The sequence below is a fragment of the Micromonospora maris AB-18-032 genome, assembly GCF_000204155.1.
In the GTDB taxonomy this organism is placed as follows: domain Bacteria; phylum Actinomycetota; class Actinomycetes; order Mycobacteriales; family Micromonosporaceae; genus Micromonospora; species Micromonospora gifhornensis.
The window spans coordinates 1,145,176-1,202,451 of record NC_015434.1 but is presented as its reverse complement, the minus strand read 5'-3'; the positions used below and the strand labels follow the sequence as shown (position 1 = coordinate 1,202,451).

The window sequence follows — 57,276 nt, the reverse complement described above, 5'->3', positions numbered from 1 at the left end:
GGCTACGGGTACACGCCACCCGGGGGTTCCTTCTGCTGGCCCGGCGCAACGGCGTGCCTCCGTACGACGGCTGGCCCCTGCTGCTGACCAGTACGGCCGGCTTCACACCGGCTGGCCATGAGCTGGTCGCTCTCTGGCAGACCACGCTCACCGATCCCACGACCGCCCACCGGGCCTGGTTGGAGCTGCGCACCTGGCTCCGGTTGGCCGACGACGATCCGGACCTCGCCGGGCGGGTCCAGGATCTCGTCTGCCGAATCCTGGTCGGCCCCGTCGCCGTTCGGGGCCGCTTCTACCTGCACAGCTGGCGTTCGCAGTCATCCACCGCTGGCCGGCTCCTCGGCATGCCGTGGGGCGTGCCGACCGAGACTACTCGTCAACAAGGAGAGGCAGTATGAGCAGCACGACCCTGCACAGCAGCCCACCGCGCCGCAGCCTCTGGCGACGCCTGGTCGACTGGTGGCGCGGCGAGGAGCAGCCGTTTCCGGCACCCCCGCCCGCGCCCATGGAGGAAGTGATCTACCAACCCGCCGGCGACGGTGCCGTCATCACCGCGCTCTGCGCCGGAGATGTGTTCGAGTTCCAGGTACACACCGATCTGGTGTGGGCCAGCCGCGAGATGTCGTACGCAACCCTGACCGAACAGGCTCGCGAGTTCGGCAGCAGTGCCCGCGACACCGTCCGAGAGCGGATCTGGGCGGTGGCGCGGACCTTCTCCCCGTACCACTGCGCCGAAGCGGAGAAGGCCATCCAGAAGGAGTTGGACGGCGACTGGTGCTACTCGGGCCCGAACGGCAAGGTGCGGTGCCGGGCCAAGGTCCGGGTACTGCCCGACCCGAGGGTACGGGAGCACCTTCTGCCGTACGCCCTCCAGCAGTTGGACGTGGAGGCCCGCGCCACGTTGGGCCTGCTCCAGGCAGCCCGGTTCGAGATGCTGACCGAACGCTGGCGTGACCTGCTGCACGACCTGGGTCACGACGCCAAGGTCGGGTACGCCGCCCAGCTCACCGACGCAGACTTCGCCGCTGTCGTCGGTCGGTACGCCAACCACCACCGCGCTTCGGTGCTCGAACTCGCCGACGTACTGCGTCAGGCCGGCAAGGACCACGAGAGAGTCGGCATGTACGAGTTCGCCAACGCGTACGACAAGGCTGTGCAGGCGTTCTGCAAGCAGATGGGCCTCGACGATCGCAGCTGGCCGGTGGTCGACGGTGACCCGCTGCCAAAGGCCACGTCATGAGGGCCGCCCGCATCATGTTGGTGCTCGCCGTCGTCGCAGCGCTCGGCGTCACCGCCGCCTGCTCCGAGCCGGAGTTGGACTGCTCGCGGCCGACCGACCGCCCGGTCGGCGGAGTGCGGAATGTGGCTGTGCTGCTGGATGTCACCGGCTCGACTCGATCGACGGGAGTGGCACCCGACTACGTCGCAGCGGTGGAGAGCTTGCTGAAGGATGCCGTCGACGACGGCGAAGTGGTGTCGGTCGGAACGTTCGACGGCTCGGCCTCCACTGTGGAATGGACGGTGGACAGCTTCCCCACCGCCACCACTGCCAATCAACCCAGTAATCAGCGAAAGCAGCAGGCGACAGCTACCGCCTGCCTGTCCCGCTTCGTCCGCCAGGCAGCCACCGCCCCCGCCAGAACGAGCGGCACCGACCTGCTTGGTGCCCTCGGCGTGGCAGCCGCCCACACCGCCACCGGCGGGCAGGCACGCCGGACGGTGGTGCTCGCCACCGATGGCCTGAGCACCACCGGCTGCGCCGACCTGAGCCGCACGCCAGCCGGCAGAATGACGTTCATCGACACTGCGGCCACCGAGTGTCCACAGCGCCGGGACTGGCCCGCAGCACTGGCCAACACCCACCTGACGATGATCGGCGTGGGTCGCCCCGCCAACGGGCAGCCCATCCTCGAAACCGGCCACCTGGCATGGCTACGTCAGTACTGGGAGCGGCTCTGCCTGGTGGCGGGGGCGGCGTCCTGCAACATCTCCACCGCTCCGGTCCCCACCCGCAGCGCCGGCAGCGCCGCCCCAGCCGGTGCCGAAGCCCCGGACGACCCGGTCGTACACTTCAAGCCCGGCGCAGGGCCGCCCGCCGAGCCCGTACAGACGGTCACCTTCAACATCCCGTCCGCCGCGCTCTTCGCGACCGACTCCGACGAGATCGGACCAGCAGGACGTAACCGCCTGGCCGAGATCGCCGAGGAGAACAAACTGCCCAAGGCAACCCATCTGGAGGTCGTCGGGCACACCGACTCCCGCGACGACGCCGACTACAACCAGGACCTGTCGGAGCGGCGCGCTGCCGCGGTGGGACGCATCCTGCGCGAACTGGGTGTGCCCGTGTCGAAAACCCGAGGGCGCGGTGAAGAGGTTCGGCTGTGCCTCGCGGAGCGCCTGCCCGGGGGCGGTTGGGATGACGCATGCCTGCAACGCAACCGCAGGGTCGAGATCGTGATCTCCAAGCAGAGCGGGTGAGCCATGCACGACGAAACGACGCTGCACGTCAGCGGTTCCAACGGCCGCCGCTATTCACCCGTACCCTGCACGACCCGTCTCGATCTGGGGCCGACCCGCCTCACGGCCGACACCCCGGTAGCCACACCAGAGCCCTACCCTGCCGGCGCACTGTCCCACGGTGAAGCGGCCCGGTTACTGGGTGCCAAGAACGAGGCGGAGGCGGCACTGCGGGCAGCGCATGAGGGGCTGCTGCAGGCGAGTGCCGACCTGATCGGCGCCTGGCACCAAACGCGGGCCGCACTGCACCGTCTGGCGCTGTTCGCAGCCAGCCGGGAACTCTACGAGGCCACTCAGGAGTTGCGCCGCAACGACCACGAACACGCAGACGACCGGCCGGAGGATCGCCGCGAACGGCCGATCTGGCAGCATCCCGGGGTGGTCTGGACGGTGATTCTGATCAGCGCCGTCTACGACACCGTCTTCTTCTCGGACGCGTTACGATCCGCCATCGACGCCCCGGTAGGCGTGCTCAACTTCGAGTACTGGGCCTCCCTGGTGCCCGGAGTCGGCATTGCCGTGGCCCTGATCCTCGCGGGCAGTTGGCTGGCGGTCCCGCTGTTCCGACACCGGGCCTGGGTCGATCGGCGACAGTTGCGCGGGCGGCTCAGCCTGCAGACAGTGCTGCGCCGTCTCGTCGTCTGGCGTGCGGAGGAGGAGCACCGCACGCCAGCGGATCCGCCCTGGCCGGCCTGGGCACTGCCACTGACCTTCGCCGGCCTTGTGGTGGGCGTACTCGGCACCTGGGCGTGGATTCGCGGCGATCAGTCCGAGTTCGGAAAGGGTTGGCCGATGGTCGCCCTGCTCGTGCTGCTCACCATCAGCGCGATCGCCTTCAAAGCCAACGCCTACCACCCGGAAGCTGACCGAGCGGCCCGCATCAAGCGACGGCTGCTGGCCACGTCGCAGCGCGGCGAGACGCTGTCTAGCGAGGCCCGGGACCATTTGGATGCGTACGAGAAGAGTTGGCACAAGCTCAGCCAGACCAAGGAAGATGCTTCCGGAGCCATGCGCCGGCCCATCACCCGCGTCTGGGAGGAAGTCGCCGAGGAACGTGCCCGACACGGGCTGACCGGAATGGTCGCGCCAAGTTTCCAGCATGCAGCCGAGGGCGACGTCGTCGGCGACCAGATATTCGAAGGACTGGCTGGTCCGCCGCTCCGGGACACCGCGCTAAGGCGAGTCGGCGAACTGCTGGACACGCATCATCACGAAACGTTGGCGGACGAACTGGCCGCCCTGGAACGCCAGCTGGAGGCACAGAAAACTGTTTCCTGGCCGCCGATGCGGGCGATAAGCGCAGGCTCCGCTGAGAACAGCGGAGGCGAGCGTATGCATTAGAAGCACCCGCCCTGAGCACAACCGCAGTGCAGATCTTGGTATGAAACTGCCCCAATGGCACTTCACACCAAGATCTGCACTCGGGGTGCCCGTCACGAGTTGCCAAGGTGCCCGGGCGAAGACGATGCTCCAGGCGTCTCGTGTTGGTCACCGGAATGGCCATCGGGACCGGCGTGGCCTCGTTCAGTGTCTCGCCTGCCGCGCATCTCCGCCTCGCGAAGAGCGGCTGGACGCTCCTGGTGCTCCCCGTCAGTCGTCGGAGCTCGGTCGAGGAGTCTGTCGATTGAACCTCAGCCTCAGGTTCACGACCAACAGTTCTTCGATCCTTTGACTTCTCGGTCTCGAGGCAGCGGACCTATCATCGGCCCAACCAGTCAGCGATGTCGTCCGCCGTGGCCGCCAGCCCCTACCGGTCGCGTTCCTCACCGAATTGTGGACAGCACCGATGACTCGCGAATACCGATCAGGTGTTGCCGATTGCCCGTCCCGGGCGGCGAGTCGACCACCACACCCCGATGCTCCCCGGAGCGCAGGTCGGCCAGCACGGCGGTGATCACCCGCTCCGCTTCGACACCCGGCGGCACGTCCCACTCGGCCCGCGTCCTCGCCCACCTTCCGACCGACTCCTGCCCGCACCATAGTCAGCGGCACCGACATGACCGGGTCCACCGGGTGGGGATGCACGCTTGTCGGCGCTCCCGCGATTCCCCTGGTCAGACGTCGCTGACCAGCGCCTGAATAACCGCCGGTGCAGCGGGTAGGCGCGTCGCCGAACCAGGCGGAAGGCGGTGCCGGGATGGCGAAGTTCCTGCTCACGACGAACTACACGGGCGGCGGGCTGGAAGGGCTGACCGCAGACGGCGGGACGGTACGCGTCGAGGTCGTCCGGGCGCTCGTCGAGAACGCGGGTGGCCGCCTGGAGGCCCTGTACTTCTCGTTCGGCCAGTACGACACGTACGTCATCTGCGACCTGCCCGACGAGGTCACCGCCACCGCCGTGGCGATCGCGGTGCGGGCGGGCGGCCTGGTGAACGCGCGCCTCATCCCGCTGCTCACCCCGGAACAGGTCGACGCCGTCGTCAACCTGCCCGTCGCATACCGACAACCCGGACACTGAACCCGCTGCAGATCCTGGTACGCGGCCCTGCGAGGGCGGTCGTACCAGGATCTGCGCGTCAGGTGTGCAGCCCTCTGATCAGGATGGCGACCAGGGGGCGGGGGTCGTATCGGGGGTCGGCGCCGATGCAGAGGTTGCCGATGCCGCGTAGCAGGGCGAACGGCTCGATCGGGGTGATCTGACCGGCGTCGACGGCGGCGTCCAGCAGCAGCGTCACCGCGGGGATCAGGTGCTCCAGGAAGTAGGCGTGCAGGGGCTCGAAGGCGGCCGCGTCGGAGCGCATCGCCTCGGCGAGGCCGTGCTTGGTGATCAGGAAGTCGACGAACAGGTCGACCCAGGCGGCGAGCGCGTCGTGCGGGGTCGGGCCGGTCGCCAGCAGGGTGGGGGCGGCCTCGGCGCAGGCCTGCACCTGGTGCCGGTAGACGGCCACGATCAGATCGGCACGGGCCGGGAAGTGGCGGTAGATCGTACCCACGCCGACACCGGCCCGGGCGGCGATGTCACGGACCGGGGCATTGACCCCGGCGTCGACGAAGGCGGCGGCGGCAGCCTCCAGGAGCGCCTGCTTGTTGCGCTCGGCGTCCGCCCGTTTGCGCGGCGGCGGTGAGTCGGTGTTGCGGGCCGGCACGGTCCTGTGGCCTCCGTCACGATGACCGAGCAAACGGAACATGGTTCCGTATCGTCTAAACGGAACGCCGATCCGCTTGCCTCTCTGCTGAGGAGTAACAGTAATGAGCATCCCCCAGCACCTGCCCAGCCCGGTGGTCTCGGTACGTCCCGTGGTGCTGCCGGCGCCGGCCCGGGGCACCGACCTTCAGGTCCGCATCACCGCCCCGACCACCGGGAGCGGGCTGCCGATCATCGTCTTCGCCCACGGCTTCGGCGCCGACATGGACAGGTACGCACCGCTCGTCGATCACTGGGCGGGCCACGGCTTCGCCGTGATCCAACCCACCCACCTCGACGCGCGGACCCTCGCCATCGGCCCGGACGACCCGCGGTACCCGGAGATCTGGCGCATCCGGGTCACCGACCTCACGCAGGTCATCGACTCGCTGAAAACGATCGAGGCAGCCGTCCCCGGCCTGGACGGACGACTCGATCACCAGCGCATCGCGGTCGCCGGCCACTCCTGGGGCGGCCAGACCGCAAGCATGCTGCTGGGCGCCCGGGTCCTCGACGCCGACGGCCTACCCGGCGAGGACATGACCGACCCACGGGTCACCGTCGGCGTCCTGCTCGCCACCACCGGCACCGGCGGCACCGACCTGTCCCCGTTCGCCGCCGAACACTTCCCCTTCATGAGCCCCGACTTCGCGGGCATGACCACGCCCGCCCTGATCGTCGCCGGCGACCAGGACGACTCACCGCTGTCGGTACGCGGACCGGACTGGTTCACCGACCCGTACCACCTCAGCCCGGCACCGAAGAGCCTGCTCACCGTGGTCGGCGGCGAACACTCGCTGGGTGGCGTCTCCGGCTACGGCGTCACCGAGACCACCGACGAGAGCCCGGAACGGGTCGCCCTGATCCAGCGGGCCACCACGGCGTATCTGCACAGCGCCTTCAACCCGCAGGACCCGGCCTGGTCGACAGTCGATCCCGGCCCGCTGGGCCAGATCGAATCCCGCTGACCCGTCGCCGCGTCGCTGGTGATCTCGGCTGTTCCGCCGATGAGATTCCCCAGCGACGCGGCGACGATCAACCGATGCGACCAGAGCACCCGCAGCACGTACCCGATCGCGCCGGCCCGTCCGGCGTCGAGGGCGGGTGGCAGGTCGTCCGCTGGCGGCGCGCCCTGGCGGTTCCCGCACCGCTGATCGCGATGGTTCTCGGCGCCGCGATGGCCACCCAATGGGAGGTCGGCGGCGGCCGAGCCATCTGGTCCCTACCCGCTCCGGCGCGATGGATGGCCGAGAACCTCCCGTTGTTCGCGGGGTCGGAGCCGGCGTGGATCTGGCGCGGGCCCTTCTTCGTCTCGGTGCTGCTGACGCTGCCGCTCGTCTGGACGGTGACCCGCCACGCCACCGCGGCACCTCGATGCCTCACCAGGTACGGGCTCCTCGCCGCGACCATCGCGATCGGCCTCGAATACAACAGCCCCGGGTACGGGTGGGTGTTCGACCTCGTGGCCCTGTTGACGGCGCTGGTGGGCACCGTCTGGTGCGGAGTGCAGGGGCTGCGTCGCGGTGCCCAGCCACGCCGGGTCGCGTGGGCGCTCGTCGCCGCACTGCCACTGACGCCGCCGGCCGGCTTCCTCACGTTCTGGTACCTGCCGCCCGGCCTCACCATGGGCATCCTGCTCGCCTGGGCGGCTGCCGCCATCGCCGCCGGTCGCAACGAGCGCGACACCCCTAACCATTGATAAACATGCATGTAACTCTCTAGCATTCTCACCATGCGTGCTCGTCGATTCACCCTCGTCGCGGTCCTCGCCGCCACGCTGGGCCTCTCCGGCACGGCCATCGCGTACGCGGCCGACGACCCGGTCATCCTCACCACCCCCGGCGCACCGGTGGTGGTGACCAACGAGCCGCACCTGCTCACCCTGAGCTGGGCACCATCGACCTGGATCGGCGAGCCCGGCGCGACGCCCATCCGGCACGAGGTCCGGGCGTGGCTCGGCCCCAACACCTACCGCAGCCTCGGCACCACCACCGGCACCGAGCTCACGCTCACCGACCTGGCACCCGGCACCGAATACCGACTCACCGTCTGGGCCTCCACCAACGGCGGATACTCCCTCGACTCACCGCAGATCCCGGTGCGCACCGCGTACGGGAAGGCCAGAGTGAGCTACCACAACATGGACTGGTCACCCACCGACAACCAGATCCAGCACGCCCTCCAGATCGTCAACACGGGCACCACCCCGCTGGACCTGACCGAGGTGCGGGTGCGTTACCACGTGACGTTCGAGGGCGGGAACACCTCACTTGTCACCAACTGCGACTGGGCCGCGATCGGCTGCGCCAACGTACAACGCCACGTCCAGTTCTTCCCGCTGCCCCAACCGCCACCGCCGCCGACCCGCACTCCGACCCCGACTCCGACTCCGACTCGGACGGTCCTGCCGCCGCACGGTACGTCGATCCCCGGCTGGATCGAGCTGACCTTCGCCAGCGGGACACTGGCCCCCGGCGCCTCGACCGGCCCCATCCAGCTACGCCACCACCGCCAGAACTGGACGGCCATCGACGAGCGCGACGACCCCAGCTGGCAGCAGAGCACCGGCGGCTGGACCGAGAACAGCCGCATCACCCTCGACGTCAACGGCACCCGCGAATACGGCGACACCAACGCGTAAACCGCTCCGCCCAAGGCGGTACGGCCACACAGTCCGTAGCGCTGATGGTGCCGGGTGCCCGCCGTATATCTTGGTACGAAACCGCCCTTCCGGGGGCGGTTTCGTACCAAGATCCGCGCTTCAGAGGCGTACTTCGGTGACAGCGGAGATGGCGAGAGTCCGCCTTGTTCAGGGGGCGACGCGGACAGGGCTCAGCTCAGGCGTCGCGGTTGGGGATCAGCCGGCTGAAGCGTGGATTTCAGCGGTCAGCACCAGGACGTCTTTCGCATCCTTCAAGTTGCCGCTCACAGCACGCGCGACTCCACGCAGCCGATGCTCCTGATCTCCTTGCGCAACACATAATCCACCCTCGCCCATTGCGCGCTCGAAGCGACATCCGGCTGATATGACCTATGTGGACGGATGTGCAAGGCTAGGGCGTGCAGCGATCCCAAGTCGAGTCAGCGCTGCGGCAGTTGCTTGTGGAGCAGCCAGGCCAGAACAAGCGGCAGTTGCTCGCTGGGCTACAGCGCAGGGGTCTACCCGTATTGACGACAACGGACGTCAACCGGACGTTGTATGCCAGAAGGACGACGTTCGCCCATGACGGCGACACCCCACCGCGCTGGTACCTGAACACCTCATCGGGATACGACGGGGTTGCGACTCTCGCGACGACAGTTCTGCCTCGCTGCTATGACGGCTACCCCCCGCGATCCTGGCAGACCGAGGCGTTGGCCGTTTGGCAAGCCCGAGGGCGACGAGGCGTCGTGGAGGCTGTAACCGGCACCGGCAAGACGGCGGTCGGAGTGCTGGCAGCAGCCGCCGCAGTGGATGTTGGTGAACGCGTGCTGGTGCTGGTGCCCGGGCGTGAGCTGCTCGACCAGTGGTACAGCGTGCTACGACGTGACCTGCCGGGTATCCGGGTCGGCCGGTTCGGGGACGGCCACAAGGACAGCCTCTACAACCACTGGATCGTCGTGGCCGTCGTCAACTCGGCGGCCAAATACCAGATGTTGCCGGCGGGTACCCCGGGCCTGCTTGTCGCCGACGAAGTGCATCGGTACGGCGCACCCACATTCGCTCAAGCCCTCGAGCCGGGCTTTCATGCGCGCCTGGGGCTGACCGCGACCTATGCGCGTGAGGACAGCGGCTTGGCCGAGCGCCTGGAGCCGTACTTCGGCAGTGTGGTGGCGGGTTGCAGCTACGAACGTGGGTTGACCGACGAGATCCTGGCCCCGTTCCGCGTCGGGTTCCTCGGCACAGACTTCACCCCAGACGAACGAGCAAAACACGACGAGTACGACGAACGCGCCACGGCCCTCCGACGCCGGCTGATCCTCGACCACGGCTGCCCGGATGAACCGTTCGGTGAGTTCATGGCCGCCGTGAACCAACTCAGGCAGGGTGGCCACCCAGACGCCCGTGCAAGGGACGACGCCCGCAGCTACCTGAGCGCGTTCAGCAAGCGGCGCCAACTGTTGGCCGATTGCCGCCGCAAGCACGAAGTACTTGCCTCGCTGACGCCGATCTTTGCGCTGGCGGACCGTGGGCTGGTCTTCACCGAGACAACGACCAGTGCCGAGCAGGCGGCCAGCGTGTTGTGCGGAAAAGGCTTGCCAGCGTTGGAGATCACCAGCGAGCTGAAGAGAGATGAGCGCAAGCAGCGCCTGGAAGCCTTCAAGAACGGGCATGTCAAAGTGCTGACCGCTCCACGCATCCTGGACGAGGGAATTGACGTTCCGCAGGCGGACGTGGGTGTGATCGTCGCGGGAAGCCGGAGCAAGCGCCAGATGATCCAGCGCATGGGTCGAATCATCCGCCCGAAGCAGGACAGGCGTGCGGCAACCTTCCTCGTCCTTTACGTCACAGATACCGCAGAGGATCCCGGCAGGGGAGCCCATGAGGACTTCCGTGAGCAACTCATTGAGGTCGCCCAGGATGCGGTCGACTTCGGGCCGCAGGCAACCGCGGCGGACGTGTTTGCCTGGTACTACCAGGGCAGGCAGCAGATCAGCTGATCGAACGTCGACTAGCGCTCACGGCGACCGTACGAACCCGCTGGTCAGGGGCTAAGTCTTCGGGCTGTCTCGGCCGACTGCCAGATCCGCAGCGCGTTCTTGATCCGCCGGTTCTCGGCGCGTACCTCGGCGAGCTGGCGCGACCGCTCCCCCAGCTCGTAGGCGAGCCGGTGCAGCAGGGCGTCGACCTCGTCGACCTGGTAGCCGCGGCGGGCCAGCCGGGTGCGGGGCAGGGCGAGTTCGGTGATCCCGTCCGGGGTCAACGGGCCGCAAAGGGCGTTGCGGCTGCGGTAGACCGTCATCGCCACGGAATCCGTTCCGGCAGATGGATCCGCTCGCCCGGCACTCCGGCAGCGAGCAGCCGCAACCGCGACCCGGCCAGCATCGCCGGCGGTCCGCACACGTACACCTCGTGCTCGGGACACAAATGGTCGAGGGCGACGGTGAGCGCGTCACCCCGCTCCCCCGGCTCGGCCAACTCGTCGTGGGAGAAGGTCGGCACGATCGTCAGCCAGTCGTGGCGCAGCTTGTCGAGGGTGATGGCGTCGTACAACGCCTCGACCGAGCGTGCTCCGACGACCAGGGTCACCCGCCGGCCGTCCGGGTCCGCGGCGACCTGCTCGACCAGGGCCCGCAGCGGTGCCAGCCCGGTGCCGCCGGCCACCAGCAGCAGGTCACGCCCGTCGCCCAGGCTCAGACCGGTATCCGTGGGCGGGCCGAGGTGGAGCAGCTCTCCGGGGCGTACCTCATGGGCCAGGCTGGCGGAGACGACGCCGCCGGGGACCGCGCGGACGTGCAGCTCGACGGTGCCGTCCGGGCGCGGCGCGTTCGCCGGGCAGAGCCAGCGCCACCGGCCGGGCCGGCGCGGCGTGCACACCGGCACCGCCTGGCCGCACACGTACGGCAGCCGCCGCCACGGCCGTACCGTCAGGACGGCGACCCCGTCGCAGGGCCGGTCGTGGCCGATCACCTCGGCCGGCCACCAGGCCGGGCCGTCGCCCACCCGCGCGGCGGCCCGCTCGACCTCCGACCAGGGCACACCGGTCTGTAACGCACCATCGATGACCGCAGCGTGCGCCGGGTGCAGGCCATAGCGACGGTACGCACGGCCGAGCACCGCCAACAGCGCCAACCTGTTCGGACCGTCGACGCTGGTCGTCAGCTGGCGCAACGCGGCGTGCAGCAGCGGGGCCGCCCGCTCCGGCAGCAGACCCGGGAAGCGGTCCTCCACCGCCTCCCAAAAGCTCGCGACACTCAGGTCCCGGCGCGTTCTCAGGACCCCCATGAGGTAGTCGACCGCCCGCCGATGCTGCGCCTCCGACCAGCCCAGGCTCGGAACCTCGGGCTCGTCGCCGGTCCCGCTGGTCAGCGACCGTGCCAGGTGCGCCTTCAGCCGATCCCAGTCCACCCCGATCAGGTACGCGGACAGCTCCGCGTCCGCCGCCACCAGACTCAGCCAACGGCCGACCGCCTCGCGTGCCTCCCCCTCGGTCATCGTGCGTGGTCCTCGGTCTCGCGCTGGTCCTCGGCTTCGCGCTGCTCCCCGTTGAGCTGCTCGGCGGTGAGGCCGGCGGCTTCGAGAGTGGTGTGGCCCCAACGAGCCAGGCGGCACGGGTACGGGACACGTTCGCTGCGGCAGAGCAAGCCCTCCGGCCAAGGCTCGGGTGCGTGAACGCGAACCGCCAGCGCGGCGAGGGCCAGGTCCTCGTCGGTGACCGGGATGAGAACGGGAAAGTCGGCGAGTACGGCGGACATCGGTGGGCGCCTCCGGTGGTGTGCTGCATGGAGCGGCACCGGGGCGGGCGGGGACAGCGAATCCGCGATCGGGGGACGCGGTACGCCGGAGCCAGCACCCGCCCCGGGCCATGCGTCCAATCTCGCTGTGGTTCAGGGGTGCCGGTATGCCGAGGTGATCGTGGCCGGCATGCACGATTCGCATATGGGCGGTGACGCTGGTTAGACGGCGGTGGGCCGGCGGCTCAGCCGATGAGCGTGCCACTGGCGGGCGGCGTCGAGAAGGGGCCCGCGGTGCGAGGCCGGGGCGGTACGTTGCATCCGGTCCCAGAGGCGGACCAGGGCGTCGGTGAAGGCGGTGACCGCCTCGGCATCGGCGTCGGCGAAGGCGGGAATGCGGGCAGCCCAACGCTCGGCAGCGGCCGGGCCGTGGCCGGCGCGGATGAGCCGGACCAGCATGAACGCCGTGTCGATCCAGGCGGCTCCTCGGCAGGGAGCAGACCAGTCGACCAGCCGGAGCCGGTCGCCGAACAGGAAGTTCCGGGGTGTCATGTCGGTGTGCAGCAGGGTGTCGCCGTCGACCAGCTCGGGGTTGACGAGTCCGCGCCAGCGCTCGGTGAACGGCTGCACGTCGACCGGCGGGCAGGGTGTCAGCTCCCGAGCGAGCGCCGCGAGTAGATCCGCGACCGCGTCCAGATCCGGGGAGCCGGGTTCCAGGCTGGGGTACAGGCCGGACGCGTACTCGAAGCCGAGCAGCAGCCACCCGTCCCGCTCGACAGTCCAGCGGAGCCGAGGTGCCGCATCGGGAAGCCACGGATTGATTCGGGCTTCCTTGCGGTAGAGCCAGGCGCCTGGGCCGTCCGCCGGTCCGCCCTTGCAGAAGACGCGCCCGGCGGAGCTGTGAAGGGTTACGGCAAATTCGCAGGTTGCGCCGTCGGGCAGCGACTCGGCGTGGCTGACTTTGCCGGTGTGCCGCTCGACCCCGCGTCGCACCCCGGCGGGCAGATCGTGCCAGTGCTGGCGGCGCGGCATCGGTAGGCCCTCCCGAACGGCGGTCCCAGACAGCGTATGCCTGGAACCGCCGCCGGAGGCGTCAACGGGTCGGACTGTCGTGGCAGCCGGCGTGGCACTGGTTGCACTTCGACTGGCAATCGGCGGCCCCGACCCACAGCTCCTGGTCGACGGCGAGGCCGGCGGCACGGATCGCGGCGACTGCCCGGGAAATCGGCACCCCGAGCGGTTCCGGGGCCGACGGGCCGGTTTCCTCAGCTGGCGGATCGGGCTGGTGGTGAATGAATCGTCCGGCGATGCGTTGGCAGAAGTCGGCGTAGTCGCGGGTGTGCAGGATGAACGTGTGCCAGCCGATGTCCACCAGGTCGCTCGGACCGAGAGGTTCGGTGGTGATGGCGCAGGCGGCGAGGAAGGCCAGCGCCTGGTCCATGATCCTGGCTGGTACGTCGGCGGCCAGCTCAGAATGGTCGCGGGCGATGCGGGCAGTCAGCACGGCGAACAGCTCGTCGGAGACAAGCTCCCGGCCGGTGCCGACCCGGTCGATGGTGAGCATCCTGCTCCTTCCGTCGGTTATTCCTCTGCTGCCAGGCTGCCCAGGGCCGGTCGCGCCGCACATGACGTCATGCGAATCGTCGATATGCGCGGCACGTATACCGCGAGCCCGCAGAACGGTTTGAATGGATAGGCTCGACTGAGCACCATCGACACAGCCACACGCGAATGGCGAGGTTGCCGGTGACACGTGCGAACTGCCCCCGCTGCGGCGGACGCCTGGCCCGCGACAACGACAGCGGACGCTGCGCACCCTGCCAGGCCGCCGAACGCGACCGCCTGAGCATGCCACCGGAGGTCCCGGCGTCGTTCTGGTCGCATCCGCCGATGCGGGCAGCACTGGTCGAGCGGCATCTCGGGCGAGTAATCCGGGCGTACCGGCACCACCCGTACCACGGGCGGGCCGCATTGCCGCAGGCCGTCGTGGCCGGTTGGTTGGGGGTCACGCAGGCGCAACTCAGCCGGATCGAGAACGGCCCTCCGCTGGCTCATCTTGACCGGCTTTCGCACTGGGCAACACTGCTGAAGGTTCCTGCAGAGCACCTGTGGTTCGATCTGGCAGGTGGACGAGGCAGCTCGAAAAGGAAATCAACTCCTCAGCCCATCCCAGCGGTCGAAGGTCCTGATGAGAACCGACGAATGCTGCTGGCCGGCATCGCCGCCGTCGCTGCGGGCGCGGGACTGCTCTGCGGCAGCACCATCTCGCAATCCCGACGAATCGGCACTGCCGATGTCGCGCGCCTGCACGCCATACTGGATCTATATCGCTCCGTCGACTACGAGTGCGGCGGCGGGACGCTGTACCGAGAGGTAGCGCGATTCGCGGAGTCGGTCTACCGGATGCTCGACTGGTCGCATTCGGCCAGCCTGACACCGCAGCTTGTCGCCGCCGTGGCAGCAGCTCGCCAACTGGCCGGGTGGACGGCCCTGGACGCGGGCCGGCACGCGGACGCTCAGCGACACTTCGTCGCCGGTGAACGGGCCGCAGTCGCTGCTAACGATTGGCCTCTGACCGCCATGATTCGGTACTCGCATGCCAAGCAGCTACAACACCTACGGCACAACCGCGATGCCCTGGCCACGCTGCAGCTCGCCCACGGGCAACTCGGATCGCACGCTACCCCAGCGGTCAAAGCCCTGCTGCTCGGCGCGGAAGCGGCCTCGCACGCGGCTCTTGGCGACCACCAAACCGCAGAGCGTTCACTCGGCGAGGCAAGTACCCAGTTCGAGCGGATCGACGCAGAGCGAGAGCCGAGGTGGATGGCGTTCTACGACCGTGGGGAACTGCTGGCCCAGTACGGCCGCGTCTACCGCGACAAGGCCCGACAGGACAAGAAATACGGGTCGGCGGCCGTGCGCTTCGTGACCGACGCGATCGATGCCTTCGGCCCCGGGAACCTACGGAGCAGCGTGCTCAACGAGGTCGGGCTGTGCAGCGCGTTCTTTCTCGCCGATGAACCCGAGCAGGCGCTGAACGTCGGACGCCGGGTCTTCCACCAAGCCCAGAGCGTCAGCTCATCGCGGGTCATCGACCGGGTCGCCAACCTACGCCGCGATCTGGCCCGGCACCGGGAACTTCCAGAAGTTGGCGCGTTCGCCCATGACCTCGCCAGGCTCGGAGCCAGGAGGTGACCGTGGGAGCAGCAGGCCGGTTCACCGAGGCGGCGATGACAGCAGCGATGCGGCAGATCGCCGCCGAACTTGCCGTACCGTCCGACGATGCCCGGCTGCTACAGCTCACCAACAACGCCGTCTTCGCCCTCCCCGAGGCGAAGCTGGTCATCCGGATTGCGCGGACTCATCGACTCCACGACCGAGTAGCGAAGGTGACCAACCTCGCGCGCTGGTTCGCGGCAATCAACGCACCCACGATCCGGCTCGCCCCGGTCGCCCAAGAGCCAATCGCCGTGGGTGGCATCCTCGCCTCCGTGTGGACCTACGTCCCGTCCACACCCCCTGCCCCCACGGCCGACGATCTCGGAGAGGCCCTGCGGGAGTTCCACTCCTTCCCCGCTCCGCCGATCGCCCTCCCAAAATGGGACCCGATCGGCGATGCGCGCCGCCGGCTAGCCGATGCGGAGGGGCTCAGACAAGACGAGCACGACTTTCTCTCCCGATGGTGCGACCGCTTAGAGCCGCAAGTGGCGACTCTGATGCGACAGACGCCCTCTGGTCTCGTTCACGGGGACGCTCACGTTGGCAACCTCCTGAGAGAGCCCTCCGGCCGCGTCGTCATGTGCGACTTTGACGCCACTTGCCTCGGGCCCTGGCCGGTCGACCTCGCGGCTGTCGCTGTTGGCGAAGCCCGCTTCGGGGGGGCCGGCAGCCACGCCAGATTGGCCGCCGCCTACGGCATTGACATCACCAGCAACCCGATCTGGCCTATCCTCCGCGAGGCACGCGAGCTGAAAATGATCGCTGCAGCAACGCCCCTCTTGGCTAGCTCGTCTGCGGTCGCGACGGAGTTTAGACGGCGTATCAGGTCGGTACAGGACAACAATCACGAGGCGCGATGGAAGCCGTTTGCCGACCTCGGGAAGCTTCCCAGTCACCAACTTCCTATTTCGTAGGCTTTCTTTGCGACGGAACCCTGTTCACTTGCTCCTTAAGCTCCACCGCATACCTCTTTGAGAGGTCACTCTTCAACCGGTCCGCCAGGCTCGCCATTGCGGCGCTCCGCCTTGCCTCGTCCATTAGCTCCGCCTTCTGGACATCATCCATCAACTTGTGAAAAGTCGCCTCATCAAGACGGCGTGAAAGATGGATACCAAGCAGGCTGGGAAAGACGTTCGAGAACGTTCTACGGGCCTGGTCGACACTCGGCGCGAAGGTCAGAAAGTTGAGCAAGAAATCTGGCCTCATCATATAGCGGGAGCCACCGTTCAAACGTTCCAAATCATGCGTGTGCCTCAGCATCGCAGTCTCCGTGGTAAGCCACCAGGTCTCGAAACCAAACTCCAGAATGTTCGATGACTCACCGCGAGCTTTTCGCTGCCCATACACGGCGCAGGCGAGAAGGGCATCGTTTTGCGCTAGCCGCAGATCTGACTTCAACCCAACAAGAGAATCGGTGATCTGCTCGACTTGCTCGCTGTCAACCAATGCTTTCAGATCGCCAGTGCTTTGGAACTTCAAATTGAAGGCGTGCAGCAGGTAGTGCTGCAACTGCGCCTCAGCTTCCACCCGGTGCAGCGTGCCATAGTCGCAAAACTGTTCTACGAAATCTCGCCAACTCGCTGGCGGATGCTTCAAAAGAGGATCGAGCCGAGCATACAGGTAGGATCTGACCATAATTTTAGGAACATTTGCGGCAATATCAAGCGTTATCCGATGCTCCACCTGCTGTATATGGTTTCTAAATTCGTAGTCGCTAGCACGAAGATTGCCCAACACCTCTTCAAGGACTGGCTGGGTTAGAATAAGTCTTGTACCCGCCTTGGCAGCAAAGAGGAGAAGGTTCTTCGTTATTTGATCCTTCTCGGGCAGATAACGTTCACTAAGCGCCCTTACCAACAAATCGCTTCCTACGAAGAGATTGAAGTCGGCAGCCATGTCTTGGAAGTATTGAACCAAACGGGGGTCGGTTCTTAGCGTAAACAACAAAGCATATGTTCGTGCCAGCTTGCCAAGATAGGTTCGCTCTTGAGGAGACGAGTCGTAGAATACTCCGCGGATGATGGTTAAGCAGGCGGAGCCAAACTCAATGGAACCGTCGCCTGATATGCCGGCCTCAGCCAGAGCTTGCCGGACCGAATCGACCATAGTTGGATACTCGCCGTGGGATTCCTGCGTCACAAATCGCGAGAACTCCAAGCCCTCGCTCTCGAAGGCAAACTGAAAAGATCTGAGAACCACCTGAGCGATCTTTCGAAGTTTCCCTTCGGGCATCTCCTGGTAACTACGACTTGCTCGATTATACAAGCTGTTAAGAACTTCAAGCTTGAGCGTTTCGTCCTCGACGTTATCCGATGACAAAACCTGTCTTGTTTCGTACGGCAAGCAGAACTTCTTCTCTTTCTTGTACCATTTCACCTGTCGCCCTTGAGAGCGATTCTTGCTGGCAAGCGACTCTAGGCGCCCTTGCACACGGCCCTCGACTAGCGACGCAACTGGCACCTCAGCCAGAATCTTCTGTTCTACTTCCTCGGCGGTCATAAACCTCTCGAGGTCCGGATCCGTACCCTCTAGCGCCCATAGCACCAGGCTGTCGATTACAGAATTCACTAGTGATGGATCGCCACTTCGCCTGTCAAGCTCTTGCCGCAAGAAGACGTAGACCGCCGGCGACTTGACATTCGCCGTAGGGCTAACAATCGTGCTAGAGCCAACGCCTTTCAGGAAATCGGTGAGGTACCGCAGATGCTGATCGAACGCAGCGCGAGTATTCATGTCCGTATTGATTTGGCTCGCGATGTAGGATCCGTCGCGGATCCGGATAGTCACACCAAGGTCTTCACCTAACCGATCCTCCTCCGTGTCGATGTGACGGATCGTGCGGGACGTTATGTAGGATAAGAGCTTCGGCTCACGGCCGAATTCCCGAAGACGCTTGACGGTATGCCGGATTTTGCCCCGGAAGTCCTCCTGAACACTTGCCTGGTAGAAGGTGCCAGGCGATCCGCCTCTCTCGTAGACGGGGTCACCTTCAAAGGCATCTGCTCCTCCGTCCTTGACGCCACCGAGTGGAACGAAACTTGCTCCAGCCAAGCTAGGGTAGAAGTGGTTCACGAACCGCTCGAAGGCAGATCCCTCTACACGGTCAAGCGCAATCTTCACTAGTTCAGTATTAATGGATGCCATCCCCACCCCTAACGCTTTGCATCACTCCTGCAGCGCGCACCTTACCTGGCCGCATCGCCGACTACGAAGCTTGAACTAGTCATCCTTACAGGCGGGCTCGCTCACGGACTTCTCACTGTCAATTGCCCGAAGATACGGTTTTGCCGCGCCATACGCAACGCTTGTCCGCGGATCCCGGACGAGACCGGACGACGTGCTCAAATAGCCCTTCCTGCTCGCGATACGAACTACGAAGATTTGGCAACCCGATGTCTCAAGTCCGACAGAAACTGCTGTCCATCGGGCCGAGAGAGTTGCTGCTTCACGCCGGCTATATTGCCCTGGTGGAGGAGCTGGCACCCGGAATATACGAGCACATCGTCACGCGCGGCCTGGCCGACCGGCTCAAGCGGGTCGAGTCCACTCTGCTTCAGCAGGAGTGTCTCGACCCGGCTGACGCCCCGCATGCTCTCGCCCGCCATATCGCCACCCTGGCACACCGCGCCCTGCACGCTGTCACCGGCGGGGACGGCAAGCTCCACCGTCAGGTGGAGTTAGCCAATCGCATCGCCGAAACGATTGCCGCCCACAGCACGCAGGCTGCCACCATCGATGATCAGGTCACCGACGTGGAGCGCCTCCTGCATGCCGTCGCCGCGCCGCCGATCTCAACAGCCGCGCCTGCCTTTCCGGTGCGCCCGACCACCCCCCTTTCCACCGGCGCGCTGCTGGTCAACGGCCGTCACCAACCCCGCATCGGCCACGAAGTCGCCTACGAGATGGCCTCGGCAGACTCCGTCGACCTGCTCTGCGCGTTCATCAAGTGGCACGGCCTGCGCCTCATCGAGCCCGCCATTCAAGAGCTGACCGCTCGCGGCGGCCGCCTCCGCGTCATCACCACCACCTACATGGGTGCCACCGACCAACGGGCCCTCGACCGGCTCGCCGAGTTGGGCGCCGACATCAAGGTCTCCTACGAGACCAGGACCACCCGCCTGCACGCCAAGGCATGGCTGTTCCGCCGCAACAACGGCATGACCACTGCCTACGTCGGTTCCTCGAACCTGTCGAAGTCCGCGCTGGTCGATGGCGTCGAGTGGAACGTCCGGATCTCGAACGTCGAGCAGCCGCACGTCATCGACACGTTCACCGCCACCTTCGAGGACTACTGGAACGACCCTGCGTTCGAGGCGTACGACCCGGCGAAGGATGGCGAGCGGCTGGGGTATGCGCTGCGGGGCGAGCGCGCCGGCGAGGCCCCGACCGAAATCGCCAACCTGGACGTACGGCCGTACCCGTACCAGGCGGAGGTCCTGGCCGACCTGGATGCCGAGCGGCGCGTGCACGGCCGCTGGCGCAACCTCGTCGTCATGGCCACCGGCACCGGCAAGACCGTAGTGGCCGCGCTGGACTATCGCCGGCTCCACAAGGCCGGGGACGTCGACTCGCTGCTGTTTGTTGCGCACCAGGAGCAGATCCTGAGGCAGAGCCGGTCGACCTTCCGGCAGGTCATGGGGGACGGCAGCTTCGGCGAGACGTTGGTCGCCGGGGACAAGCCGAAGCAGTGGCAGCATGTGTTCGCCTCGATCCAGTCGCTACACCGGCAGGAGATCGACCCCGAGCAGTTCGACATGGTGATCGTGGACGAGTTCCACCACGCCGAGGCCAAGACGTACGCCCGGCTGTTGGAGCGGCTGCGGCCACGCGTACTCCTCGGCTTGACGGCGACCCCCGACCGAGCCGACGGCCGCGACGTGCGGCGGTGGTTCGACGGGCATGCGGCCGTAGAGCTGCACCTACGGGAGGCGCTTGACCGTCAGTTGTTGGCGCCCTTCCACTACTTCGGCCTGCACGATGACGTGGACCTGTCACATCTTCAGTGGAAGCGCGGGCAGGGTTACGACCGATCGGAATTGGAGAACCTCTACACCGGCAACCAGGCGCGGGCGCGGCTGGTGCTACGGGCTGCCCAGAGGCTCGTTGACGTGGGGCGGATGCGGGCGCTTGGGTTCTGCGTGAGCATCGGGCACGCCGAGTTCATGGCTGACTGGTTCACCCAGCGGGGCGTATCGGCGGCGGCCGTGACGTCGGAGGTCAGCCGACCGGAGCAACGCGACCTGATCCGGGACTTCAAGGCCGGCAAGCTGCGCGTGCTCTTCACCGTCGACCTGTTCAACGAGGGCGTCGACCTGCCGATGGTCGACACGATCTTCCTGCTCCGGCCCACCGAGAGCGCCACGATCTTCCTTCAGCAGCTCGGCCGTGGCCTGCGCCTGGACGACGACAAGCCCTGCCTGACCGTGCTCGACTTCATCGGCGCGCAGCACGCCAACTTCCGGTTCGACCTCCGCTGGCGGGCGCTGACCGGGGTCAGCCGCCGCCAGGTGCACGGCGCGGTGCAGCAGGACTTCCCGATGCTGCCGAGTGGGTGCCACATCGAGCTGGACCGGGTCGCCAAGGAGGTGGTGCTCCGCAATCTGGAGCGGGCGGTCCCGTCCTCGAAGAACAGCATGGTGGCTGAGCTGCGGCAACTCGGTGACGTGACGCTGGCCGAATTCCTGCGGGACACCGGCCTGGAGGTGGGCGACGTGTACCGGTCGGCGACGCTGGGCGGCTGGACCGGACTACGTCGGCTCGCCGGGGTGGAAACCTCGAAACCGGGGGCGTACGACCGGGAGTTGGGGCGGGCGATCGGCCGGATGCTGCACACCGACGACCTTGACAGGTTGGCGTTGTGGGAGCAGGTGGTGGCCGGGGAGCCCGTGGCCGATGGGCGACTGCTGGACATGCTGCACTTCAGCCTGTGGGGGCCAAACGTGCCGCTATCGCAGCGAGACGAACGGCTGGCACGGCTGCGGGCTGAACCAGCTCGGTGCGTCGAACTGCGCCAAGTCGCGGAGGTGCTACGAGAGCAGATCCACCGGGTTACCGAGCCGGTCGGGCTTAATCAGGTGCCGCTGCGGGTGCACGCCCGCTACAGCCGCAACGAAGCCTGCGCGGCTTTCGGCATGCCGAACCCTGGGTCGCTGCGAGAGGGCGTGAAGTGGTTGGAGTCCGAGCAGGCAGACATCTTCTTCGTCACCCTGGTCAAGTCCGAGCAGCACTACTCCCCCACGACCATGTACGCCGACCGGGCGATCACCGACACGCTGTTCCAGTGGGAGTCACAGAGCACCACCTCGTCGGCATCGGCGACCGGACAGCGGTACATCCACCACGTCGAACGTGGCTCGACGGTGCATCTCTTCGTCCGCGAAACCAGGGTGGCCGACCGTGACCTGGGCGCACCGGCCTACCTGTACGCCGGACCGATGACCTATCAGGAGCACAGCGGTGACCGCCCGATGCGCATCATCTGGCGGCTACAACACCCACTTCCCGCCGACATGTACGCCGCCGCCCGCGCCATCGCCGCCTGACGGTCCACCACACCTCCACGGTCGCGCCCGCAGCGACGACCGAGGCGCACCTTCCCATGCAGATGAGGGCAGATCAGCACCGTGGCGACTAGCCGGATCAAATCCTCGCCAGCTCAACGTCAATAGACGATCGTTGCCAAATCGGGCTATGAGTGGCAGACTCGCGGAAGCGCTCCCATCGACGTCCATGGATGTCTAGAACGGAGGATGCAAGTGCGATCACTCGAATCCGAACAGTCCGGCCAGCGATCCCGGTCCGCTGCCCGCCGGCCCGCACGAGCGCTCGTCCTGCTGCTCGCCTTGGTGGTGGGGATGCTGCCCTGGGCCGGTACGGCCCAGGCGCACGGCACCATCGTCAACCCGGCCTCTCGTGCGTACCAGTGTTGGAAGACCTGGGGCAACAACCACATGAGCCCGCAGATGCAGCAGCAGGACCCGATGTGTTGGCAGGCGTTCCAGGCCAACCCGGACACCATGTGGAACTGGATGAGCGCGTTGCGCGACGGCCTCGGCGGGCAGTTCCAGGCCCGTACTCCCGACGGCCAGTTGTGCAGCAACGCCCTGTCCCGCAACAACAGCCTGAATCGTCCCGGGGCGTGGAAGACCACGAACATCAGCCGTAACTTCACCGTCCAACTGCACGACCAGGCGAGCCACGGTGCCGACTACTTCCGGGTCTACGTGAGCAAGCAGGGCTTCAACCCCGCTACCCAGCAACTCGGGTGGGGAAACCTCGACTTCATCACGCAGACCGGGCGCTACGCACCGGCGCAGAACATCTCGTTCAACGTCTCGACCTCCGGCTACACCGGACACCACATTCTGTTCGTCATCTGGCAGGCATCGCACCTCGACCAGGCGTACATGTGGTGCAGTGACGTGAACTTCGTCTGATCCACAAATGCCGATGCATTCGGCACGCCGCCGGCCCAGGACCTTGGCCTCCTGGGCCGGCGGCGTTTTCTGCGGTAGCCGATTCCGACAGGCCCAGGGCGGGGCCCTCTTGCCTGATCGATGTGCATGTGTTGAGGTCACGGAGACGCTCAATCAGCGTGCGTAGATCCACTTAATGCCTGGTCGACTGTGACAGGACCTGGGCGGATCTTCCATCGATGAGGAGGTTCCATGGCACGTCGCCGCTTTGCGGGGATAGCAGCAAGCGCCATTGTCCTACCGTTTATCTATGTCGTCGCCGCACCGGCGACCGCGTCAGCCGCTCCCGGCCCGCAGGTGGCGCCCAGCGCCGCGGACACCGGCGGGCTCGCCACCGACATCCGCGAGTTGACCCGCAAGGACTTCACCTTCAACGGCAAGAAGGTCGAGGTGCCGACCCAGTACCAGCCGAAGGCACAGTCGCGCCGCACGCAGGCCGCGGCCGAAACCCCGCCGGTCGGGACCGTACGCAACTGGCTGGCCCTGGACGACTACCAGGGTGTCATCTACCTGAAGCCGTACACCCTGCGTGGGGTGGGCGACAACATCGAGGTGTGGGTAGCCAACGACACCGAGTTCCCGGAGGGCGACTGCCGTCAGCAGATCCCCAACTCGACGGTGATCACCGATGCCCAGGTCAACCGCCTGATCAGCGAGTTCGACACGAACATGTACCCGAAGTCGATCGCGGCGTTCAGCACCCCGCCGGAGCGCGACGGCACCAACGCGGAGCTGGCCGGTGACTTCACCGGGGCCGGCAACCGTACGGTCACCCTCGTCGACAACGTCCGGGACGACAACTTCTACGACTTCCCGGCCGCCGCCAGCTACATCGCCGGGTTCCACTTCTCGCTCTTCGACGAGCTGCTCGATCGCAACATCATGACGGTGGACGCTTTCGACTGGGCGCACCGCACCGGCGAGAACCCGCCGAACGAGCCCACGGACGACGTGTGCACCTCCCGGCCGGCCCGGCCGAACCTCTACGAGGGCGTCTTCGTCCACGAGTGGCAGCACCTGGCGCACTACCACGCCGACCCCTTCGAGTCGGTCTGGCTGAACGAGGGACTGGCGGACTTCGCCCAGACGCTCGCCGGCTATGTGGACGCGCGGGCCCGGATCGACCAGCCCGGCACGGACAGCCACATCTACTGCTTCCAGGGCTTCGGTACGGTCCAGACGCCGTACAACACCAACCCACGTGACTGTGGTGGCCCGGAGAACTCGATAAACCTGTGGAACGAGGGCAGCACCAGCAGTGCCGTGCTGGCCGACTACGGCAACGCGTACTCCTTGATGCTCTTCCTCTACGACCGCTACGGCCTGGACTTCATCTCCCGGCTGCACCAGGACGGCGACCTGCAGGGGTTGGCCAGCCTGAAGGCGGCGCTCGCCGACGAGGGCGTCAAGGACATGTACAAGGTGCTGCACGACTACCAGACGATGAACCTGGTCGACCGGATCGTGGGCAACTCGAAGCTGGGCATCATGCTCGGTGTCGACAAGCGGCGGGTCACCACGGACAGCCTGAACGCCACGGTCAACCTGGACAACCCGGCTTCGTACGCGACTCCGGGCGCGGCGCCCAACGGTGCCGACTACGTCCAGTTGCGCAAGGCGAACGGCAAGCCGCTGGGTCGGGGCGATCTGCGCTCGATCAAGTTCCAGGGCGCGAAGTCGCTGCCGGCGATCCCGCTGGCCTGGACGACGGTGAGCAACGACCCGGATCGTCCGGGCAACTCGGTGATCTGGTCCGGCAACGGCAACAGCACCGACGCCGCCGCCGTCACCCCGGTGACCGTACCGGCCGCCAACCCGACGCTGACCTTCCTCGCGAAGTACGGCGCCGAGGTCGGCTACGACTACGGCTACGTCAGCGTCTCCGCCGACGGCGGCAAGTCGTACACGCCGATCGCCGGTGACAAGACGGTGAGTGGTCCGCTGGGCCCGGCGCTCAACGGCACCACGAGCGGGTTCGAGCCGCACTCGTTCGACCTGTCGGCGTACGCCGGTCAGCAGATCCTGCTCAGCTTCCGGTACGTCAGCGACGGTGGGGTCAACGAGGGTGGCCTGCTGATCGACGACATCACCGTGGGCGGCACGTTGGTCAGCGACGGGTCGAGCCTGGCGCCGTTCGACTCGCCGTCGGAGATCTACCCGACGCCTGTGGCGAACTGGAACGTCCGGTTCGTCGGTCTCGACGAGAAGAACAAGATCGCTTACCAGTACGAGGTGAACGGCAAGTCGAGCTTCACCCTCGGTACGCTCCCGACGCTGGCCCTGCTGACCTTCCCGAAGGTGGTCGCGATCGTCGCCTACGACGAGCCGACCGAGCAGGTCACCCAGTACGCGCCGTACAAGCTGACGGTGAACAACGTGGTCCAGCCCGGCGGCGGCACGCTGAGCTGATCCATCCGACAAGGAACGCCCGGTACCGCGACCAGCGGTGCCGGGCGTTTCCTTTCCGGGGACCGGGGGCCGAACCGGCCGCGCGCACCTCGCGCGCTGCCTACCCTGACGGGCGAGGGCATCGTCGCAGGGCAAGCTGCCGGAGGACACCATGACCAACGCGATCGGTGAGGCGCTGTCGGGCGTACAGGAGGTCGAGCTGACCGTGACCGGCCGCAAGAGCGGACGGCAGATCGCCCGCCCGGTGTGGTTCGTGCAGGACGACGACAACGTCTTCCTGATGCCGCTGACCGGCTCGGACACCCAGTGGTACAAGAACGTCCAGCAGACCCCGATGGTGCAGTTGGCGGTCGACGGCACCTCGTTGAGTTCCAGCGCCACCCCCATCACCGACACCCGGCAGGTCGAGAACATCGTGGCCATGTTCCGCGACAAGTACGGCCCCGAGCAGGTCGAGTCCTACTACCCCAAGCACGACGTGGCGGTGCAGGTCCCCCTCGGCTGATCAGGGTCCCACCGGCTACGGCAGAGATGGGATGCTGTGGTCCGTGCTGGCCGGTGATCGGGGGCTGCGGTGGACGTGACACAGAAGCGGGCCTGGCTGGTGATGGCCGTCGGGTTCTTCCTTTTCGGCCTGTCGATGCTGGTGCTGACGGATGAGCCGGGCGTGCTCACGGTTGTCGGCGGCGTGCTGCTGGTGGCGTTCAACGGGTGGCGGTTGGTCACTGCCGTGGTCCGGCCGTTCCGGTTCCGGATCGACGCCGACGGGTTGGACGTACGGGTCGCCGGGCTGCGCCGCACGCTCGCCTGGCACGAGATCGACGCGATCGTCCTGTGCCGGCCGGCGGCCACCGGCCCGGCACCGTGGTTGCTGCTCGTGCCGGCGGCCGGTGTCCTCGATCGCCCGCTCACCGAGCCCAGCCCCGTCGACGGTCGCAAGGGCCTGCTCCTGCTCGATCTGGGCACCGTGCGGCAGTCCGTCGACGAGGTCACGGCTGCCCTGATCCGCTTCGGCGGTGGCCGGTTCGTCGACGGCCGCCAGCACCGCCGACCGGCGTCCGAGACGCCGTCGTTCACCACCGCGCTGCGCGGCTACGACCAGCGTCAGATCGACGAGTTGGTCGGGCAGGGCCTGGAGGCGTTCGCCTCAGGCGTGCCGACGCAACGCTCTGCGGTCCGGGCGCAGATCGAGTCGGCCCGCACCGACCTCGCCATCAGTCTGCGCGGGTACGACATCGCCGAGGTCGACGACTATCTGGATCGCCTGTCGGCCGACCTGGCCGACGAGCCGGGGCCGCGAGCCGGCTGAACCTGGCCTGCGGAGTAAGCGCCGGCGGAGTCAGCGCCTGCGGAGTCAGCGGCGGCGGGCCAGGGTGAGCACCACCAGCAGTGATCCGGCGGCCGCACCGGCGATCACCAGGGCCATCGGCAGGGCGCTGCCCTCCCCGCCGATGCCGACAAGCGGCGCGGCGCCGGCGGCGACCACGGCCTGGATGCCGCCGAGCAGCGCGGCGGCCGTGCCCGCGTGGGCACCGTGCCGGTCCAGGGCCAGGGCGGTGCCGTTGGGCATCACCATGCCGAGCGAGCCGAGGAACACCAACATCGCGACGATGACCAGGGGCAGGGCTTGCAGCAGCGCGCCGGCGATCAGGCCGAGCGCGGCGAGCAGCCCGAGACCGAGGGCGGTGATCAACAGCTGGCGGGGGCCGTGCCGGTCGAGCAGTCGGGCGTTGAGTTGACCGACGGCGACGAAGGCCAGGGAGTTGACGCCGAAGATGAGGCTGTACATCCCGACGGAGAGACCGAAGACGTCCTGCAGGACGAACGAGGAACCGGAGAGGTAGCCGAGCAGTCCGGCGAAGGCGAGGCCCTGGGTCAGCGTGTAGCCGAGGTAGATGCGGTCGGTGATCAGCACGCGGGCGATGCGGGCGATCGAGAGCAGGCCACCGGTGTTGCGCCGCGCGACGGGCAACGTCTCGGGCAGCCGCCAGGCGACGACGGTCGCGAGCAGGGCACCGATGACGGTGAGGGCGACGAAGATGACCCGCCAGTCGCCGAAGTTGAGCAGCAGACTGCCGAACGCGGGGGCGATCATCGGGGCGAGGCCGAAGATCAGGGTGAGTCGGGAGAAGTACTTCGCCGCGGCGCGACCGGCGTAGAGGTCACGGACGATGGCGCGGGCGACGACCGTGCCCATGCCGCCGGCGAAACCCTGGAAGAAGCGGGCCGCGGCGAAGGTCTCCGCCGACGGCGCGAGCGTGCAGAGCAGCGACAACAGGGTGTACGCGGCCAACCCGACGATCACCGGCCGGCGTCGCCCCCAGCGGTCGCTGAGTGGACCGGTGACGAGTTGACCGACGGCCACGCCGATCAGGCAGGTGGTCAGGGAGAGCTGGATGCGCGCCTGGCTGGCGGACAGGTCGCGGGTCATGTCGGGCAGCGCCGGCAGGTAGGTGTCCAGCGACAGCGGCCCGATCGCGGTGAGGCTGCCGAGCAGCACCAGCAGCCCGATGGCGGCCCGGCCGGTCGGTACGGCGACTCGGTCCGGCGCGGTGGAGGGCGTGGCGGTCTGCGGCATGGCGGCTACGATAGCTCTGCCTACAGAGGCATTTGATCCGGACGGGGGCGCACTGTGACGGAGGAGACCCTCGCCGAGCTCGGCGCGGCCCTGGGTGACCTGCACCGGGTGCTGCGCCGTACGGCCAGCCAACGGACGGGTCGGGCGGCCCTGCCCGACGCTCAGGTGGAGGTGCTGCGTCTGGTGCAGCGACAGCCCGGGATCAGCGTCCGGGAGGCCGCCGAGCGCCTGGGCACCGCGCCGAACACGGTGAGCACCCTGGTCGGTGAGCTGACCTCGGCGGGCCTGCTGAGCCGGGAGCGGGACCCGGGTGACCGGCGTACCGTCCGGTTGGAGTTGACCGATGCGGCGCGGGACCGGACGGCCGCCTACGGCCAGCACCGCAGCGAACTGCTCGCCGCCGCCCTGGCCCAGTTGGAGGCCGCAGATCGGGAACGGCTGCTCGCCGCCACCCCGGCGCTGTCCCGGCTGGCCGACCAGGTCGCCCTCCAACGCTGACCCGTCGACAAACGCCCGAGCGGCCTGACGAGCGGGACCGGCCCGGCCGACGCGCGACCGAGCCGGTTCCGTTCCACGGCGGTCAGGCCGGCGGGGCCAGGTCCTCCCACTCGGTGACCCGGCGGACGTCGACCTCGACGTCGATGTCGGCGGCGATGAAGATGTCGGTGAACTTCTGCGCCCAGTGCATCGCCTCGGCCTTGTCTCGGACCTGCAACAGCGCGAACCCGGCGATCAGCTCTTTGGTCTCGGCGAACGGCCCGTCGGTCACCGTCGCCTTGCCCCCGGTGACGGTGATCCGGCCGGCGTCCACACTGCTCGGCCGCAGCCCTTCACCGGCGAGCAGCACACCCGCCTGGTTCGCTTCGCCCATGAACGCGCCCATCCGGGCCATGAAGGCCTCGTCGGGCTGCCACAGCTCGGGCCTGTTCTCGTCGAGCTTGTGCATGACCATGAAACGCATCGAAGTTGTTCCTCTCCTGTTGTGTGACGAATTCAGCGGGACGTGACAGCCAGCAGACGGGCGCAGACGACCGAGAGCCAACCGAAGAGAACAGCGGAGCCCAGCGCCATCCGTACGCTGATGCTGTCCTGGTGCGGCCAGGCCATCACGAGCACCACCACGGCGGCACCGGCAACCGACAGCACGGCGGCACCGGGCCGGCCCAGCCGGGCCTCCCGGCGGGCGAAGACCAGGCATCCCACGGTGAGTGAGCAAAACGCGAGCATCGCACCGACACCGTGGCCGACGGCATGCCAGCTCATCGTCTCCGCCGGTCCCTGCGGCGCGCCCGCCGGCCATCCCATGCTCGGGTCGGCCACCAGCACACCGCCGACGATCAACCCGAGGCCGAAGACGGCGACCAGCCGAGGCAGCCAGAGAGCACCGGGCTGGCCGGGCGGCAGCACCCGACGCATCCCGGCCGCGCCGGCGAGCGCCAGCAGTCCGGTCATCACGAACGTGGCGATCTGGATCCACCCGTGCTCACCGAGCGCGAGCAGGCTCAGTGGCTGCCGACTCAGGTCGAACCCGTCGCGGGTCAGCACCTGCGCGGTGACCGACACCGCGAACACCGGCCCCGCGGCGATACCGCCGGCCAGCAACACCCCCGTCGTACGCTGCTTGCCGGTGCCCGCCACCTCGGGCCGTGCCGTCGTCGCGGTCGCCATGTTCGCCTCCTCGTCCTGCCGGCCGGTCGCCGGTGTGCCGGGCCGGTGGTCAGACCGGCTGTCACTGACGCGTCGGGCGACCCGACCGGGATTCGACATCGCGGCGGGATTTTTTCCAGAAGATTTCTCAGCGCCTCGGCGGCACCCCGGCGGTGCAGTCGGCGGCCCGGTCGCGCAGCAGCGCCTGTTCCCGGGCGTTGCCGGTGAGTTCGGCCGCGCGGGTGAACTCGGCGGCGGCCTCGTCGTAGCGGCCGAGCTTGGCCAGCAGGTCGCCGAGCACCGCGGGCAGCAGGTGGTAGCGGGCCAACGCCGGTTCGGAGGCCAGCGGACGGGCCACCGCCAGGCCGGCGGCCGGCCCGTCGGCGAAGGAGACCGCCACTGCTCGATTCAGCTCCACCACCGGCGACGGCGCGACCTGTGCCAGCTCGGTGTAGCTGGCCGCGATCCGCGCCCAGTCCGTCTCCTCAGCGGTACGCGCCCGCGCGTGACACGCCGCGATCTCCGCCTGGAGGGTGTACGGGCCGGCCTGGTCACTGCTGGTCCGGGCCCGCTCCAGCGCCGCCAACCCTCGGCGGATCAGCAGGTGGTCCCAGCGTCGCCGATCCTGTTCCAGCAGCAGGACCGGTTCCCCGGCCGCGTCGGTGCGCGCCGCGGTCCGGGACGCCTGGATCTCCAGCAGCGCGGCCAACCCGTGCACCTCGGCTTCGTCCGGCATCAGCGTCTGCAACATCCGGGCCAGCCGCAGCGCGTCCTCGCAGAGCGCCGGGCGCATCCAGTCCTGCCCGGCCGTCGCCGCGTACCCCTCGTTGAAGATGAGGTAGGTGACCTCCAGGACGCTGGCCAGCCGCTGCGGGCGGTCGGCCGTACCGGGCACCTCGAACGGCACCCCGGCCTCGGCGAGGGTCTTCTTCGCCCGGGTGATCCGCTGCGCCATGGTGGACTCCGGCACCAGGAACGCCCGCGCGATCTCCTCGGTCTTCAGGCCGCCGACCATCCGCAGGGTCAGCGCGGCGCGGGCCTGCGGGGTCAGCACCGGATGGCAGGCAGTGAAGATCAACCGGAGCAGGTCGTCGTCGATGGTGTCCTCGAAGGCCGCGTCGAAATCCGGGGTGAACGCCCCCTCGCCGAGGTCACGGCCGAGTTCGGCGACCTTGCGGTCGCGTACCTGCCGGTGGCGCAGGCCGTCGATGGCCCGCCGCTTGCCCACCGCGGTCAGCCACGCCCCCGGATTTGTCGGTACGCCGTCACGCGGCCACTGCTCCAGTGCGGCGACCAGCGCGTCCTGGGCCAGTTCCTCGGCCCAGGAGACGTCGCGCACCAGCCCCGCCAGGGCGGCGATCACCCGACCGGACTCGATCCGCCACACCGCGTCGATGCTGCGGTTGACCTCGGCAACTCCCATTGGCGCATCAGACCAAACCGGTCCGCCCCGGGCAACAACCACCCGCCGGGGGTCGACGCCCGGCGTCACGTCAGGCCGTCAGTGCCACACCGTGCGGCGTACGCCGCCGTGCAGTCCGCACGCCCTCGGGCTGCCACCGGCCAGGCTGATCTTGCCGTTCGTGCACTGCACCAGGTAGCCGCGCCCCTCCCAGAACCCCGGCACACAGTCGAAGTGCTCGCACACCTGCGGGTCGGGCTCACGGATCCGCTCACCGGAGCAGAAGTCGTACCCCATCGGGTTGGCCGGGGCGCCGCACCGTCGCTGCGGGCTGCTCCGATCCGCCGTCGGCGAGCCGCTGGCGCGGGGTGTCTTCGGGCCGGTGACCCGCAATGCCTGCGGGGAGCCGGTGGCGCGGGGTGCCTTGGGTGCGACGGTGGCGGCGACCGGTGCCGGGGTGGCCGCGACCGCCGTCTCCCGGCCGGTCGGATCCGACGGGCCGGAGTTCGCCAACGCCAACGGCACCAGTACGGCCAGGGCAGCCGCGACCACCGCGGTCCGCCGGCCGCCGGGCAGCAGCGCCAACAGCCGGGCCTGTGCCGGCGTGGCGATACCGGGCCGGGACGGGCGCGCCTTGGTGTGCTCGGCGATCAGTTCGTCGAGTTGGGCGATGACGGCGTCACGCTGCTCGATGGCGTCGGCGAAGGCCAGGGTGAGCAGGAACCGGAACTCGGCCGCCGCGTCGGCGGGCACCAGCACCCCGGAGGTACGCCGCCGGTCGAGCACCTGGATCAGGGAGACGGGCGCCTGCGGGTCGTGGGCCAGGCCGCTGATCCGCCCGTACGCCCAGTCCCGTCGACCGCGTCCACCGAGCAGCACGAGCCGCCGGTTGGTGATCACCGCCATGCCGGCGTCGGTGACCCGCACGCCGTCGGGTAGGCGACGGTGCAGCCGGCCGTGCTCCACGCCGACTGTCAACTCGGGGGCGGGCAGCACGGCGGTGTGCCGTACCTCCACCAGTTGGGCCGCCGGCACCACCCGGAGCACGATCTCGTCGGGGCCCAGTTCGAGCAGCAGACCCTCGCCGGCCGCGGCGGAGCCGTGGCACTGCTCGGCGAGCGTACGCAGTCGGCGCAGTTCGTCGTCGCGTCGCCGCCAGGCCCTCTCGGCGCTGCGGAACAGCCGCAGCCGGCGCTCGTTCTGCCGGCGCGCCCACCGGTACCGCCATGTCGAACCCGTCGAATCAGTCCTCGCCACGCCGACTCCTTCGCCGCGCATGCCACCAACCGCAGGCCATTCAGAGGGGTGTCACAGTGATTAACGGCACAAGGCAGCACGATGGACACGGCCGACACCGGGCGAAATACCCGATCGGTGGACCAATAAGGACGAGTTGGTGGTTTTGCTGCGCCCGTCCCGCGTGCCGACACCACCTCACCGGACCGGTCAGCCGTCGGCAGGTGTGACGCATCCAGCAGCGCTGACGCCAATCAATCGGACGAGTTGACAGGACCGACATCGAGGCTGACGGGATGATGACGAACAGGGCCACGAGATGAGCAGCCCGACCCGCCAGATCGATCGGGACACCGCCGATCTGCTCCTCGACGGCGACCCGGTCGCCCTCAGCCGGGTCGGACGGCTCGCCGCCACGCTGCGTGCGCTGCGCGGGCCGGCCCGCCCCGGCGAACTGGCCGGGGAACCAGCGGCGGTGGCCGCGTTCCTGGCCCGACTGGCCCGACGCCCGCCGTAACGTCGTCGTACGGCAGGCGTCGGGTGGGTCGGCCGCGACCGGCGTGGGACCGCCGGGGCGGGGTCAGGGGGACTCGACCGCGCTGATCCGGAACTTGTGCACCTCGGCGCCGACCAGAGCCACCTGCTGTTCCGGCTCGGGACCGGAACCGCGGAAGTCGAGCAGCTGCTCGTCGGACTCCCACCGCTCGTAGACGTTGATCCGGCCCGGCTCGACCAGGTCGGCGCTGATGGCGAAGTCCACACAGCCGGGTGCCGACCTGGCCTGCCGGACGATCTCGGCACAGGTGGCCAGGTAGTCGTCCCGCTCGGCCGGATCCACATAGAGCGTGCCGGCGACTATCAACACGAATGACCCCCGCAGATCAGGAGATGACCCCGTCAGTCATACTCCCCCGCCCCGACAGTTCCCGCCCGTCGAACCACCGACGCGCGGCTCCTGTCACGCCCGGGTGATCGCGTTGGCGTGGATCGCCTCGTGCAGGTACTGGCCCAGCCCCGGCGCCATCGCCTCGTAGTGGGCCAGGAACCGCTCGTCGGCCAGGTACATGTCGGCCAGCCCGGTGTGGATCTCGTACGAGCACTCGTAGAACCACCGGCTGATGTGCTGCCGGTGTTCCTCGGCCAACTCCATCGCCGCCGGCCCGTCCGCCGGGGCGCCCGAGGCCATCAGTGCGACGATCCGCCGCCCCCAGTCCTCGGTCTCGCCCTTGATCCGCAGCCAGTCGTCCTTCGAGTAGCTCGACGCGCGCCGGTTCGACTCCCGGTACGCGTCGGTGCCACCCCAGCGCTGCTCCGCCTCCTCGGCGTACGCCTCGGGCTCGAAGTCACCGAACACCTCGAAGCGCTCCTGCGGGGTGAGTGGGATGTTCAACTTGTTCGCCTCCATCGCAAACTCGATCGCCGTGACCATCTCCTGCAACCGCTTGATCCGTACCGTCAGCAGTTCGTGCTGGCGGCGCAGGTGCGCGTCCCGGTCACCGGCCGGGTCGTCGAGGATCTCGGCGATCTGTTCCAGCGGGAACCCCAGCTCGCGGTAGTACCGGACCAGTTGCAGCCGCTCCAGGTCCGCGTCGCTGTAGCGGCGGTAGCCGGCGCCGGTGCGCCCGCTGGGCGACAGCAGCCCGATCTGGTCGTAGTGGTGCAGCGCCCGCACGGTCACCCCGGCGAGCCTGGCCACCTGGCCGACGGTGTACGCCATGGTTCCCTCCCTTCTGAGAAACCACGGTCCCGCCTGCCGTTACGTGAGGGTCAAGCCCGATTCTGCGACATCGGACACCTTCGCGGGCGCGGAGCCGGCCAGCACCGTACGCAACTCGTCCAGCGCGGCGGGCCGCCCGTACCGGTAGCCCTGCCCCTGCACACAGCCGATAGCGGCGACCGCGTCGTGCTGCCGCTCGGTCTCCACCCCCTCGGCCACCACGCCCAGGCCGTACGCCCCGGCCAGCCGGGTCACCATCTCCACCGTCGCGTACGCCCGGGTGTCCTCGGAGAGCCGGGCCACGAACGACCGGTCGATCTTCAACTCGGTGGCCGGGATCCGATGCAGATAACTCAGCGAGGAATAGCCGGTGCCGAAGTCGTCGATGGCGATCCGGATGCCCAGCTCACGGAGTTGACCCAGCCGGTCGAGCACCGCATCGCTGCCCTCGATCAACGCCGACTCGGTGAGCTCCAGGGTCAGCGCCCGCGGCGCCAGTCCGGCCCCGGCGGTGGCCTCGGTGACCGTGGCGATCAGATCCGGCCGGCGCAGGTGCGCCGCCGCGATGTTCACCGCGACCGTGGCCGACGGGACCTGGGTCTGCCAGGTGGCCGCCGCCCGACACGCCTCGTGGATCACCCACCGGTCGATCGACAGGATCAGCCCGGTCTCCTCGGCCAGCGGCAGGAAACGCGCCGGGCTGAGCATGCCCAGCCGGGGATGCCGCCACCGCACCAGCGCCTCGGCGCTGCGTACCGTGCCGGTGGACAGGTCAACGATCGGCTGGAACTCCAGGTGCAGCTGCTGCTCGTCGACCGCCCGCCGCAGGTCGGCGATCAGCTCCGCCCGACTGACCGCGGACTCCCGCAGGGCCGGCGTGCAGCGCCGGTACGCCGACTTGCCGGCCGCCTTTGCCGCGTACATCGCGATGTCGGCGTCGCGCAACAGATCCGTGTACGTGACGTGTTGTGGTCCGTACTCGGCGATGCCGATACTCGCCGACGGGTGGACGCCGACGACCTCCTCGCCGGCCGACGGGTGCAGCGACGCCAGCAGCCGCTCCGCCAGCCGCTCCGGCGCGGCGGTACGCCCGGTGACCAGCACGGCGAACTCGTCGCCACCGATCCGGGCGATCATGCCGTCGTCGGCGACCGCGCGCCGCATCCGCCGCGACAGGCCGGTCAGCAGGGTGTCACCGGTGCTGTGCCCGAACCGGTCGTTGACCTGCTTGAAGCCGTCCAGATCGAGCAGCAGAACGGCGACCGGCTGGGCCCCACCCAGGGCGCTGCGCAGCCTGCGGGTGAACGCCAGCCGGTTGGGCAGCCCGGTGAGCTGGTCGACGTAGGCGAGGTGCCGCAGCCGCGCCACCAGGCGCAGGTTCTCGTTGGCCGCCAGGATCTGCCGCAACGCCAGCGCCGCCAACAGCCCCAGCAACGCCAGGAAGACCGGCAGCGGGCTGTGCCCGGCGGGCTCCCGGGCCAGCAGCGCCGCCGCGATCACCCCGCCCACCGGCAGGTACGGCAGCGTCACCCGCCACCACGGCGGCAGCGGCACCTCACCGACGTCAACGCCGCGCTGACAGTGCTGCGGTGGAGCGAGCCGGGCCGCCACGCCGATCAGCAGGTAGCTCAGCGGCCACAGCACGTCGATCAGGGTGCCGGAATGGTAGGTGCCGGCAGCCGCCGTCGACACGTACATCGAGTCGGCCACCGCACGAATGGTCAGGCTCGCTCCGAGCAACGTCAGCGGACGCCACACCGGCCGACCCGGCCCGATCACCACGACCAGAACGGTCAGCTGCATCAGGTCGAACAGCGGGTAGAGCAGGCCGGCGTAGCGCAGCGGCTCGTTCAGGTCCGTCAGGGCGACGTTACGGAACAGCAGCAGCCAGCCGATCGGCATCAACGCCAGCGCGACGATCACCCCGTCGAGCAGGGCCCGGGCGCGTCCCAGCGAGGTGCGGGGAGCGGTCAGCGCGCACAGCAACGCGCCGGTCCCGGTGAGCAGGCTCGCCGTGAAGATCAGCCCGATCGGCAGGGTGTGCGGCAGTTCCTGGCCCGCGAGCCGCTGCGACGTCCACAGGGCACGGCCGGCGAGGGAGAGCAGCATGGTGGCGGCGAGCAGAAGCCAGAACCGGCGCAGCGGTCGAGGGTGCCGGCGGGCAGCACCCACGCAGGCCAGCGCCGCCCAGCAGGCCACGGTGATCGCGCCGAGGTCGCTGACCAGAGCCGTCTGCGGCAGTTCGAGGGCCAACCAGACGGTCTCGACGGCCACGACCGCGCCGGCGGCGTACACACCTGCCGGGCCGACCCGGGTCTGCCCGGCCGGCCGCACGGTGGCCTGTTCGATGTCCTTTCGCGACACAGCGATCGCTCTGGCTTTCTCTCGTTCGCGCACCCTCGACGGCGAAGACCGGTCCCGGCAAACCCGGAAAGACTAGCCACGCAATCGACCGCACCGCCAGATCCAGCCGGACGGAGTCCGCAACCCGACGGCTCGACCGCGCCATCCACGTCCATCAGCAGCAGGTCGGCCGGCACCACCAGGGCCACAAAGGACACCCTGCGCGACGAGCAGGCGACCCAGTGTCTACGCCCAGTCCTCGTCGGGCACCGGTGCCGCACCTTCGCCGATCGGCAACGGGTCGACGGGCGCGGCGGCGGGCGGGCCGCCGTGGGTCCACGGGGTGTCCTCCACCGCCGGGAAGCCTCCCGCCGGCACGTACGCCTCGCTGAGCGTGGTGTAGCACAGCCGCTCCCCCACCTCGGGCACGCTGCCCGGTGCGGCGGTCAGCCCTCGCCCCATCCCGCCGGAGAGCTCCACCACCACCTCGGTCTTGCCGTCGGCCACCGGAGTCACGAAGACCACCCGCGCCTTCTGCGCCGGCCGGTTCGGACTGGACAGCACCGCGCCCACCGGCACCAGCACCGGGTCGGTGGTCACCAGCTGGATGCGTGGACGCAGCACCGGCCGCCGGCCACTGTCGTCGATGCGCGCCGCATCGGCCAACACCACCTCGCCGACGAACGCCTCACCGGTCAGCCGGTACTCGGCCATCACCAGCGGATCGTCGTAGGCGCGTTGCACCGCGTACAGGTCCGCGGCCCGCTCCAGGCGGTGCAGCCGGGCGGCGGCGGCCACCGCACCGTCGCGACGCGGCTGGGGCGCACCGTCGGCGTCGACATGATCGGCGTACGCGGTGAAGGCGTCCCGGTCACCGTCCCAGCGGGCGGCCACCCGGGCGCCGGGCGGCAGCGCCCGCAACAACCCCACCCCGCGCCACATCAGCTCCCAGGTGGGCGTCAGCTGATCGCGCAGCAACTTCTCCAGCTCCGCGTACGCCTCACCCCGGGCCACCTCGTCCGACTCGGCGGCAGCGTACGCCTCGATCGCCGGGGCCAGCCGCTCGTTGTCGAAGCTCGGATCGGTCGCCGGGCCGGCGGGCGGACACCTCACCGGGTCCTCGGCCCAGGCCGCCGCCTCGACGCCGCTGCGCCCGGCCGGCGGGGCGATCCAGCCGAGCAGTGCCGGCAGATGCAGGTCCTCCACCGCGCTCTGCCCGGTCGCCCAGTGCAGACTCAACGCCTGCGTCATCGCCACCAACGCCGACGAGCCCGGATGCTCGGCCCGCTCGGCGAAGAAGGTCAGCCACCGGCCCAGCAACGGCACCTGCGGCGGCACCGGATGATCGCCGTCGACCCGTCGGAACCGGGTGGCCCGACCCAACAGCCGCAGGAACGTCACCCCGGCCGGATTCGGCACCAGCAGCTGCGGTGCGTCAAGGTAGCGGTACCGCACGTCCCGCCCCCGGTCGACCGGCACCGCCTCGTTGGCCCCCCGATGCGCGTCCACATAGGGCAGTACGGTGGCCGCCAGTTCGGCGACGAATGCGAACCGCTGGTCCCGGTTACGTGGCTGCGGCACGATCAGCAGCCGCGCCTCGCCCGGTGCCGCGCCGACCATCGCCGCCAACGGCGCGTTCGCCTCACCCGCCATGGCCAACGGCACCAGCACCAACGGCCGCCGGGACAGGTGCAGGTGCCGGACGGTGGCCACCGGTTGGGCCATCCCGGCAGCCACCGCCTGCGCTGCCGCCAGCGCCCGCAGCGTACTCACGCCGCCCCGCTGAGGGCCTCGGCGCGCAGCCGGGCAGCGGTACGCAACAGCGCCGCCGCCTCGGCCCGCTGCGGATCGGCGACCGGCTCACCGGCGGCGAGCGCCAGCACCTCGGCCACCCTGTCGATCCCGCCCAGCGCCTCACGGACCGGCCGACCCAGCGCGGCTGTTTGCCCGCCCGCCTCCTGCCGACAGAAGTACGCCAACTCGCAGCTGGCCAGGCAGTCCGGGGCGTAGCGAGCCGGCACCTGCGACAGGGACGCCACCAACGTCGCCGGGTCCGCGGCCGGATCGGCGGTGAAATCGGCAGGTACGCCGGCCAGCAACTCGTCGAGCTGAGCCATCCGGTCCAGTTGCCGGCGTACCACCAACAACTGCTTGCGCACGTCCAGCAGGTGAGCCACCGGCTGGTTGGTGAAATCGCGCGGGCAGATCAGCACCACCTCGTGCGACACCAGATCCGGATCGAGTCCTCGCGTGGCGAGCAGCTCCCGCAGCGCCAGCACGTACACCGCCGACTGGACCGCCGCGGCGGCCAGCTTGGCCGCATCGGCCTGCCCGTCGACCACCGGGAACGACTTGATCTCGACCACGTGGAACCGGCCACCCAGCCGCGCGGCCACCAGATCCGGCTCCAGATGCACCCGCCGCCCGGCGACCTCCAACCCGAGCAGCGGATGATCGAACAACGCCGCCCCCTGATCCACCAGGTCAGGACTACCCGCGTGACCGGGGCTTCCCGCGTGACCGGGGCTCGCCGCTTGGCGTGGGTCCGCCGCGCCGTCGGGCTCCGTCGGCTCGTGGGGCGTGACTGCGTCGGTGAGCAGCGCGGCGGAGCGTTCCACCCGACCGGCCAACTCGTCCCCGTCACCCAGGTCGGTCCAGGTCGCCACCGCCGGCACCGGGACACCCAGCCGCTCGGCCACCAGGCGCAGCAGTTCGGCACCGCCGTCCGCCTTCACCTGCGCCTCGAACGTGTTGCCCCGGGTGATCGCGAATCGAGACTGCCCGAACCTGGCGGGAAACCCGACCCGCTCGGCCAGCGACGGCTTGTCCACCCCCGCACCGTCGAGAACGGCTCGGCGGGTGCAACCCGGGTTACCGGTCAACGCCGCGATCGTCCGCGCGTTGTGCCGCCGCGGCGGCAGCCCACCCCGAATCTTCGCCAGCCGCTGCTCGCTACTCGTCACGACACGCCACCATAGCCCCCACCCCCACCCCCACCACCCCACCAACACCCCTCCCTGCCCCACCCCGTCCACCCCCACCCCACCGCACCCCTGCCCACCCCACCCCACCCCTGCCCGCACCCGCACCCGCACCCGCACCCGCACCCGCACCCGCACCCGCACCCGCGATCTTGCACTTATGGTCGCCGATCTGCACCCTTCACCCCTTATTCCCCGACCAAAAGTGCAAGATCGCGGGCGCGGGCGGGCGGAGCGGGCGGAGCGGGTCAGGCCGGGCAGGACAGCGCGGGGCGGGGCGGCAGGTGCGGGGCGGGGCGGGGCGGGGTGAGGTGGGTGGGGGTGGGGGCAGTTAGTTCGTGGGGATCCAGATGGGTTGCCAGTTGGGGATCTCGTGGTAGCGGCGTAGTTCGGCGAGGCCGGAGACCAGGCCGGCCCAGGCGGCGTACGGCGGGTTCTGCTCGTCGAAGCCGCTCTGTACGAAGGTGAGCCTCGTCTTCCCCTCGGACTCGGCCAGTTCCCAGGTCGTCACGCCTGGCGCTTTCCAGTCGACGGACATCCGCCGCCCCGGCTCCAAGTCAACGATCTTGGCCGCGTCGCCCTGATCGAGGCCACCCATGGCGTACCGGCCGCCGAGCCAGGGCTCGATGCCGATCGGGTAGCCGAACCAGGCGGTGGCCTGCTCCGAGTCGGTGAGCGACTCCCAGACCTTGTCGGCCGGGGCGTTGATGAACATCTCCACACGGAAGTCGGTGCTGGTGAAGTCCGTCTTCGGCAGCAGCGGGCTGCCTTCCAGATAGGCGTTCAGGTTGGCGGTGGCCAGCGCCCAGTAGGTCTGGAGCACGCCCCGGATGCTGGTGCCGTTGATGACGTCGTTGAAGTCGAAGTGGGTCTGCGACAGGTGCAGCACGGTGGCGTCCGGCCCGTCCGGGCGCAAAGTTATCTCGGTGGTGGTCTCCTCACCGTCGAGTAACCAGGCGAAACGCAGCCGGTCGTCGTCGACGTCCAGCAGTCGCTGGTGTGGGGCGTCGCCCTCGGGCGTGTAGCGACCCCAGAACTCGTACCGCTTCGGCAGGTCGACCTCAACATGCTCGGCCAGCCAGATCCGCAGCTCGGCCGGATCGGTCAGGGCCTGGCGCACCCGCGCGATCGGTGCGGCGAGGCGTATGGCGATGTTCATCGGTTCAGTCACGGTCGGTCTCCTTCGGATAGCAGGCAACGGCGAGCTTGAAGGCGTCACCTTCGGTGCCGCCGTAGCGGGTGAACAACTCCTGTAACGCGGACTGGAGGTCGTGCAGGAATTCCTGCCGGCGCTCGGCCGGCACCCGGATCTCGCCGGAGACGCCGATCGAGGGCAGCTCGGGTGCGCTGCGGTCGAGGGCGGCGACATCGGCCTGGACCTCCTCCATCAGGTCCAGCAGGTAACCCAGGCTCAGCTCGTCGCGGGTGCGACGCAGGCCGATCCGTCCCACCACCCGGGGCGAGAGCCAGTACGACCGGGCGGCGGCCTGGTAGATGCCCTCGGTGATGCCTCGGACCTTGCGTTTGTCGACCTGCTCGACCAGCCCGGCCGCGACCAGTTGCTTGACGTGGTAGTAGACGCGCTGCGGCGTCTGCTCCAGTCGGGCGGCCACCTCGGTGCAGGTGCGCGGCTCGGCCAACTGCCGCAGCACCTCGACACGCTGCGGCTTGAGCAGGACCTCGGCCTGCTCGATCTGCTCCAGGTACAGGACGTCTCTCATCGCAAAAACCAGCTTGTACGTACAAAATCTGTTTGTCAATCGATCCGACAAAGGCCACGCCGGGCAATTCCGGCGCGGCCTTTGTCGATCAGTAGGTCAGCAGGTCAGTGGGTCAGGAGGCCAGAGGAGGTCAGGCCAGCCAGTCCGGGCGCAGCGGATAGCCGTTCACCCCGTCGGGGCCGTTGCGGGTCGCCACCACCTGGTGCAGTTGGATGCCGTTGCGTTCGAACGCCAACCGCGAACCGGCCATGTAGAGCCCCCACACCCGGGCCGTGCCGGCACCCACCTCGCCGACGCAGAAATCCCAGTGCTCCACCAGGTTGCGGCACCAGGCAGCCAGCGTCAGCGCGTAGTGCTGGCGCAGGTTCTCCTCGTGGTGCACCTCCAGCCCGACGTCGTGGATCTCGCTGATCACCCGACCCGGCCCGGCCAGCTCACCGTCAGGGAAGACGTACCTGTCGATGAACGCCCCGGAGCGGTGCGGCGCCCGATTGTCCGCCCGGGTGATGCAGTGGTTGAGCAGGCGACCCTCGGGCCGCAGCCGGTCGGCCAGGAACCCGAAGTACGCCGGATAGTTGCGCACCCCGATGTGCTCGGTCAGGCCGATCGAGGAGACCGCGTCGAACTGCTCGTGCGGGGCGTCCCGGTAGTCCAGGTGGCGCACCTCGGCCAGCCCGGTCAGCCCTTCGCGCTCGATCGCCGCCTGCGCCCACTGCGCCTGCGCCCGGGACAGCGTCACCCCGAGCGCCTTCACGCCGTACTCGCGGGCCGCGTGCCGGACCATGCCGCCCCAGCCGCAGCCCACGTCCAGCAGCCGCATCCCCGGACGCAGCGCCAACTTGCCCGCCACCAGGTCGTACTTGCTGGCCTGGGCCTCTTCCAGGGTGTCGTCGGGACTGCGGTACACCGCGCAGGTGTAGGTCATCGACGGCCCGAGCACCTTCTCGTAAAAGGCGTTCGACACGTCGTAGTGGTGCGAGATGGCGCTGCTGTCGCGGGTCCGCGAGTGCCGCAACCCGCCCACCACCCGCTTCCAGCGGGGCAACGCCTCCTGCGGCGGGGCCGGCGGCGGCAGCAGCCGCTCCCAGCCCAGCCCGCGCACCAGCGCCAGCCCCTCGGCCAGCGCCGGTGGGCGCACCCGCAGCTCGTCCTTGAACACCCGCAACGCTTCGTACGGGTCACCCGGGTGCACACCCTCCAGGGCCAGATCCCCGCTGACGTACGCCCGCGCCATGCCCAGATCGCCCGGGGCGGTGAGCAGGTACGACAGCCCTCGCTCGGTGCGGATCGCCAGGGTGATGCCGGAGTCGGCCGGCCCGATGGCGCTGCCGTCGTAGCCGGTGACCCGTACCGGCAGGGGGCCTGCGGTCACCGCCCGGATGACGTCCGCCACGGTCGGCCCACGCCGCCCGGACCCCGGGGGCGGCGTAGCGGACGCCCCGGTCGCGCCCTGCTCTCGATCAATCAGACTCATGCTCGTGCTACCGCCTTTTCGTACAGTCCGGTGAGGCGATGCTCCGGGTCGTACCGGTCCCGCACGGCACGCCACGTGTCGCCGCCGTAGAGCCGGTCGAACGAATCCCGGTCGTAGTACGCGTCGGAGTAGAGCGACTTGTGCCCGCCCACCTCCGACACCGCGCGCTCGATCTCACGGTTGACGTCGCCGTCGGCGGCGCCCTCGGCGATCGGCACAGTTCCCCAGAACCCGATGTTGACGTAGTCCTGCGCCGGCCGTAGCGGATACAGCGGCCAGGACCGGGCCGATCCGGCGCCCGTCGGCTCACGCAACCGCAGCGGACACAACCACACCGGGCTCATCCGCACCCGGTCGGCGAACCAGTGCAGGAATTCCGCCGTACGCTCCAGCGGAATCTCCACGTCCTGCACGACCCGCTCCCGGGGCGGCTGACCGCGCCAGCGGTCGATCCGGGCAGCCACCTGGTGCCGGTGCTCCAGACGCACGATGCGGTGGTAGACGTCGCTGCGCCGCCAGCGCGTCGGCCACAGCCGCCGCACCACCGGATGCTGCACCCCGAACGCCGCCGAGCACCAGAACCAGTCGGTGTCCCACCGCCACAGGTAGTCGTAGCAGGTCAGGGCGTCGCGCTGACGTCGGCGCAACGAGCGGTAGTAGATGTCCTGGCCGGTGTAGTCGGAGACCGCCGGCACGTCGTCGGCGAAGGTCCCCAGCACCAGGTACGCCTCGTCGGGGCTGAACATCACCCCGTCCAACGCGTCGACCGGCTCGCCGTCCCAACTGCGGCTGGCGGTGATCTGGCCGATCGCGGCGGTCAACTCGGACAGGTCGGTGAACCGCACGTTGCGCAGCGCGACGTGACGGCGCACCGGTTGCAGCTCGATGCGCAGTCGGGTGGCGTAACCGAGGCTGCCCAGCGAGTTGGGGAACGCCGCGAACAGGTCGGCGTGCTCACCCTCGCGCCGGGCGCTGACCACCTCGCCGGCACCGGTCAGCACATCCAGCTCGATGACCGACTCGTGCGGCAGGCCGTTGCGGAACGAGGTCGACTCGATGCCCAGGCCGGTGACCGCCCCGCCGAGGGTGATGGTGCGCAGCTGCGGCACCACCAACGGCATCAGCCCGTGCGCGAGGGTCGCGTCGACCAGCCGTTCGTAGGTGCACATGCCCTGCACCTCGGCGGTGCGGGCGACCGGGTCGACACCCAGCACCCCGTCGAGCCCGCTGACGTCCAGCCCGGGAGTGCGGGGAGCGTTGCGCGGGCGGAACAGGTTTGACGTGCGCTTGGCCAGCCGCACCGGCTGGCCCGGAGGCACCGCCTCGTACGACCGCCGCAGCTGGGCCACCGCCAGGTCATGATCACGGACGGCGTGCATGGGATCACTGTACGCTCCGACGCCGTCCTGGGATGTCCATGAGGGGCATTTCGGATACTCCGTCTCCGCGATACCGCCCGGCCTCCCGCGGGCATAGCGTTGGGGTCATGCCGAAAGCCGTTTGGAACGACCTGGTGATCGCCGAGAGCAACGACACCGTGGTGGTGGAGGGCAACCACTACTTCCCCCGGGCCGCCCTCCGCGAGGACCTGATCCGCGACTCCGACACCCACACCGTCTGCCCGTGGAAGGGCACCGCCTCCTACTACACCCTCGAACACGCGGGCCGGACCAGCGCCGACGCGGTCTGGTACTACCCGGAGCCGTTCCCGGAGGCGGAGATGGTCCGCGACCGGGTCGCCTTCTGGAAGGACGTCCAGGTCGTCGACTGAGTCACCCGGGCCGGGGGCGACTGGCCCGAACCGGCCGGCGTGCACCAGGATGCCGGCATGTCGGAAACCGATGGACCGGGCACCGTCTACGGCACCCGCCGAGGCGGGTTGCTACGCGACCCACTGCTGGGCACGGCGCTGGCGATCGGGCTGATCGGCATCCTGGCCGGGGTGGTGTTCGCCACCGGCGCCCTCGACGACGGTGACCCGCCATCGGCGGCGAACATGGCCGTGAGCAGCGCACCCTCGACCGAGCCGAGCCCGACCGAGGAGCAGCCACCGCCCACCACCCAGGCGCCCGAGCCGACCCCGTCGGCCACCCCCAGCGCCGCCCCTGACCCTCTCGTCGGCCCGAAGGTGTTCGCCGGCGTCGGCTCGGGCCGGTGCCTCGGCCTCGACGGTGCCGGTGAGCGGGCGATCGCCGAGTTGGCCGTGTGCACCGGCGGTCCGGAGCAGCGGTGGATCGTCAGCCGGTACGGTCCGGACACGGTGACGCTGGCCAACGCCGCGTACCACCAGTGCCTCGACGTCGAGGGGGGCAGCGGCGACGACGGCGCCCGGCTGTTGCAGTACGGCTGCCACGGCGAGGTCAACCAGCAGTGGCGTCTCCAGCCCGTCGACGGCGGCGCGGTCCTGCTGGTGGCCGTGCACAGTGGCAAGTGCGCCCAGGTCCACGGCGGCGGCACCGCCGCCGGTGACGACGTCACCCAGGCCCCCTGCAACGGCAACCCGGCCCAGCGCTGGACGCTGCGGTGAGGCGACCCGGTCAGTCCCGGTAGCTCCACGCCTTGGGGGCCACCGCGACCGGGGCCGGTTCCATCAGGACGGCACCGCGTCGGCGCAGCAGCATCAGCGACAGCACCGCCGCGCCCACCGACAGGGCTCCCGCCACGTGCCAGGCGAGGGTGTACGTGCCGAGTTCGTCGCGGACCAGTCCCGCCCCGATGGCGGCCACTGCCGCACCGAACTGGTGTGCGGCGAAGACCCAGCCGAAGACCACCGCGCCGGAGAGGCCGAAGTACTCCCGGCACAGCGCCACGGTCGGCGGAACGGTGGCCACCCAGTCCAGGCCGTAGAAGATGACGAAGACCAGCATGCTCGGTTCGGTGGTGGCCGCGAACAGGCCGGGCAGCACCAGCAGCGAACCGCCGCGCAGCGCGTAGTAGGCGCCCAGCAGCAGCCGAGGGTCGTACCGGTCGGTGAGCCAGCCCGAGGCGATCGTGCCGACGATGTCGAAGAGACCGACGAGCGCCAACAGCCCGGCGGCGGTGGTCTGCGGCATGCCGTGGTCGTGGGCGGCCGGGATGAAGTGCGTCCCGACCAGACCGTTTGTGGTCGCGCCGCAGATCGCGAAACCCGCGGCCAGCAGCCAGAAGGGCCGGGTCCGGGCCGCCTGGGCCAGCGCGCCGAGGGCACGGGCGGCGGCACCACCGGTCGGCCGGACCGGCTCGACGATCTCGCTGGCGCCGTACGGGGGCAGCCCGAGATCCGCCGGATACTCCCGCAACAGGCGCAACACCAGCGGTACGACAAGCAGCGCCGCCCCGGCGACGACAAGTGCCGCCGAGCGCCAGCCGTACGCCCCGACCAGCATCGCCAGCAGCGGCAGGAAGACCAGTTGACCGGCCGCCCCGCCGGCGGTGAGCACGCCGGTGACCAGGCCCCGACGATGCACGAACCAGCGCCCGGTCACGGTGGCCACGAAGGCCAGCGCCATCGAGCCGGTGCCCAGCCCGACCAGCACCCCCCAGCAGGCGATGAGCTGCCAACTGGCCGTCATGAACACGGTCAGCCCGCTACCTGCGGCGACCATCGTCAGCGCGGCGGCCACCACCCGGCGGATGCCGAAGCGGTCCATCAACGCCGCGGCGAAGGGCGCGGTCAGCCCGTAGAGCAGCAGGTTCACCGAGACGGCCGCGGAGATGGTGGCCAACGGCCAGCGGAACTCGGCGTGCAGCGGATGCAGCAGCACCGACGGGGTGGCCCGGAAGCCGGCGGCACCGACAAGCGCGACGAAGGCGACGGCGGCGACGATCCAGGCGGGGTGCAGGCGGACAGGTCGACTCACCAGGAGAGTCTGCGGCCACCGGGCCGGACGGACGAGTGGCCGAAAGGCCATCCTCCGCAATAATCGGGCCATGACGCCGCACCGTATCGCCGTCCTCGCCGTCGACCAGGTGGTCGGGCTGGACCTGGGCACCCCGTCCCAGGTCTTCCGCACCGCGCGGAACGCCGACGACCAGCACTTGTACACCGTCGACACGTGCACCCCGGGCGGTCGGCCGGTGCGCAGTACGGCCGGTTTCCAGGTGCTGCCCGACCACGGCCTGGAGTTGCTGGCGGACGCCGACACGGTGATCGTGCCCGGGGTGAACGGTGACGCGACCCGGCGACGCGACGTGATCGAGCCCGAGGTGATCGAGGCGCTGCGCGCCGCGTACGACAGGGGTGTTCGGGTCATGTCCATCTGCACCGGAGCGTTCGTGCTGGCCGCCGCCGGCCTGCTCGACGAGCGCCGCGCCACCACCCACTGGGCGTACACGGACCGGTTTCGTGAGTTGTACCCGAAGGTCGACCTGGATCCCGAGGTGCTGTTCGTCGCCGACGGCCCGGTGCTCACCTCCGCCGGGGTGGCCGCCGGAATCGACCTGTGCCTGCACGTGGTCCGCACCGACCACGGCAGCCAGGTCGCCAACCAGTCCGCCCGCCGGTGCGTGATGCCACCCTGGCGCGACGGTGGACAGGCCCAGTACATCGAACGCCCCGTGCCGCAGGCACCGGACACCAGTACCGCCGGGGCCCGCCAGTGGGCCCGCCAGCGGCTGCACGAGTCGGTCAGCCTGCGGGACCTCGCCGAGCAGGCGCGGATGAGCGTCCGCACGTTCACCCGACGGTTCCGGGCCGAGACCGGGCTCAGCCCGGCGCAGTGGCTGCTGCGCGAGCGCACCGACCACGCCCGGCTGCTGCTGGAGAGCACCGACCTGAGCATCGACCAGGTCGCCCGCCGCAGCGGTTTCGGCACCGCCGCCGCCCTCCGCCAGCAACTGCACCAGCGCGTCGGCGTCGCACCGTCGGCCTACCGCCGCACCTTCAAAGGAAGGGCCCCTTGTTAACGCCTCCGGTAGCGGAAGGGCCCCTTGTTAACAAACGACGCTAGCGCCGACCGCGACGGGCCCGCAGGTAGTCGCTGACCACGTACTCGCCGAGGTCCTCGGTGTCGGGGGTGAACACCCGGCCGCCGCTGCGTCGGGCCACCGCGTCGACGAACCGGCGCAGCCCGGGGTCGTCACCGAGCATGAACAGGTTCAGCGTGGCTCCGTACCGGCCGAGCCGGTCCACCTCACGGATGGTCGCCTCGATCGTCTCCCGCAGGGGCGGCCAGCAGAACACCGCCTCCCCGTCCTCCGGATCCAGGTGGGCGGTGGGTTCCCCGTCGGTGACCACCAGCACCACCGGCTCGGCGTCCGGATGACGACGCAGGTGCCGACCGGCCAGCCGCAACGCGTGTTGGAGATTGGTGCCCTGAGCCATGTCCGGTTCCACGGCCGCCAGCTCCTGCTGGCGCAGCGGCGCCGCCTCCCGACCGAATCCGATGATCTGCAACGCGTCCTGCGGGAACCGGGTCGCCATCAGGTGGGCCAGCGCGAGCGCCGTCTGCTTCATCGGGCCCCACCGGCCCTGCGAGATCATCGAGTACGACAGGTCCACGCAGAGCGCCACCGCCGCCGAGGCCCGCCGCTCGGTCTCGACCACCTCGAAGTCCGTCACCGCGAGCGGCACCGGCACACCCGGTCCGGCCCGGGCGACCGCCCGGGTGAGCGTACGCACCACGTCCAGCGGCTGCTCGTCGCCGTACTCCCAGGGGCGGGAAGCCCCGCTGACCTCACCGGCCGCCCCCGCCGAGCGCAGGTCGTGATGCCCGCGCGGGCCGGCGGTCAGCTCGGCGAAGACCTGACGCAGCGCGGTGCCGCCGAGGCGGCGCAGCGCTTTCGGGCTCAACGTCAACCCCTCGGCGTCGCGGCTCACCCAACCCTGGCGGCGCAGCTCGCGCTCCATTTCACGCAACTGGCGTACGGCGGCAGCAGCGTCACGGCCCAGGGTCCGGGCGACCGCGTCCACGTCGATGTCGTCCAACGTGGCCCCGGGATGCGCCTGACCGAACTGGTCGAGCAGGTCGTCCAGCTCGGCCACCTCGTCGAGCACCCCGGTCGCCTCGCCGTAGCTCAAGGGCTCGCCGCCCTGCGTCCGCTCGCCGCGCGCCCACCGCAGGTCGGGCCGCAGCGACCGCAGGTTCTGCTCCAGCGCCGACAGTTCCCCGGCGAGCCGGTCGCCCAGCGACTGCCGCATCAGTTCGGCGAGCTCCGTACGCTGGCGCTCCGACAGCGAATTCATCAGCCGCTGCCCGGCCGCCGCCCGGCGGGCCAGCAACTCGATCAGCTCGTCGACGTTGCCCGGTCGTTCCGGGAAGAACTCGCCGTGCCGGCGCATGAACTCGGCGAACGCGTCGGTGGTGTCCTCGGCGCGCGCATGCCGGGCCAGGAGGGCGTTGAGGTCCTGCATCATCTCGGCGAGCCGTTCCTGCACGGCCGGGTCGGCCGCCAACTGTGCCGACTCGCGCAGTCCGGCGAACCGCTGGCCGAGCACGTCGTCGCGCAGCCCGTCGAGAATCCGCTGGTAGAGCTGCCGGGCCTCGTCGCTGGCCCACTGGTAGCCGGAGAGTTCCCGCACCGCCTGGGCGGTGGAGCGAGGCAGGTTGTTCAGCTCCGTCTCGGCGAACCGGGCCGCCTCGTCCTGCCGACCGGCCAACTCGTCGCGCTCGGCCGCCAGGGCCTGGTCGAGCAGGGCACGGGCCCGGGTCACCGCGCCGTCCAGCTCGCCCCGGCGCAGCATCTCCCGGCGCAGTCGGCGGGCTCGGGCGGTCAGCTCGTCCAGCCCGCCGCGCCCCTGCAGGCCCCGGCGCAACAGGTCGCGCAGGGCTTGCCGCAGGCTGCCGCCGGCCAGCACCTCCTGGCCGACCTGGTCCACCGCGGCCTGCACGTCGTACGGCGGGGCCAGCGGGTCGGGGCCGCCGTGCCACTGCCCGTACCGGAACCGGTTGCCGGCCATGCTCAGTCCCGGCCGGCGTAGCGGGTGCGCCCCGAATCCGTCACGTCCTTGCCCAGCCGGCGGCTCAGGTGCAGCCCTTCCAGCACGAACTCGACCGCAGCGGCGGCCTGCCCGGCGCTCGGCGCGTCACCGACGCCGAGCCGGTCGAGCACCTTCGCCAGGCCGGGTACGGTGCCCACCTGACGCAGCAGATCGGTCGCCGGGACCAGTTCCCCGGTCTCGATCGCCTTGCCGTCCTCGACCAGCGTGGTGAATCCGGACAGGTCCAGCCCGGCCAGCCGGGCCCGGAAGGTCTCGGCCGTGGCGGTACGCAGCAGATGACCGAGGATCTCGATCTCCCGGCCCTCCTCACCGCTCTCGAACTCCACCTTGCCGCGCAGCGTGGAGGTCACCGACACCGCGTCCCCCACCCGCGCCACCGCCTCCGGCGCAAGGAAGGGCTCGGCGGTGGAGGCGTCGGCGAGCAGGCTGGCGCGGCGCAGCGCGGCGGCGGCGACGGTCTCCGCAGCGGCGATGGCGAACCGGGCGGAGACGCCCGAGCGGGGATCCACCGACGGCGACTCGCGCACCGCGCGGGCGAAGCGGGCCAGCACCTCCAGCACGTGTTCCGGCACCTCGGCGACCAGGTCGGCCTCCTGCCGGATCAGCGCCAGTTCCAACTCCAGGTCGGTCGGATAGTGGGTACGGATCTCGGCACCGAACCGGTCCTTGAGCGGGGTGATGATCCGCCCCCGGTTGGTGTAGTCCTCCGGGTTGGCGCTGGCCACCAGGAACAGATCCAGCGGCAGTCGCAGCTGGTAGCCGCGTACCTGGATGTCGCGTTCCTCCAGCACGTTGAGCAACGCCACCTGGATCCGCTCGGCCAGGTCGGGCAGCTCGTTCACGGCGAAAATACCCCGGTTGGTACGCGGCACCAGACCGAAGTGGATCGTCTCCGGGTCGCCGAGAGTCCTTCCCTGCGCCAGCCGGATCGGGTCGACGTCACCGATCAGGTCACCGACACTGGTGTCCGGGGTGGCCAGCTTTTCGCCGTAGCGCATCGAGCGGTGCAGCCAGCCGACCGGCAGGTCGTCGCCGGCCTCGGCGACCAGCGCCCGGGACGCCGGGGTGATCGGATGCAGGGGATGCTCGTTGAGCGCCGATCCGGCGATCACCGGGGTCCACTCGTCCAGCAGCGCCACCAGGGATCGGATCAGCCGGGTCTTGCCCTGGCCACGCTCACCGAGCAACACCATGTCGTGCCCGGCGAGCAGCGCCCGTTCCACCTCGGGCAGCACTGTGTCGTCGTACCCGACGATGCCGGCGAACCGCGGCCCGCCGTCTCGCAGCCGGGCCAGCAGGTTGTCGCGCAGCTCCTGCTTGACTGTGCGGTACCGGCATCCGGCGGCGCGTAGCGCGCCGAGCGTGCCGGGCAGATCGGGTGGCGGGACCGGAGTTGCCGGAAATCTGCTCACCCGACCACGCTAGCTCGCCGTCGCCGCGATCAGGTCTGGTCGCCCGGCCCGATTTCGCCCTTCCCTGGTCTGATCGAGAATTCAGAGTTGGGCGAGGGCGGCGTCGATCGCAGCGCGCTGGGTCTGGTCACAATAGGTGGCCGGGTCGACGGCCGCGAGCGCGTTGAGCCCTTCGACAAGCGCCACCAGGCTGGTCGCGGTGGCGCGGCAGTCGGCCGACGGCCGGTCGGGACAGACCGCGGCAACCAGGGCGGCGACCCGGTCGACGAACCGACGGTTGTACGACCGGTGCAGGTCGGCCAGGACCGGGTCGGCCAGCGCGGCGGCGAGGAACCCCAGCCACACCCGCGCCTCCTCCCGCTTCTCCTCGGTCGGTGAGGCGGCCTGCCACAGCACGGCCCGCAGCGCGGCGCGGGGTGTGTCTGCGGCGGCCTGAGCCGCGTCGGCCCGCTGGCCGGTACGCCGATGCAACAGTTCGCGAGCGTGCACCAGCAGGGCCTGCTTGTCGGCGAAGGTGTGCAGCACCATGCCGGTGGTGCAGCCGGCCCGCTCGGCGACTGCACGCAGGGTCAGGCCGGGCAGTCCCCGCTCGGCCAACACCGACCAGGTCGCCGCCGACAGACGTTGCTGCTGGTCGACGAGGTCACGTCGTCTGGCCATCCGTACCTCTTCCCCGGCGCTGGATCCGATCCGTAGCGTACGTTACGGTAACGCTCGTTACGGAATCATGGTGGGAAGGAACGTCGCATGGTCTCCATCGACCACGAAGCGTGGGACTCGGCCGATGCGGCCCGGCTGCGCGAGGCGCAACGCGTCGAACTCGACGCCCGCTACGGCAACGACAACCACGAGCCGGGGGAACCACCCAGCGCCGCGAGCGTCAGCGTCTTCCTCGTCGCCCGCGACGCCGACGGCACCGCCATCGGCTGCGGGGGGCTGCGTCTGCTCGACCCCGGCTCCGCCGAGATCAAACGGATGTACATCACCCCGTCGGCCCGGGGCACCGGCGTCGCCGTCGCCATCCTGCGCGCCCTGGAACACCAGGCCCGAGAGGCGGGCGTACGCACCCTGCTGCTGGAGACCGGCACCGCCCAGCCCGAGGCGATGCGCTTCTACGAACGCGAGGGCTACCACCGCATCGAGAACTTCGGCCCGTACCGGGGCGCACCCCTCTCCGTCTGCTACGCCCGCGACCTGCCCTGAACGACCCGCCCCCCGCACCCCGGGAGACGGCGCCAGCACCCTCCGGAGACCATCGCGGTGGCGCGCGGAGCATCGACCATCGGATTGTCATCGTCCGTGATCCGCGCCAGGCGCCGCCCTATCAACCTGCTCCCCCTTTGCTCTGCTTCAACCCACGCAATAGCGCCTGAGCAGGGCCAACATCCGGCAGCGACTGCGGAAGACGGACGGCGACGCTTGCGGACAGTAACCGTTGCGTGGATTGAAGCAGAGCAAAGGGGAGGTGGGGAGGGTGGTCGCCCCGGGTCAGCGTCCGGCGCGGGCCCGCACCATTCCCGGTACGGCGGCCAGCCCGGTGACCGGGCGGAACGCCCGCGCCGCGTTGACCAGAGCGGCGTACTCGTCCTCGGTCAGGTCAATCGCCGCAGCGGCGGCGTTGCGTTCCAACTGCTCCACCGTGGATGCCCCCGGAATCGCCACCACGTTCGGGTGCCGCAACACGTACGCCAGGGCGATCTGGCTCGGCGTGGCGTCGTGCGCGGCGGCCACCTGGCGCAGCGTCTCGATCAGCGCCGTGCCACGGACCAGGTTCTCCGGCAGGAAGTACGGGTTGGCCCGGCGTATCGCGCCGACCGGGGGATGATGCGCGTCGTACCGCCCGGACAGGAACCCCTGCGCCAGCGGGCTGTACGCGATGACCAGGCGACCCGCCTGCTCCGCGTACGGCAGGAGGTCTTCCTCGGGCTTGCGGTCGAGCAAGCTGTAGCGGACCTGGTTGCTCAGCACCCGACGGCCCAGCGCGGCCTCGGCGACCTGCCAGCGGCGCAGGCTGTAGTTGCTCACCCCCACCTCGCCGACCAGGCCGACGTCCTGAAGGGCCCGCATGCCCCGCATGGTGCTCTGGTCGCTGACCACCGGATTGGGCTGGTGCACCTGGTAGAGGTCGATGCTGGTGACCCCGAGCCGGGCCGCCGAGGCGACCGCCCGCTGCTGCACCACGGACGCCACCGGCAACACCGGAAATATCTTGGTCGCGATGGTGACCTTGTCCCGATCGGCGGCCAGCGCCGCGCCGAGAATCCGCTCGCTGCGGCCGAAGCCGTACACCTCGGCGGTGTCGAAGACGGTGACACCCAACTCGACGGCCCGCCGGACGATGTCCGCCGCCAACCGCTCGTAATCCGGGCCGTAACCCCACTCCCGCGACCCGAACTGCCAGGTGCCAAGGCCGATCTTGGACAGGGATTTCGGCGTGTCGAGCCGCACGTAGCGCATGGCTGGAACCGTACCCGTCACTCGCTCGGCCGGCCTGCTGGTTCCCCCCGTTCAGTGCCGTCCGCTGGTCGACTCAACCAGCGGACGCCACGGAACCCATCACGGTTGCCCACCTCACGACACGGCTGCGAGGCGCTTGACTGCGGGAGCGGCCAGTTCCCGGGGTCGGTGCTCTCTCATCTTCACTGCGGCCTTCGCGAGTCACCGCCCCCCTCTGCCCTGGGAGGCGCGGGAAGGTTGACCTTTGGCTGCCCCTCGTTACCCATAGTGGGACGGAGCCCGAACCAGTAGAACGAGGGCGTCCAGATGACCAACCAGACCAAGAAGGTTGCCACTGAGTGACCTCGGTCGGGGACAAGCCACACGAACAGGATTCCTCCTGCCACGCCACTAGCAATCGCTACCGCCGCGCGACGCCATGTCTTCATTTCAAGAGTGTACACCTCCGCATCGGCCCCCTTTCTTGCCGCCCGCTCATTCTCGCGCCAACTCAACGCGCTCGGGGACCATCCAGATCGGCTTGGGCTTCTTCGACTCGAAATAGGCCTCGTAGTAGTAGTAGAGCCCAACCTCAAAACCAATCACGCCACCGATCAGAGCACCCTTTGCGGCCACCACCGGACACGCAACCCCCGCACCCAACAAACCGACAGCACAGCCAATTGCAGCTCCCCCCGCAGCGCCCGAAGAAGCGTACCCCGCCGGCATCGTAAAGAAATCCTTAACGGCGTGAAACTCTTGCGCATCCTTGCCGGGTGCTGGTGAATGCTTCCAGACGTAAAAGATGCAGGAGTCCCTGACACGGCACGCCAGTTTGCCATCCACAGCAGCGTTTCCGACGGAGCACGATTTCTGCCCATTTCGACAGTCGGCGTCCACCTTGCAGGCACCGGGCACATTGCAGTTGTATACCGCTCCACTGCCGCGTCCGCGGTTTTCGATGATGCATGATCCTGGCGAGTTGCATTCGTAGACGACGTTCTTGGTGTCTTTGTCCTGGCCACGGATGGTGCAGGTGGTCTGCTTGTCACAGCGGAGAATGTCAGGCGTCCCGCCGCCGGTCTTGCTCGAACTGGACTTGTTTGAGGTCCACTTCCCATTCTGGTAGACGACCTTCTCGCCGGTCTCGCGGTAGTGCTTCTCGTCGCCTTGGACGCTGTCGGTGATGAGGGGCTTGAGGCCGTCCGGGTCACTGAAGGTGATCGGCGAGTTGTTGGCGTAGGCGTAGCCGTGCCACTGGAGCGGGTCATCGTGGTCCTGGAGCGGGTCGATGCTGATGAACCGGCCAGTCGCTGGGTCGTACGCTCGGACGCCGATGAACACGAGTCCGGCGCTCTCCACCGTGCCGCCGACGAAGCCCTTGTCGTTCGGCCATCCGGACGCGCTGCCGCGGACCGTCCCGTAAGGCGTCTGCCTGCGGGTGGTGGCCGTACCGGTGGCGGCGTCCACCGCCACCTGCGCGGTGCGCTGGTGGTCCTCGACCAGCCAGGTCAGACCGGCGGCGGAGCGGGAGGCGACCGTCTTACCGGCATGCGTGTAGTAGCGGGTGCAGGAGGTCTGGTTGGTGTTGGTGTTGTGGCGGATCTCCTGACCGGGTAGGTAAAGGGTGGTGCCGGTGGGGTCGCGGCGGATGAGCCGGTTGCCGTCGGCGTCGTAGAGGTAGCTGGTGACGCCGGTGGAATCGGTAGTCGATTCCAAGCGGCCTTCATGGTCCCAGGTCAGGGTCTGGGTACCGGCGGTCGCGGTGGGCCGGGTCAGGGTGTTGCCCGAGTTGTCGTAGGTGTAGGAACCGACCTGGGCCCCGGCGGTGGCGGTCACGGCGTGCGGGCGTGCCGCGCCCGCACTCGGATAGGTGTAGGTGGTGACCTGGTCGCCGGAGCCTGTGTGGACGGTCTGGCTGGTCCGGTTGCCGATGGCGTTGATCGTCCAGGAGTGCCAGTACGGCGCCGGGCCGCCCAGGGCGCTCACCGAGCGGGGCGCGGCACAGTCGCCCGAGGCCGGCGTCCACGCCTGGGTCAGCTGACGCAGATGGTCGTAGGCGAAACACTGGGTGTCGTCGACCGGGTCGGGTGCCTTGTCCGAGATCCGGGTGATGTTCCCAGCCTCGTCGTAGCTGTACTCCAGGTCGGCCAGCACGCCCGGGTTGATGGCGTCGCGGGTCGTCAGGAAATCAGTGATCCGTCCGGTCTCCAGCTCCCGGTCGAATCCCTGCCAGACCCGGGCACCGCTGCCGGTGTACAGCTCGATGTTCTCGACCTGCCCCAGCGCGTTGTAGTCGGTGTCCGGCACGTAGTTGCTGGTCGTGCTTCCCGAGACTCGGCTGAGCGTCTTGGGCTGGCCGAGTGCGTCGTAACCGTAGCGCAGAGTCTCCGCCGGCAGGTCGCTGTTGGTGTTGGGCAGCGTGACGGCGCTCAGGCTGCCGTCGAGGTTCCAGGTCTTTTCGTAGAGGTACGCACCACCGATTCCCGGCTCGGTGGTCGGGATGTCGTACTTGACGCCGCTTTCCTGGTAGAGGTCGGTGTAGCCGAGGTACTCGACCTGGTAGGCGAGACCGTCGACCTCCCGGATGCTCCGGGTCAGGAGGCCCTTGGCGAGCGTGTCGTACTGCCACTCGGCCCGGAGCACTCCGCTGGTGCTGTTCTCGTACACCCCGATCTTCCGGCCTAGTTGGTCGTACCGGTAGGCCAGCTTTCGGTTCCGACCATCGGTGCTGCTGGTCATCCGGTCGGCGTTGTCGTAGGTGAAGGTGCTGGTTCCGCTGTCCGGATCGTCGACCTGGATCTGCCGACCGCGGATGTCGAAGGTGTAGGTCCAGGAGTTGCCGGCAGCGTCGGTGAGCATGGTCAACTGGTTCTTGCGGTTGTAGGTGTAGGTGGTGGTGTCCCAGGAGCCAGTCGTCCATGGGGTCGGGGCCGCGCCGTGGTACCGGCGCTGCTCCACTCGGTTGCCCCGGGCGTCGATGATCGCCGAGGTCGCGGTACCGCCGGTCGGCGGTGTCACGTCCTCCCGGTCCCCTCCGTAATGGATGGAGGTGCGCCACCGCTCGGCGTTGTAAGGCTGGAAAATCACGGCAGTCGGTCGGCCCGCGCCGTCGTACTCGATACGGTTCTGGGTGTGGATGTGCGCGCCGTCCACAGCGGTGGCCAGCGTCGTGCCGGGGTCACCGCTGGTGTGGTACTTGTCGTACTCACGCACCTTTCGCCCAGCGGTGTCGTAGAACGTCTCGGTGATCAACCGACCGCCTGCGGGAGACGGTGCCTGCGTCTGCCGCGTTCGCAACAGACCGTCGAACAGTTCGTACGAGCTGACGTAGTTGCCCTCGGCGTTCAGCTTCGAGGTGCGTACGGCGGTGGGCGCGTTGTTGCGGACCGTATATCCGAAGGTCATGTTCGCCGACTCGGTGGCTCTGCTCCGGTTGGGCAGCCAGACCGAGGTGAGTCGGCCGAGTGCGTCGTACGCCAGCTCGGTCCGTTTCTCGTTCGGGTCGAGAATGCTGCTCTCAGATCCCCACGCCGCAATGAGGGTCGTCCTGGTCTCGTGGTTCCGCGGGTTCTTGACGACCACCTGGGTGGTCGGCCCACCGAGCGCCGGCGTGTAGGTGGTGGTGGTCAGGAAGTTCATCGCGTCCCAGCTCGACGTGGGTCGGCCGTGGCTGTCGTACGCGGTCCGTTCCTTGGTGACGAAGCTCGGTGCACCGGCATTCCACGCCGCCATCACCTCGGTACGAGTCGGCAGCCCACGAACGTCGTTGTTGTTCGCCGGCAGCGTCCCGTATGCCGCGTCGTCGTAGGAGAGTCGGGTCTCTCCGATGACGTCGGCCTCTGTCAGGGTGCCGTTGCTGGCCGAGCAGGACACCGCGAAGTCCCGGGTCCGCTGGACCCGATCCATCAGCCACTTGGTATCGCGGCGGATGTAGTCGGTCTTGGTGCACCGCTCGTCGCCAGTGGTGCCCTCCACACCGAAGTCATCCACCTGTATGGGCATGCCCAGGCTGTCAAAGCTGGTGGTGGTCCGGGTAACCCGCTCGCCCCGACCGCCGTCGAGCGCGACGTAGCTGCGGGCGGTCCCGACCCGCACGAAGCGTGCGGTCGTCGTGTCACCGTTGGCCGTCCGGGAGGCGGTCGGGCCCGACGCCCAGGGATCGCTGACCTCGCGGGAGACCACCGCTCCGGTCGGTCCGTTACGGACCGTGACCTCGCGGGCCATGCCGGCGAACCAGTCCTGATCGGTGATGCCGTCCAGGCTGGCGCTCTTCGTGCCGCCGGAGGGT

50 protein-coding genes (2 of these 50 cut by a window edge) are annotated in these 57,276 nt (G+C 69.1%); 22 read left to right on the top strand and 28 right to left on the bottom strand.

Annotated features, from left to right (window positions below; all coding sequences use genetic code 11):
- The 4 genes in view from VAB18032_RS05530 to VAB18032_RS05515 are tightly spaced (at most 3 nt apart) and all read left to right on the top strand, a layout consistent with a single transcriptional unit that may run on beyond the window.
- Positions 1-398, top strand: the final stretch of a protein-coding gene (locus tag VAB18032_RS05530; protein ID WP_148272203.1) for a hypothetical protein. 1,930 nt of this gene lie to the left of the window's left edge; the window shows 398 of its 2,328 coding nt (coding positions 1,931-2,328); its start codon lies off the left edge, out of view; it ends in the stop codon at positions 396-398.
- Complete coding sequence (locus VAB18032_RS05525; protein ID WP_013731806.1) at positions 395-1,240, top strand: hypothetical protein; 846 nt, start codon at positions 395-397, stop codon at positions 1,238-1,240. Before VAB18032_RS05530 ends, VAB18032_RS05525 begins: the two co-directional genes overlap by 4 nt.
- The gene (locus VAB18032_RS29925) at positions 1,237-2,478 is read left to right on the top strand and encodes an OmpA family protein (RefSeq protein WP_050814544.1); all 1,242 of its coding nucleotides are present in this window, start codon (positions 1,237-1,239) and stop codon (positions 2,476-2,478) included. The genes VAB18032_RS05525 and VAB18032_RS29925 overlap by 4 nt, the downstream gene beginning before the upstream one ends.
- Positions 2,479-2,481: 3 nt before the next feature.
- Positions 2,482-3,858, top strand: coding sequence for a hypothetical protein (locus VAB18032_RS05515; RefSeq protein WP_013731804.1), 1,377 nt, complete (start codon positions 2,482-2,484; stop codon positions 3,856-3,858).
- Between the two features lie 422 nt (positions 3,859-4,280).
- On the opposite strand, the gene VAB18032_RS33135 is transcribed toward VAB18032_RS05515, so the two are convergent.
- A complete protein-coding gene (locus tag VAB18032_RS33135; protein WP_269764240.1) occupies positions 4,281-4,415 on the bottom strand; it encodes a hypothetical protein in 135 nt (44 codons plus the stop codon).
- Positions 4,416-4,654: 239 nt separating this feature from the next.
- Between VAB18032_RS33135 and VAB18032_RS05510 the strand changes: the two genes are divergently transcribed.
- On the top strand, positions 4,655-4,975 hold the full coding sequence (locus tag VAB18032_RS05510; RefSeq protein WP_013731801.1) for a GYD domain-containing protein: 321 nt from the start codon (positions 4,655-4,657) through the stop codon (positions 4,973-4,975).
- Positions 4,976-5,033: 58 nt separating this feature from the next.
- Here the strand turns inward: VAB18032_RS05510 and VAB18032_RS05505 are convergent, their stop codons facing one another.
- Positions 5,034-5,645 (bottom strand): TetR/AcrR family transcriptional regulator, encoded by a 612-nt coding sequence (locus VAB18032_RS05505; RefSeq protein WP_013731800.1) that lies wholly within the window; start codon positions 5,643-5,645, stop codon positions 5,034-5,036.
- Positions 5,646-5,706: 61 nt separating this feature from the next.
- Here VAB18032_RS05505 and VAB18032_RS05500 point away from each other — a divergent pair, with 61 nt between their 5' ends.
- The 4 genes from VAB18032_RS05500 to VAB18032_RS05485 all read left to right on the top strand — a co-directional run bounded on the left by VAB18032_RS05500 (position 5,707) and on the right by VAB18032_RS05485 (position 10,282).
- The gene (locus tag VAB18032_RS05500; RefSeq protein WP_013731799.1) at positions 5,707-6,609 is read left to right on the top strand and encodes an alpha/beta hydrolase family protein; all 903 of its coding nucleotides are present in this window, start codon (positions 5,707-5,709) and stop codon (positions 6,607-6,609) included.
- Between the two features lie 74 nt (positions 6,610-6,683).
- Positions 6,684-7,340: a hypothetical protein gene (locus VAB18032_RS05495; protein ID WP_013731798.1), complete on the top strand. Its 657-nt coding sequence runs from the start codon at positions 6,684-6,686 to the stop codon at positions 7,338-7,340.
- 33 nt (positions 7,341-7,373) lie between these two features.
- Positions 7,374-8,282: a cellulose binding domain-containing protein gene (locus VAB18032_RS05490; RefSeq protein ID WP_013731797.1), complete on the top strand. Its 909-nt coding sequence runs from the start codon at positions 7,374-7,376 to the stop codon at positions 8,280-8,282.
- Between the two features lie 419 nt (positions 8,283-8,701).
- Complete coding sequence (locus VAB18032_RS05485) at positions 8,702-10,282, top strand: DEAD/DEAH box helicase (protein WP_081476027.1); 1,581 nt, start codon at positions 8,702-8,704, stop codon at positions 10,280-10,282.
- A 44-nt stretch (positions 10,283-10,326) separates the two neighbouring features.
- On the opposite strand, the gene VAB18032_RS05480 is transcribed toward VAB18032_RS05485, so the two are convergent.
- The 5 genes from VAB18032_RS05480 to VAB18032_RS05460 form a co-directional block, all read right to left on the bottom strand.
- Positions 10,327-10,584, bottom strand: a complete 258-nt coding sequence (locus tag VAB18032_RS05480) for a DivIVA domain-containing protein (protein WP_043723058.1) — start codon at positions 10,582-10,584, stop codon at positions 10,327-10,329.
- Positions 10,581-11,777 carry an FAD-binding oxidoreductase gene (locus VAB18032_RS05475; protein WP_013731793.1) on the bottom strand — a complete coding sequence of 399 codons (1,197 nt, stop codon included), beginning with the start codon at positions 11,775-11,777 and terminating at the stop codon, positions 10,581-10,583. The genes VAB18032_RS05480 and VAB18032_RS05475 overlap by 4 nt, the downstream gene beginning before the upstream one ends.
- On the bottom strand, positions 11,774-12,037 hold the full coding sequence (locus VAB18032_RS05470) for a hypothetical protein (protein WP_013731792.1): 264 nt from the start codon (positions 12,035-12,037) through the stop codon (positions 11,774-11,776). Before VAB18032_RS05470 ends, VAB18032_RS05475 begins: the two co-directional genes overlap by 4 nt.
- 201 nt (positions 12,038-12,238) lie before the next feature.
- Complete coding sequence (locus VAB18032_RS05465; protein WP_013731791.1) at positions 12,239-13,048, bottom strand: hypothetical protein; 810 nt, start codon at positions 13,046-13,048, stop codon at positions 12,239-12,241.
- A gap of 61 nt (positions 13,049-13,109) precedes the next feature.
- The gene (locus tag VAB18032_RS05460) at positions 13,110-13,580 is read right to left on the bottom strand and encodes a glycine-rich domain-containing protein (RefSeq protein WP_013731790.1); all 471 of its coding nucleotides are present in this window, start codon (positions 13,578-13,580) and stop codon (positions 13,110-13,112) included.
- A gap of 326 nt (positions 13,581-13,906) precedes the next feature.
- On the opposite strand from VAB18032_RS05460, the gene VAB18032_RS05455 reads away from it, so the two are divergent.
- Both VAB18032_RS05455 and VAB18032_RS05450 read left to right on the top strand, forming a co-directional pair.
- Entirely contained in the window at positions 13,907-15,211 is a 1,305-nt protein-coding gene (locus VAB18032_RS05455) for a helix-turn-helix domain-containing protein (RefSeq protein ID WP_232510671.1), read from the top strand.
- 35 nt (positions 15,212-15,246) lie between these two features.
- Entirely contained in the window at positions 15,247-16,149 is a 903-nt protein-coding gene (locus tag VAB18032_RS05450; protein WP_050814698.1) for an aminoglycoside phosphotransferase family protein, read from the top strand.
- Here VAB18032_RS05450 and VAB18032_RS31510 read toward each other — a convergent pair.
- Entirely contained in the window at positions 16,139-18,355 is a 2,217-nt protein-coding gene (locus tag VAB18032_RS31510) for a hypothetical protein (RefSeq protein WP_148272202.1), read from the bottom strand. The genes VAB18032_RS05450 and VAB18032_RS31510 overlap by 11 nt on opposite strands.
- Positions 18,356-18,702: 347 nt before the next feature.
- Between VAB18032_RS31510 and VAB18032_RS05440 the strand changes: the two genes are divergently transcribed.
- From VAB18032_RS05440 to VAB18032_RS05420, 5 genes are all read left to right on the top strand, one after another.
- The gene (locus VAB18032_RS05440) at positions 18,703-21,777 is read left to right on the top strand and encodes a DEAD/DEAH box helicase (protein WP_013731786.1); all 3,075 of its coding nucleotides are present in this window, start codon (positions 18,703-18,705) and stop codon (positions 21,775-21,777) included.
- A 213-nt stretch (positions 21,778-21,990) separates the two neighbouring features.
- Positions 21,991-22,671: a lytic polysaccharide monooxygenase auxiliary activity family 9 protein gene (locus tag VAB18032_RS05435; protein ID WP_013731785.1), complete on the top strand. Its 681-nt coding sequence runs from the start codon at positions 21,991-21,993 to the stop codon at positions 22,669-22,671.
- Positions 22,672-23,007: 336 nt separating this feature from the next.
- Positions 23,008-25,119 (top strand): choice-of-anchor J domain-containing protein, encoded by a 2,112-nt coding sequence (locus tag VAB18032_RS05430; RefSeq protein ID WP_013731784.1) that lies wholly within the window; start codon positions 23,008-23,010, stop codon positions 25,117-25,119.
- A 151-nt stretch (positions 25,120-25,270) separates the two neighbouring features.
- Positions 25,271-25,624: a nitroreductase/quinone reductase family protein gene (locus VAB18032_RS05425; RefSeq protein ID WP_013731783.1), complete on the top strand. Its 354-nt coding sequence runs from the start codon at positions 25,271-25,273 to the stop codon at positions 25,622-25,624.
- 69 nt (positions 25,625-25,693) lie between these two features.
- Positions 25,694-26,428 (top strand): DivIVA domain-containing protein, encoded by a 735-nt coding sequence (locus VAB18032_RS05420; protein WP_013731782.1) that lies wholly within the window; start codon positions 25,694-25,696, stop codon positions 26,426-26,428.
- Between the two features lie 45 nt (positions 26,429-26,473).
- Here VAB18032_RS05420 and VAB18032_RS05415 read toward each other — a convergent pair whose 3' ends face one another.
- On the bottom strand, positions 26,474-27,697 hold the full coding sequence (locus VAB18032_RS05415) for a multidrug effflux MFS transporter (RefSeq protein ID WP_013731781.1): 1,224 nt from the start codon (positions 27,695-27,697) through the stop codon (positions 26,474-26,476).
- A gap of 54 nt (positions 27,698-27,751) precedes the next feature.
- On the opposite strand from VAB18032_RS05415, the gene VAB18032_RS05410 reads away from it, so the two are divergent.
- Positions 27,752-28,195 (top strand): MarR family winged helix-turn-helix transcriptional regulator, encoded by a 444-nt coding sequence (locus VAB18032_RS05410; RefSeq protein WP_013731780.1) that lies wholly within the window; start codon positions 27,752-27,754, stop codon positions 28,193-28,195.
- 82 nt (positions 28,196-28,277) lie between these two features.
- Here the strand turns inward: VAB18032_RS05410 and VAB18032_RS05405 are convergent, their stop codons facing one another.
- The 4 genes from VAB18032_RS05405 to VAB18032_RS05390 form a co-directional block, all read right to left on the bottom strand.
- On the bottom strand, positions 28,278-28,658 hold the full coding sequence (locus VAB18032_RS05405) for a YciI family protein (protein ID WP_013731779.1): 381 nt from the start codon (positions 28,656-28,658) through the stop codon (positions 28,278-28,280).
- A 32-nt stretch (positions 28,659-28,690) separates the two neighbouring features.
- Positions 28,691-29,365, bottom strand: coding sequence for a DUF998 domain-containing protein (locus VAB18032_RS05400; protein ID WP_043723044.1), 675 nt, complete (start codon positions 29,363-29,365; stop codon positions 28,691-28,693).
- 127 nt (positions 29,366-29,492) lie between these two features.
- Positions 29,493-30,767, bottom strand: coding sequence for an RNA polymerase sigma factor (locus tag VAB18032_RS05395; RefSeq protein ID WP_013731777.1), 1,275 nt, complete (start codon positions 30,765-30,767; stop codon positions 29,493-29,495).
- 78 nt (positions 30,768-30,845) lie between these two features.
- Positions 30,846-32,003 carry a hypothetical protein gene (locus VAB18032_RS05390; protein WP_013731776.1) on the bottom strand — a complete coding sequence of 386 codons (1,158 nt, stop codon included), beginning with the start codon at positions 32,001-32,003 and terminating at the stop codon, positions 30,846-30,848.
- 298 nt (positions 32,004-32,301) lie between these two features.
- Here VAB18032_RS05390 and VAB18032_RS05385 point away from each other — a divergent pair, with 298 nt between their 5' ends.
- Positions 32,302-32,499, top strand: a complete 198-nt coding sequence (locus VAB18032_RS05385) for a hypothetical protein (protein WP_013731775.1) — start codon at positions 32,302-32,304, stop codon at positions 32,497-32,499.
- 63 nt (positions 32,500-32,562) lie between these two features.
- On the opposite strand, the gene VAB18032_RS05380 is transcribed toward VAB18032_RS05385, so the two are convergent.
- The 9 genes from VAB18032_RS05380 to VAB18032_RS05340 form a co-directional block, all read right to left on the bottom strand.
- Positions 32,563-32,847 (bottom strand): putative quinol monooxygenase, encoded by a 285-nt coding sequence (locus VAB18032_RS05380; protein WP_043719777.1) that lies wholly within the window; start codon positions 32,845-32,847, stop codon positions 32,563-32,565.
- Positions 32,848-32,940: 93 nt separating this feature from the next.
- Positions 32,941-33,699 (bottom strand): MerR family transcriptional regulator, encoded by a 759-nt coding sequence (locus tag VAB18032_RS05375; protein WP_013731773.1) that lies wholly within the window; start codon positions 33,697-33,699, stop codon positions 32,941-32,943.
- Between the two features lie 39 nt (positions 33,700-33,738).
- Positions 33,739-36,063: a putative bifunctional diguanylate cyclase/phosphodiesterase gene (locus VAB18032_RS05370; protein ID WP_013731772.1), complete on the bottom strand. Its 2,325-nt coding sequence runs from the start codon at positions 36,061-36,063 to the stop codon at positions 33,739-33,741.
- A 225-nt stretch (positions 36,064-36,288) separates the two neighbouring features.
- Positions 36,289-37,815: a hypothetical protein gene (locus VAB18032_RS05365; protein ID WP_013731771.1), complete on the bottom strand. Its 1,527-nt coding sequence runs from the start codon at positions 37,813-37,815 to the stop codon at positions 36,289-36,291.
- Positions 37,812-39,005 carry a hypothetical protein gene (locus VAB18032_RS05360; RefSeq protein ID WP_013731770.1) on the bottom strand — a complete coding sequence of 398 codons (1,194 nt, stop codon included), beginning with the start codon at positions 39,003-39,005 and terminating at the stop codon, positions 37,812-37,814. Before VAB18032_RS05360 ends, VAB18032_RS05365 begins: the two co-directional genes overlap by 4 nt.
- A 349-nt stretch (positions 39,006-39,354) precedes the next feature.
- Complete coding sequence (locus tag VAB18032_RS05355) at positions 39,355-40,194, bottom strand: SRPBCC family protein (RefSeq protein WP_013731769.1); 840 nt, start codon at positions 40,192-40,194, stop codon at positions 39,355-39,357.
- A complete protein-coding gene (locus VAB18032_RS05350) occupies positions 40,187-40,744 on the bottom strand; it encodes a winged helix-turn-helix domain-containing protein (protein WP_013731768.1) in 558 nt (185 codons plus the stop codon). The genes VAB18032_RS05355 and VAB18032_RS05350 overlap by 8 nt, the downstream gene beginning before the upstream one ends.
- 130 nt (positions 40,745-40,874) lie before the next feature.
- Positions 40,875-42,218 (bottom strand): class I SAM-dependent methyltransferase, encoded by a 1,344-nt coding sequence (locus VAB18032_RS05345; RefSeq protein WP_043719774.1) that lies wholly within the window; start codon positions 42,216-42,218, stop codon positions 40,875-40,877.
- Entirely contained in the window at positions 42,215-43,597 is a 1,383-nt protein-coding gene (locus tag VAB18032_RS05340) for an FAD-binding oxidoreductase (protein ID WP_013731766.1), read from the bottom strand. The genes VAB18032_RS05345 and VAB18032_RS05340 overlap by 4 nt, the downstream gene beginning before the upstream one ends.
- Positions 43,598-43,704: 107 nt before the next feature.
- Between VAB18032_RS05340 and VAB18032_RS05335 the strand changes: the two genes are divergently transcribed.
- Entirely contained in the window at positions 43,705-43,989 is a 285-nt protein-coding gene (locus tag VAB18032_RS05335) for a DUF427 domain-containing protein (RefSeq protein ID WP_043719772.1), read from the top strand.
- A gap of 57 nt (positions 43,990-44,046) precedes the next feature.
- Complete coding sequence (locus VAB18032_RS05330; RefSeq protein WP_013731764.1) at positions 44,047-44,745, top strand: RICIN domain-containing protein; 699 nt, start codon at positions 44,047-44,049, stop codon at positions 44,743-44,745.
- Between the two features lie 10 nt (positions 44,746-44,755).
- Here the strand turns inward: VAB18032_RS05330 and VAB18032_RS05325 are convergent, their stop codons facing one another.
- Complete coding sequence (locus VAB18032_RS05325; RefSeq protein ID WP_013731763.1) at positions 44,756-46,108, bottom strand: MFS transporter; 1,353 nt, start codon at positions 46,106-46,108, stop codon at positions 44,756-44,758.
- Positions 46,109-46,127: 19 nt separating this feature from the next.
- On the opposite strand from VAB18032_RS05325, the gene VAB18032_RS05320 reads away from it, so the two are divergent.
- Positions 46,128-47,102 carry a GlxA family transcriptional regulator gene (locus tag VAB18032_RS05320; RefSeq protein WP_013731762.1) on the top strand — a complete coding sequence of 325 codons (975 nt, stop codon included), beginning with the start codon at positions 46,128-46,130 and terminating at the stop codon, positions 47,100-47,102.
- 40 nt (positions 47,103-47,142) lie between these two features.
- On the opposite strand, the gene VAB18032_RS05315 is transcribed toward VAB18032_RS05320, so the two are convergent.
- The 3 genes from VAB18032_RS05315 to VAB18032_RS05305 all read right to left on the bottom strand — a co-directional run bounded on the left by VAB18032_RS05315 (position 47,143) and on the right by VAB18032_RS05305 (position 51,209).
- Positions 47,143-49,095, bottom strand: a complete 1,953-nt coding sequence (locus VAB18032_RS05315) for a vWA domain-containing protein (RefSeq protein WP_013731761.1) — start codon at positions 49,093-49,095, stop codon at positions 47,143-47,145.
- Positions 49,096-49,097: 2 nt separating this feature from the next.
- On the bottom strand, positions 49,098-50,549 hold the full coding sequence (locus VAB18032_RS05310) for a magnesium chelatase ATPase subunit I (protein ID WP_013731760.1): 1,452 nt from the start codon (positions 50,547-50,549) through the stop codon (positions 49,098-49,100).
- Positions 50,550-50,630: 81 nt separating this feature from the next.
- Positions 50,631-51,209 carry a TetR/AcrR family transcriptional regulator gene (locus VAB18032_RS05305; protein WP_013731759.1) on the bottom strand — a complete coding sequence of 193 codons (579 nt, stop codon included), beginning with the start codon at positions 51,207-51,209 and terminating at the stop codon, positions 50,631-50,633.
- A gap of 87 nt (positions 51,210-51,296) precedes the next feature.
- Here VAB18032_RS05305 and VAB18032_RS05300 point away from each other — a divergent pair, with 87 nt between their 5' ends.
- Positions 51,297-51,752, top strand: a complete 456-nt coding sequence (locus VAB18032_RS05300; protein WP_013731758.1) for a GNAT family N-acetyltransferase — start codon at positions 51,297-51,299, stop codon at positions 51,750-51,752.
- Positions 51,753-52,037: 285 nt separating this feature from the next.
- On the opposite strand, the gene VAB18032_RS05295 is transcribed toward VAB18032_RS05300, so the two are convergent.
- Both VAB18032_RS05295 and VAB18032_RS05290 read right to left on the bottom strand, forming a co-directional pair.
- Complete coding sequence (locus VAB18032_RS05295) at positions 52,038-53,006, bottom strand: aldo/keto reductase (protein WP_013731757.1); 969 nt, start codon at positions 53,004-53,006, stop codon at positions 52,038-52,040.
- Between the two features lie 474 nt (positions 53,007-53,480).
- Positions 53,481-57,276, bottom strand: the 3' portion of a protein-coding gene (locus tag VAB18032_RS05290; RefSeq protein ID WP_013731756.1) for an RHS repeat domain-containing protein. The gene runs 2,321 nt beyond the window's last position; only the last 3,796 of its 6,117 coding nucleotides appear in the window; the start codon falls outside the window, past its right edge; the stop codon is at positions 53,481-53,483.

Bases quoted from the DNA above. Each gene is read 5' to 3' on its own strand.
- VAB18032_RS05525 (WP_013731806.1), top strand. From the start codon at position 395: ATGAGCAGCACGACCCTGCACAGCAGCCCACCGCGCCGCAGCCTCTGG.
- VAB18032_RS29925 (WP_050814544.1), top strand. From the start codon at position 1,237: ATGAGGGCCGCCCGCATCATGTTGGTGCTCGCCGTCGTCGCAGCGCTC.
- VAB18032_RS05515 (WP_013731804.1), top strand. From the start codon at position 2,482: ATGCACGACGAAACGACGCTGCACGTCAGCGGTTCCAACGGCCGCCGC.
- VAB18032_RS05510 (WP_013731801.1), top strand. From the start codon at position 4,655: ATGGCGAAGTTCCTGCTCACGACGAACTACACGGGCGGCGGGCTGGAA.
- VAB18032_RS05505 (WP_013731800.1), bottom strand. From the start codon at position 5,645: ATGTTCCGTTTGCTCGGTCATCGTGACGGAGGCCACAGGACCGTGCCG.
- VAB18032_RS05500 (WP_013731799.1), top strand. From the start codon at position 5,707: ATGAGCATCCCCCAGCACCTGCCCAGCCCGGTGGTCTCGGTACGTCCC.
- VAB18032_RS05495 (WP_013731798.1), top strand. From the start codon at position 6,684: ATGCGACCAGAGCACCCGCAGCACGTACCCGATCGCGCCGGCCCGTCC.
- VAB18032_RS05490 (WP_013731797.1), top strand. From the start codon at position 7,374: ATGCGTGCTCGTCGATTCACCCTCGTCGCGGTCCTCGCCGCCACGCTG.
- VAB18032_RS05480 (WP_043723058.1), bottom strand. From the start codon at position 10,584: ATGACGGTCTACCGCAGCCGCAACGCCCTTTGCGGCCCGTTGACCCCG.
- VAB18032_RS05475 (WP_013731793.1), bottom strand. From the start codon at position 11,777: ATGACCGAGGGGGAGGCACGCGAGGCGGTCGGCCGTTGGCTGAGTCTG.
- VAB18032_RS05470 (WP_013731792.1), bottom strand. From the start codon at position 12,037: ATGTCCGCCGTACTCGCCGACTTTCCCGTTCTCATCCCGGTCACCGAC.
- VAB18032_RS05465 (WP_013731791.1), bottom strand. From the start codon at position 13,048: ATGCCGCGCCGCCAGCACTGGCACGATCTGCCCGCCGGGGTGCGACGC.
- VAB18032_RS05460 (WP_013731790.1), bottom strand. From the start codon at position 13,580: ATGCTCACCATCGACCGGGTCGGCACCGGCCGGGAGCTTGTCTCCGAC.
- VAB18032_RS05455 (WP_232510671.1), top strand. From the start codon at position 13,907: ATGCGGGCAGCACTGGTCGAGCGGCATCTCGGGCGAGTAATCCGGGCG.
- VAB18032_RS05450 (WP_050814698.1), top strand. From the start codon at position 15,247: ATGACAGCAGCGATGCGGCAGATCGCCGCCGAACTTGCCGTACCGTCC.
- VAB18032_RS05425 (WP_013731783.1), top strand. From the start codon at position 25,271: ATGACCAACGCGATCGGTGAGGCGCTGTCGGGCGTACAGGAGGTCGAG.
- VAB18032_RS05415 (WP_013731781.1), bottom strand. From the start codon at position 27,697: ATGCCGCAGACCGCCACGCCCTCCACCGCGCCGGACCGAGTCGCCGTA.
- VAB18032_RS05405 (WP_013731779.1), bottom strand. From the start codon at position 28,658: ATGCGTTTCATGGTCATGCACAAGCTCGACGAGAACAGGCCCGAGCTG.
- VAB18032_RS05400 (WP_043723044.1), bottom strand. From the start codon at position 29,365: ATGGCGACCGCGACGACGGCACGGCCCGAGGTGGCGGGCACCGGCAAG.
- VAB18032_RS05395 (WP_013731777.1), bottom strand. From the start codon at position 30,767: ATGGGAGTTGCCGAGGTCAACCGCAGCATCGACGCGGTGTGGCGGATC.
- VAB18032_RS05385 (WP_013731775.1), top strand. From the start codon at position 32,302: ATGAGCAGCCCGACCCGCCAGATCGATCGGGACACCGCCGATCTGCTC.
- VAB18032_RS05375 (WP_013731773.1), bottom strand. From the start codon at position 33,699: ATGGCGTACACCGTCGGCCAGGTGGCCAGGCTCGCCGGGGTGACCGTG.
- VAB18032_RS05350 (WP_013731768.1), bottom strand. From the start codon at position 40,744: ATGAGAGACGTCCTGTACCTGGAGCAGATCGAGCAGGCCGAGGTCCTG.
- VAB18032_RS05345 (WP_043719774.1), bottom strand. From the start codon at position 42,218: ATGAGTCTGATTGATCGAGAGCAGGGCGCGACCGGGGCGTCCGCTACG.
- VAB18032_RS05340 (WP_013731766.1), bottom strand. From the start codon at position 43,597: ATGCACGCCGTCCGTGATCATGACCTGGCGGTGGCCCAGCTGCGGCGG.
- VAB18032_RS05335 (WP_043719772.1), top strand. From the start codon at position 43,705: ATGCCGAAAGCCGTTTGGAACGACCTGGTGATCGCCGAGAGCAACGAC.
- VAB18032_RS05330 (WP_013731764.1), top strand. From the start codon at position 44,047: ATGTCGGAAACCGATGGACCGGGCACCGTCTACGGCACCCGCCGAGGC.
- VAB18032_RS05325 (WP_013731763.1), bottom strand. From the start codon at position 46,108: ATGGCCTTTCGGCCACTCGTCCGTCCGGCCCGGTGGCCGCAGACTCTC.
- VAB18032_RS05320 (WP_013731762.1), top strand. From the start codon at position 46,128: ATGACGCCGCACCGTATCGCCGTCCTCGCCGTCGACCAGGTGGTCGGG.
- VAB18032_RS05315 (WP_013731761.1), bottom strand. From the start codon at position 49,095: ATGGCCGGCAACCGGTTCCGGTACGGGCAGTGGCACGGCGGCCCCGAC.
- VAB18032_RS05305 (WP_013731759.1), bottom strand. From the start codon at position 51,209: ATGGCCAGACGACGTGACCTCGTCGACCAGCAGCAACGTCTGTCGGCG.
- VAB18032_RS05300 (WP_013731758.1), top strand. From the start codon at position 51,297: ATGGTCTCCATCGACCACGAAGCGTGGGACTCGGCCGATGCGGCCCGG.
- VAB18032_RS05295 (WP_013731757.1), bottom strand. From the start codon at position 53,006: ATGCGCTACGTGCGGCTCGACACGCCGAAATCCCTGTCCAAGATCGGC.